This is a genomic window from Mycobacterium sp. SMC-17 (assembly GCF_045310915.1).
Classification (GTDB): Bacteria; Actinomycetota; Actinomycetes; order Mycobacteriales; family Mycobacteriaceae; genus Mycobacterium.
Genome location: NZ_JBJIAK010000018.1, coordinates 1 through 57671 on the forward strand (window position 1 = coordinate 1; position 57671 = coordinate 57671).

Below are 57671 nucleotides of genomic sequence, written 5' to 3' on the forward strand. Positions count from 1 at the left end.
GCCCCCACCACCCTAGAACCCGCCTAAGGACTTGCCACAAGAACCCGTCTGAGAACTTGACTCCGATTAGGAACTCAATCTGCGGCGCCATGATTACTGTTGCCCGATGGACGATTTCGACGCGCTCCGCGCCGACGACGGTGACCTGGCGGAACTGCGCAACGACGTGCGCCGGTTCCTGGCCGAGGACGCGGCGCAGTTCGGCTGGCAGCCCGGTGTCGACTGCTGGCTGTCGAAGTGGGACGCCGACTTCAGCAGGCGGCTGGCGGTGGCCGGCTTCGTCGGGCTGACCATCCCCGTCGAGTACGGCGGCCGCGGGCGCAGCCACATGCACCGGTACGTCGTCACCGAGGAGCTCCTGGCCCACGGCGCCCCAGTGGCCGCGCACTGGATCGCCGACCGACAGGTGGCGCCGGCCCTCCTCAGCTACGGCAGCGAGGAACAACGGCGCCGGCTCCTGCCCCGAATTGCTTCCGGCACTTTGTATTCGGCCATCGGCATGAGTGAGCATGAGGCTGGTTCCGACCTGGCCGCCGTCACCACCAGGGCCACCCGCACCGACGGCGGCTGGCTGCTGAGCGGCAGCAAGGTATGGACCAGCGGTGCGCATCTGGCCCACCAGATCGTGGTGCTCGCCCGCACCAGCCCCCTGGACCCGAAACATCGGCACGCGGGATTCAGTCAGTTCATCGTCCCCACCGACGCTCCGGGCGTCACCATCGAGCCCATCGTCCAGATGAACGGTGAGCACCATTTCAACGAGGTGCTGTTCGACGACGTCGCGCTGACCGACGCCGACCTGCTGGGCACGGTCGGCGCCGGCTGGCATCAGGTGACCTCCGAACTGGGTTTCGAACGCAGCGGGCCGGAGCGCTTCCTGTCCACGGCCACACTGCTTTTCGCCCTCGTCGAGGCACTGCGGGACGAACCCCGCGCCGACGTCGGCGACCTGATGGCACGGATGATTTCGTTGCGCCAACTCTCGATATCGGTCGCCCGGGCCCTGACGGCCGGCCAGGACGCCGCGGTGTCCGCCGCGCTGGTGAAGGACCTCGGCACCCGCTTCGAACAGGATTCCGTCGAGATCGCCGCGGAGCTGCTGGACCGGTACGACGGCCCCGACCGCCGGCGGCTGCAGACGATGCTGGACACCGCCCGCGTGCACGCCCCGCTGTTCACGCTGCGCGGCGGCACGAATGAGGTCCTGCGCGGCATCGTCGCCAAGAACTGGACCAAACAGGCTGCTGCCGAACAGCCTTCGGACGAGTATGCGGAATTGCGCGAACTGGCCGAGCAGATCGGCCAGACGGCCGCGCCCGCGCGGACATTGCCGCTGACGTTCGACGACGCGTTGTGGCGCACCGCCGAGGGTTCAGGGCTGACCCGGCTGAGCAGTGAGCCCGACGCCGGGCCCGCCGCCACGGCCGTCGTGCTGGGCGCTCTGGCCCGCCACGGGGCCGCGGTACCGATCGCCGAAACCGATGTGCTGGCAACATGGTTGGCCGCCGAAGCCGGCCTGCCGATACCGGAATCGGGGCCGCTCACACTCGCGGTGGACGGCGTCGCCACCTGGCCACAATGCGGGCCCATTGTTGTGGCCACTCGAGGTGCCGACGCCCTGTACGTCGCACTGCGCGACGCACCGACACTCGTCGAAGACGGACACAATCTCGCCGGCGAGCCCCGCGCCATCGTCGAATTCGACACCGCGGCAGCCGATGTCGTTCAGCTGCCGCTCGCGGTCGCCGACGAACTGACCATCCGCGGCGCCTGGTGCCGCTGCGTGCAGATTGTCGGCGCCTTCGATGCGGCCGCACAACTGACCGTCGCGCACACCGAGACGCGCATACAGTTCGGCCGCCCGCTCGCGGCGTTCCAGGCCGTGCAACACTCGCTGGCCACGATGCTCGGGGAGATCGAGCGTGCCAGAGCGGCAACCATTCTGGCGATCACCGCCGCCGCTCGGTACGGCTTCGGCGACGACCGCACCGCCTACGCCACCACGGTGGCCAAGGTGGCCGTCGGCCGGGCCGTCGCTCCGGTGACGACCATCGCCCATCAGCTGCACGGCGCCATCGGCACCACGGCGGAACATCCGCTGTGGCGCGCCACCCTGCGCGCACGCAGTTGGGCCGATGAGTTCGGTAGCACCGGCCGGCACGCCCGGCGACTGGCCGACCGCACGGCGACGACGGACGCCTGGGATGTGACGGTGGGCCGCACCGGAAACCCGTTGTGATCTAAGTCAACATCCGCGCGGAAAGTGCGTTCCGTCCGCTTGTGACGGCCACCACTGCGTTACCGGCGGTCTCGGTAAAAACTCGACACATGTCCAAGAAGAGTGGCGCTTTCGCCGCGTTGGCCGTCTGTGCCGCCCTGCCCGCCGCGACCCTCGTCGCGGCGCCCGCCCAGGCCGCGGGCACGGCCCGTCAGACCCTGATGTCGCGGGCCTACACCTGCGATCGGCAGCCGATCAACTACATGAAGTTCCGCTTCCCGGCCGTCCCGACGGCGGAGATCACCTCCGACGGGCGCACCGCCACCGCCCACGTCGAGATGCTCGACGGCGCGCGCAACGCGCAGTACACGGTCCGCGTGATCCCGGCACCGCATGCCACCCTCGGCTGCCTGCCGGGCGACCCGAGCATCGGCACCGCCCCGCTGAGCACCGACGGCTGGGGCAACGGCAGCGCCACCGTCCAGCTGCCCGTCGCCCCCGGCACCACCGGCGTCTGGGTCGCGGTCGATCTGCCCCAGCCGCATTCGCAGAGCCCGGCCGAGTTCTACAGCAGCGACTTCGTCGCCTCGGTCTGACCCCACTGGCCGACGACAGCCGTCTCCCGGTAGAACAAACACATGCGCTACCGGGAGAACATGACGTCGCGGCGACTCATCGGCGGTCAGACCGCCGTGCTGGCAGCCGCTCTGCTGCTGGCCGGATGTTCGGGTGACAAGCAGCCGGCGCAGCCGACCACCTCGGCATCGAGCGCTCCGGCGCAGAGTTCCTCGGCCGCCCCGAGCACGCCCGCGGCGGAAGCGCCGCCGTCACCCACCAGCCGTCAGCTCGACGGCGGGACGTGCCTGCAACTCACCGGCGCGGTGGTGAACCTGATGTCCGGCGCGTCCCCCGAGGACTCGAAGGCAGCCGGGGACACCATCAACGGTTTCCACCCGCCGGCCGATGTGCAGGCCGCCGTGACGCATTTCGTCAAGACCAACGGCCTGCACAGCAGCGATCCCGACCGCAGCCAGTTCAGCCGCACGCTCAACAACTGGGTTGAGCAGCAGTGCCCCGTGCAGCAGCCGGAAAAGAAACCGAGGTAGCAGCATCGGCTGAGCCGATGGTCGGCAGCCTCAGCTACCGGTCCACTGCGGCGCGCGCTTTTCGGCGAAGGCCACCGCGCCCTCGCGCGCATCCTTCGACATGAAGACCGGCCCCAGAATGGCGCCCTGCTTCTCCCACTTCTCGGCGTCGGACCAGTCGGACGACTCGACGATGATGCGCTTGGTCGCGGCGACCGCGAGCGGCCCGTTCGCGGTGATCCGCTCGGCCAGCGCGAGCGCGGCATCGAGTGCGCCACCGGGCTCGGTCAGCTCGTTGACCAGGCCCAGTTCGTGCGCCCGCGTCGCGGTCAGGTTGTCACCGGTGAGGGCGAGTTCCATGGCGATGGCGTACGGGATGCGCTGCGGCAGCCGCAGCAACCCGCCGGCGCCGGCGACCAGGCCGCGCTTGACCTCGGGGATGCCGAAGGCCGCCGCGTTGGACGCGACGATCAGGTCGGCCGACAGCGCCAGCTCGGTGCCACCCGCCAGGGCGTAGCCCTCGACAGCAGCGATCAGCGGCTTGGCCGGCGGACGCTGGGTGAAGCCGAGGCCGCGATCCGAGAGGATGTTCTCGCCTTTGGCGAAGGCCTTCAGATCCATGCCCGCACAGAACGAGCCGCCGGCTCCCGTCAGCACCGCGACGGACAGTCCCGGGTCTTCGTCGAGGCGGTCCGCGGCGGCCGCCAAGCCCTTGCTGACCGCTGAGTTGACAGCGTTCTTGGCCTGGGGCCGATTGATGGTGATGATCAGTATGCGGTCGCGCTGTTCGACGAGGACAGCATCTTCGCTGGTGGCTTCTTCGGTCACGACGGTGATGCTAGCCACAGGGGATTGGCGTCCGGCGGTCAACCAGTGAATAATCGAAAATTAGAACATGTTCTAGTTTTTGCCGCAGTCAGAGGAGAAACCGTGGCCAAGCTGCCCGAAATCACCAAATTCGACCCGGAGCTGACCGAGAAGGTCATGGGGATTCTCCGACCGCTGCTGAAGGTCTATCACCGGTCCGAGGTCCGCGGATTGGAGAACATTCCCCTCGGCGGCGCACTCGTGGTGAGCAACCACTCGGGCGGCATGCTGCCCATGGACGTGCCGATCTTCTCGTCGCACTTCTACGAGAAATACGGCTACGACCGCCCCGTCTACACCCTCAGCCACGCCATGCTGATGGTCGGCCCGACCGCGGACTTCTTCAAGAAGACCGGCTACATCCTGGCGAGCCACGAGAACGCCGACGAGGCACTGCGCTCCGGCGGCCTCGTCGTGGTGTTCCCCGGCGGGGACTACGACGTCTACCGGCCGTCGACCGACGCCAACAAGATCGACTTCGACGGCCGCAAGGGTTACGTGAAGGCCGCGATCAACGCCGGCGTCCCGATCGTGCCGATGGTCGGCATCGGCGGCCAGGAGACCCAGCTGTTCCTGACCCGCGGCGAGAAGATCGCCAAGGCGCTCGGTCCCATCGCCCGCGCCGCGCGCGCCAAGGTGGTGCCGCTGTCCATCGGGCTGCCGTTCGGGCTGTCCGCCGTGCTGCCGCTGAACCTGCCGCTTCCGTCGAAGATCGTCATGCAGGTGCTGCCGCCCGTCGATCCCACGGCGATCGCCTTCGCCTCCGGCGATGAGCCCGACGTCGATGCCGTCGACGCGCACGTCCGCAAGGTCATGCAGGACGCTCTCGACGAACTCGCCGAAGAGCGCCGCTTCCCGGTAATAGGCTGACCGGCCGTGGGAATCACCGACAAGCTGACCGCGACAGCGGGCCTGGTCAACACCATGGTGCGGGCCGGTGTCATCGCCCCGCTCCGCCCGGACAAGTACGTGCGGATCGCCGGTGCCATGGCGCGCGAAAACATGAGCGTCACTTCGGGTTTCGCGAGTTCCGCGCAACGCTGCGGGAACCGCCCCGGCCTCATCGACGAGCTGGGCACGCTGACCTTCAGTGAGCTCGACAAGCGCGGCGACGCCTTCGCCGCCGCCCTGCAGACGCTGCCCTCGGCCAAGGTCGTGGGCATCATGGCACGCAACCACCGCGGCTTCGTCGACTCCCTGATCGCGGCCAACCGCATCGGCGCAGATGTGTTGCTGCTCAACACTTCCTTCGCCGGCCCGGCGATGGCCGAGGTCGTGGCCCGCGAGAACGTCGACGTCATCATCTACGACGAAGAGTTCACGGCGACGGTCGATCGTGCGCTCGAGGGCCGGACCGGCACCACGCGAATCGTGGCGTGGACCGATACCGACGACCACCCGCTGACCGTCGAGTCGCTCATCATCGACCACCTGGGGCTGCAGCCGCGACGCACCGGCGAGAAGAGCCGGGTGATCCTGCTGACCTCCGGAACCACCGGAACTCCCAAGGGCGCCAAGCATTCCGGCGGTGGGCTGGACGCACTGAAGGCCATCCTGGATCGGACGCCGTGGCGCACGGAGGAGACGACCGTCGTCGTCGCACCGATGTTCCACGCCTGGGGCTTCTCGCAACTGGTTTTCGCGGCATCGATGGCCTGCACCGTCGTCACGCGCCGCAAGTTCGACCCACAGGCCACGCTGGCGTTGGTCGACAAGTACCAGGCAACCGGATTGTGCGTCGTCCCAGTGATGTTCGACCGCATCATGGAACTGCCCGACCACATCCGCAACCGCTACAGCGGCCGCTCGCTGCGGTTCGCCGCGGCCTCCGGCTCACGGATGCGCCCCGACGTCGTCACCTCGTTCATGGACCAGTTCGGTGACGTCATCTACAACAACTACAACGCCACCGAGGCCGGCATGATCGCCACCGCGACGCCGGCCGACCTGCGCGCCGCCCCCGACACCGCCGGCCGCCCGGCCGAGGGCACCGAGATCAAGATCCTGGACGCCGACTTCAACGAGTTGCCGACAGGCGAGGTGGGCACCATCTACGTGCGCAACTCGACCCAGTTCGACGGCTATACCTCCGGCGCCACAAAGGATTTCCACCAGGACTACATGTCCTCGGGTGACGTCGGCTATCTCGATGCCGCGGGCCGCCTGTTCGTGGTGGGCCGCGACGACGAGATGATCGTGTCGGGCGGCGAGAACGTCTACCCCATCGAGGTGGAGAAGACGCTGTCCACCCACCCGGACGTCGCCGAGGCCACGGTACTGGGCGTCGACGACGAGCAGTACGGCCAGCGCCTGGCCGCGTTCGTCGTGCTGGCCGACGGGGCAACGGCCACCGAGGACGTCCTCAAGCAGCACGTGCGCGACAACCTCGCCAATTACAAAGTGCCACGGTCGATCACGGTGCTCACGGAGCTGCCGCGCAACAGTACCGGCAAGATCGACCGCCGCGAGCTGAAGGCGCTGGCCGATGGCGCGTAAAACGGTGACCCTGCTACGGGCTGTCCTCGGTCTCGTCAACGCCACCAACGCGGCCAGCCCGCTGGCCCGGTCCGGGAACCCCGGCATCGTCGCGTTCGCGTACGGCTGGCCGTCCAGTGAAGCAGCCGGCTTCGTGCTCAGTTCCTCAATACTGTCCGCGATCCGCCGGGGCCGGCATGGCGCCTTCTCGGGCACCAGCGGCCGAATCGCGTTGGCCATCAACGCGATCACCTGGGCCATCCTGGGTTACATCCTCACCCGCAGCCGGAGCTCGCGGCCCGCGTTCGAGGAGCCGCTGGATGACGTGATCGGTCCGCGCAACCCGGCCGATCCCGGCGTCCCGCGCCTGCCCGGCATCGGGCGCACCATGCTGTCGCGCCGCAAGTACAACAAGGACACCGTCAAGTACGGCCCGCACCGCGCCAACCTGGCCGACATCTGGCGCCGCCCGGACCTGCCGCGTGACGGTAAAGCCCCTGTGCTGCTTCAGGTTCCGGGTGGTGGCTGGATGCTCGGCGATCGCCGGCCGCAGGCGTACCCACTGATGGGCGCCCTGGCCGACCGCGGCTGGATCTGCGTGTCCATCGGCTACCGCGTCAGCCCGAAACATCAGTGGCCGGCGCACATCATCGACGTGAAGCAGGCCCTGGCCTGGGTCAAGGAGCACATCGCCGAGTACGGCGGCGATCCGGATTTCGTCGCGATCAGTGGCGGCTCGGCGGGCGGTCACCTGTCCTCGCTCGCAGCCCTGACTCCCGGAGATCCCCAGTGGCAGCCCGGTTTCGAAGATGCCGACACCTCGGTGGTGGCCGCAGTCCCGGTGTACGGCCGGTACGACTGGTTCGGCTTCGAAGGCCCCGGCCGCGCCGAGATGATGCGTGCCCTCGAGCAGCTGATCATCAAGAAGCGGTACGCCAACGACTCGCAGGTGTTCCTCGACGCTTCGCCCATCAAGCGGATCGGACCCGACGCGCCACCGTTCTTCGTGCTGCACGGCACCAACGACACGTTGATCGACGTCCAGGAGGGACGGGACTTCGTCGCAGCGCTGCGCGAGCAGTCACCGGCGCCGGTGGCGTACGCCGAGATCCCCAACGCGCAGCACGCATTCGACGTCTTCGGCTCGGCGCACGGCCGCTACACCGCCGAGGCGATCACGCGGTTCCTGGAGTGGGTGCGGGCGGAGAAGGCGAAGGTCGCCGACTCCGAGAGTGTCGGCTAGCGGGCGGTCCGGCCGGCCGGCGCGGTACGTGACCGCGCCGCTGTCATGGACATGTCCGATCTGGATCCGTCACCAACGGCTGACATCGTCACCTTGGGTTGACACTGTCAGCCCAAGGTGACGGCTCCCAGCCCGAACACACTTGGAGACGGGTCGCACCGGTCTCGGTCACACGAAACGTGTCGGTCCGTCGGCACATACTTTCCCCAGTGATCGACCCCGGAAGGTACAGCCATGACCTACCCAACCGAGCGGCCCTGGTGGGAACCACAACAACGCCGTCCGACGCGCGAAGAGATCGATGCCGCCGGCGATGCCTTCCGAAAAGCACATGGCCTTGACGTCGATGATGACGACGACGATTGGTCATTTGATGACGAACCCGCAGAACCCGATCCAATAGCCGCGGATGTATTCGGCGGCATCAGCCGACGAGCGCTGGCTCAGGCTCGCGACGACCTCGTCAGCGCCAAAACGCAATACGAGCAGGCCGTCCGCCAGGCCCGCGCCAACGGATGGACCTGGGCCGAGATCGGTCGGATCATGGGCGTGTCACGCCAGGTGCTCCACAAACGATTCCGCAACCGCCCGGCGGACTGACGCACCACCGGGCGCAAATCTACTGCGCCATGGCGGTCTCGACGACCGTCAGCTCCTCGGAAAGCCCTGCGGCCCTGCGGATCTGCTTGAAGTCGGCGACCATGCCGGCCGTCACCTCATGCGGATCGTCGGTGGTGGCACCGTCGGCGAGCACCGAGATGTTGAGCTGGTCGACGTAGCTCCACACCGTGATGTTCAGCCCGCTGCCCGCGGTGAGCGGTCCGACAGAGTAGATCTCGGTGACGGTCGCGCCGCCGACCTTGCCGCGTTCGCGGGGCCCCGGCACGTTGGAGATGTTGAGGTTCAGCACCTTGTTCTGCCCGTCCTTGTTGGACAGGCGGCGGAACATCGATTCCATCGGCGCCGGCGGCATGTAGGCCGCCCACCGGGCGACCAGCTCCGGGCCGACCAGCTGATGACTCTCCTTGGCCAGCAAGGCGGCCTCGCGGGCCTGCTGGACGCGCTGCGCGGCATCGTCGACGTCGACGGGCAACGCGATCAGCACACCACTGAATCGGTTGCCGGAGATACGATCCGGTGAAAAATCGTAGCTCATCGGCACCGACGCCAGCAGCGCGTGGTCGGCCTTGCCGTCGTATTTCAGCAGCAGCTCGCGCAGCGCCCCCGACGACATCGCCAGCACCAGGTCGTTGATGGTGACACCGAGCTTCTTGCTGGTCTCCTTGACGTCCGCGAGCGCCAAAGTCGCTGTGGCGAAACGCCGTTGGGGTGTGATGACGTGGTTCATGAAGCTCGGGGGCGGCGTGAACGGCCGGGTCAGTTCGGGCGACAGCTTGCGGCTGCTCTTGCGTACCCGCGCCATGCCGTCGGCGGTGTACTTCACGACGCCGGGGAACCGCGCGATCTGCCGGAGGTGATCCGCGAACGCGGACCGGACGAGCTGGCCGCGCGACGGTGCCGGATCCGTCACGTACAGATCGTTGTCCCGCTGCGGACCCTCGGTGATGTCCATGCCGAGCGCCAGCAGGTTGGCCGAGGCCACCCCGTCGGCCAATGCGTGATGGATCTTGCCGACCACGGCGACCCGCCCGTTGGCCAGGCCTTCGACGAGGTACATCTCCCACAGCGGACGGCTGCGATCCAGTGGGGTACTGGCGATTTCGCCGATCGCCTCGTCGAGTTCACGGCGGCCACCGGGGGCGGCCACCCGCCACGGCCGGACGTGATACTCGAGGTCGACCTCGGCATGCTCCCGCCACATGGGGTGGTGGAACTTGAACGGGATGTCGACGAGTTGATAGCCGAAAGGCTCCAGCTTGTGCAGGCGTTCGCGGAGCACGCGGCGGAACTCGTCGATGCCGAACGTGCGGTCGCCCAGGCCGGCGAGGTCGATGACGGCAATCTTGAGGGTGTGCATGTGCACGTTGGGCGTTTCCGAATACAGCAGGAACGCGTCCCACCCACTCAGTCGTTTCACTCGACCTCTCCTGCGCTTCGGGTCAGAACCTCGGCCGGTCGATCGGTCTAGACGACCTCTTCGACGCAGTGCTGGTTCTGGTTCCGGCGAACCTCATCGAGGAACAACCCTATGGCAGTGGCCATCGATCCCGTGCGGGCACCGTCCGTCATGTCGAAACCGTGTCCGGCACCGGGCAATTCGATATAGCTGACCGTCGAAGCGGACACCGCGCGCAGCTCGTGTACGAAGTCCCGCGCCTGCGCCACCGGAATGACGCTGTCGCCGCTGCCGTGAATGACCAGGAACGGCGGTGCGTCGCGGTGCACGCGCGCGATCGGCGAAGCCTGCCGGTAGATCTCGGGATGCTTGTCGATGCGGCGCCGGACCACGACGCGCTCCAGGAAGTCGACGAATTCCTCGCGTTCCTTGGTCGACCGGTCCTCCCAGTCGTATCGGCCGTAGATACCGACGACGGCGTCGACCGAGGTGTCGGCGCCCTCGGGCAGCTCGGTCTGCAGTTCGGGGTCGTTGGCGGTCAGGCCGGCCAGCGCGGCGAGGTGCCCACCGGCCGAGCCGCCGGAGATCGCGATGAAATTGCGGTCGCCGCCGAACTTGTCGATGTTGGCCCGGGCCCAGGCGATCGCGGTCTTGACGTCGGTGATGTGTTGCGGCCAACGGTGATTCGGGGCCACGCGGTAGTCGATGGACAGACAGACCCAGCCCTGCTGGGCCAGATGGCTCATCAGGGCGTAGCCCTGCAGCAGCCGGCTGCCGTGCACCCAGGCCCCGCCGGGCAGGTAGATCAGAACCGGGGCCGGCTCGGCGGGCAGGTCGTCGGCGCGCCAGACATCCAGCAGCTGCGACGGGCTGTCGCCGTAGCGCACCGAGGTGCGGTGCACCTGGCGCCGGTGTTCGCGTGCCCGCCAGAACGGCGGCGTGCGCTCCGGCGCCGGCCACTCGATGTCGAGTTCGGCCGGGGGCACGACGCCCGTCAGCGCGGCCCGGACGACCTCGTTGGTGCAGTCCCGCTCGGCGCGGCGGATCTCGGCAACGCTGGGAGTGAACAGAGCCTTCGACGTGGACGCCCAGAAGCTGGGCACGTGCCGCATGCCCCAGAGGGTCATCGCAGTGGCGCCGCCGAGCGGCTCGAGGCTCTTGCCGATCACGGGCAGCGACGCGGCGGCCGTGGCCATCGCCAACAGGTGATCGGAGGGCTTGGCAGCCATGAACCAGCGCAGCCGGGTGGCCAAGGAAGGGCTGTGAACATCATTGTTCGGTCGAGCCGTCATTTCGCGAGCGTACACCGGCCTGACCACGGGGTTTCGGGGCCACAGCACATTCGCGGTCACAGTTCGGCGACTGTTCGTTTGTGAAGTGCATCACAGCTGGTCAGGACCTATTCGAAGCCGTACCGTCGTGCTTACAGTCGAGCCATGGGTGCCTCTGCGCTGGCGATCACCGACGACCACAACGACCTCGCGGACTCGGCGACGGGACTGCTGCGGCGGCTCGGCAGCCGGGCCGCCGCCCGCGCCACGCTCGAGGGCGGACCGTCGCATCCGGCCGGTTTCTGGACAGCCGCCGCCGATCTGGGCTGGCAGGGCCTGGCCATCCCCGAGGAGTTCGGCGGGTCCGGGTTCGGGCTGCCCGAGCTGGCGGTCGTACTCGAGGCGCAAGGCCGCGACCTCTGTCCTGGGCCGTTCCTGCCGACCGTCGCCGCCGCCGTCGTCATCGACCGGTGCGGAACCGACGAACTGCGCGCCGCGCTGCTGCCCGGGATGGCCGATGGCAGCACCGTGGCCGCGCTGGGATTGTCGGGCCACGTTCACAGCACTGCCCACACCGTGTTCGGCGAGAGCCCGACGGTGCTCGGCGCCCCTGATGCCGCGCTGCTGGTCCTGGTCGCCGGTGACGACGTGGTGGTCGTCGACGCGCAGGCCACCGGCGTCACCGTCAGCCCTCTCGACAGCACGGACACCACGCGCAGCATCGGCTCGGTGACGCTGGACCAGGCCGAGGCGATCGCCGTCATCCGCGATGCGGCGACCAAGGCGCACACCGCTTTTCGCATCCTGGCCGCTGCCGAGGCCGTCGGGATCAGTTGGGCGGCACTGGAAATGGCCGTCGAATACGCCAAGGTGCGGGAGCAGTTCGGCCGCACCATCGGCACCTTCCAGGCCGTCAAGCACCACGCCGCCAACATGCTGGTGGCGGCCGAACTCACCACCGCCGCAGCGTGGGATGCGGCCCGCGCCGACGATCTGGACGACGCCTGGTTCGGCGCCGCGGTGGCCGCCACCCAGGCGATCCACAGCCAGGTCTTCAACGCCGAGAACAACATTCAGCTGCACGGCGGCATCGGCTTCACCTGGGAACACGACGCACACCTGTATCTGCGCCGTGCCCTCACGCTGTCCGCGCTGACCGCGGACGGCGCCGACCCGCTGGCCGATGTGGTCGACGGACAACGCACCGGCCGGGCCCACGGCGCGTCGTTCGCCCTCCCCGAGGAAGCGGCCGAATACCGCACCGCCGCCCGCGATGCCGTCGCCACGCTGCGGTCGCTGCCCGAGGACGAGCAGCGGGACTTCCTTGTCGATTCCGGCTATCTGGTGCCGCACTGGCCCAAGCCGTGGGGCCGGGACGCGGGCGTGCTGGAGCAGCTGGCCATCGAGGAGGAGTTCCGCGACGTCGAGCGGCCCGACCTCGGCATCACCGGCTGGGTGACGCTGACCATCGCCCAGGCCGGCACCGACGACCAGCGTGAGCGCTGGGTGTACCCGGTACTGCGCGGCGAGATCATGTGGTGCCAGCTGTTCTCCGAGCCCGAGGCCGGCTCGGACGCGGCCGCCGTGCGCACCAGCGCCAAGAAGGTCGACGGCGGCTGGCTGGTGACCGGCCAGAAGGTATGGACCAGCCTGGCCCAGTACTGCCAGTGGGGTCTGGCCACGGTGCGCACCGATCCCGATGCCCCCAAGCACGCCGGCGTCACGATGATGGCGATCGACATGAAGGCGCCCGGCGTGACCGTCAACCCCCTCAAGGGCCTGACCGGCAACGCCCACTTCAACGAGGTGTTCTTCGACGAGGTGTTCGTCCCGGACGCCGACGTCATCGGTGACGTCAACAAGGGCTGGCTGGTGGCGCGAGCCACGCTGGGGAACGAGCGCCTGTCGATCGGCGGCGGCTCCGGCGCGCAATCCGGCTTCAGTGCGGACGACCTGATCGCCCTGTTGGACGCGGCACCGCCGGAGCAGGCGGCCGGGCTCCGCGACCGCGCCGGCGCGGTGATCGCCGAGGGACACACCCTGCGGCTGCTGAATCTGCGACGGATCAGCCGAGCGATCGCCGGCACCGGTCCGGGACCCGAGGGCAATGTCACCAAACTGGTGGTCGCGGAACAGGGCCAGCGGCAGACGGAGCTGGGCATGAAGCTGGCCGGTCCCGCGGCCGTGACCGGGCAAACTCCCACACTCACCCAGGCCTACCTGGGCTACCGCGCCATGACCATCGCCGGCGGCACCTCGGAGATCACCCGGAACACCATCGCCGAACGCATTCTCGGACTGCCCCGCGACCCTTTGCTCAAGTAGTCCTCCGCCCGTCACGAGACGGTAGAGACTCGGTGGAGATCGATCCGCCAAGCTGCGTAGATCGGCCGAATATGTCACGCTAGGCACCGATGAGTGTGCTATCGGTCAAGTTCTGGGCGCCACGCCGCGCTTTGCTAGCGGCTTTGCTGTGCGCCCAGCTGATCGCCGGCGTGGTCACCGTGGCCGCTGTCGGCCCGTCCGCCGGCGGCGCGACCGAAGCCGACCACACCGACGCCGTCTTCCGCAGCGCGCACGCCGGCAGCTGCCTGACCTGGCAACCGGAGCCGCCACAGCGCCCCGCCTTCGTCCAGTGCAGCAGCCCGCACCTGTTCGAGGTCGTCAACTCGGTCCAGGGCGACGGCGACCAGGAATCCTGCGCCGTGTCGGGCCGCCGGTACCTCGGACCGCGCTACGACCCCAACGGCCGGTTCGCGTACGGCCTGCTGCGCTCGGTGGGTGCCGAGGGTTCCGGATCACACATCTCCTTGTGCGGATTGCAGCTGCCCGGCCCGAATGGCGAGCAGCTGCCGTTCCGCGGGCTGGTCGCCGAGCAGGACCAGTCCCGGGTGTGGCCGCCGGGCACCTGCCTGGGCGCCGACATGAAGGGCGGTCAGACGGGCCTCGTACCCGTGGACTGCGCCGAGCCGCACTCGGTCGAGGTCGTCGGGCCCATCGATCTCGGCGCGCACTTCCACGACGGCCCGCCGCCCTCGGACGCCGACCAGGAGGATGTACTGCGGCCCGCCTGCCTCACGATGGCCGCCGCATATCTGGCACCAAAGACCTTGTCCGCCAGCGCATTGACCGTCAACCACCGGCCCATCGGACCGGCCAGCTGGTCCGCCGGCAGCCACCAGGTGCTCTGCACGCTGGCACCGCGGACACCCGCGCCGATGACCGGCAGCATCAAGGCCCCCGGCGGCGCGACGGCGGTACCGGCTCCGGTGGCCCCGCACCCGGTGGCACAGGCGCCCGTCACCACCGCCACGACCGTCGCCCCGACGAGCAACACCCCGACCACCGCCGCGGCTCCGGCGGTCGCGCCGAGTGCCGAAGCGGTGGCGCCGTCGTCGTCTTCGTCGTCGTCCTCGTCGTCGTCCTCGTCGGCGGTGACCCATACCGCCGAGGCACCGAGTCCGGCGGTCACCGACACGACCGTGCCGCCGGCGCCGCCGGCCTCGCCCGTCGACAACCCGGCGCATCCGCCGCTGGCCCCGGCCGAGCCGGCAGCTCCCGCCGAGCCGGCACCGCCGTCGCACGTGCTCGAGATCCCGGGTCTGGCCCCGATCACCCTGCCCTGGGCGCCGCCGCCGCTGTAAGGCGCGCGCCGAACGTGAACTTGATGGCGAGAAATCCGCGAAAAGTCGCCATCTTCTTCACGTTCGGCGGCTAGCGGACCGCCGCCTCCAGGTCCGTCAGCGAGTCTTCGAGGTGGCCCAGCAGTCGCTGCAGGTGCGGCACGCTGTGCCGGCAGCCGACCAACCCGAAGTCGAGGTTGTCGCCGTTGTTGACCAGCGTGATGTTGAGCGCCTGCCCGTCGAGCGCGATCGACAGCGGATAGTTCCCGTCGAGCCGGGCGCCCTTCCAGTACATCGGCACCCGCGGCCCCGGCACGTTCGAGATGACGATGTTGAACGGCGGCGGGGTGGCGTCGACGAAACCCGGCACGGCGGACAGCGCGATCGGGGACAGCAGCAGCGCCGACAGGGCCATGGACTCCGTCTTCGACAGCCCCGAGAACACCTGCTTGTTGCCGCGCATCGAGTCGGCGATGGTCTGCAGCCGCGTCGCCGGATCCTTGACGTCGGTGGCCAGGTTGCACAGGAGCGCGCCGACCTGGTTGCCGCCGGCATCCGCGTCGGCCTCGGACCGCAGGCTCACGGGGACCATCGCGATCAGCGGCGCGTCGGGCAGGGCGTTCTGCTCGAGCAGGTAGGCCCGCAGCGCACCGGCGCACATGGCCAGTACGACGTCGTTGACGGTGACGCCGCCGGCGGCCTGCTTGACGGCCTTGATCCGGGCGATCGGCCAGGACTGCGCCGCCACCCGCCGGGCGCCACCGATCTTGACGTTGAACATCGTCTTCGGCGCACTGAACGTCCGGGTCAGGTTCTGCTCCAACAACACCGCGCGAGCCACCCGGAACGCCGATGGCGCCAGACCGGCCGCCGCGCCGACGGTGCCCACCGCCGAACCGATCAGGGACGGGCTCTGCTTCGGCGCACGCTTGCGGGACGGTAGGTCCCACGGCACCCGGACCTCCTGCTCGGACGGGTCGTCGGACAGCGTGCGCATCGCCATCCGGAGAGCGGAAACCCCGTCCAGCAGCGCGTGGTGTGCCTTCGAATAGATCGCGAACCGGCCGTCGTCAAGGCCTTCCACGAGGTACGTCTCCCACAGCGGGCGGTGCCGGTCCAGCAGGCTGGTGTGCAGCCGCCCGCACAGGTCGAGCAGCTCACGAATCCGTCCCGGCGTGGGCAGCGCGGAGCGACGCAGGTGGTAGTCGACGTCGATGTCGTCGTCATACGTCCAGCCGAAGCTGGCGATGCCGCCGAGAATCCGCGCCGGGCGCTTGCGGTAGGTGGGGTTGAAGTTGGTGTGCGCCAACATGTCCCGGTGCAGGTCATGGATGAACTCGGGCCCGGCGCCCTCCGGCGGGGTGAACAGCTGCAGTCCGCCGACGTGCATCGGGTGTTCCCGCGACTCGCCGAGCAGGAACATGGCATCGGTCGGCGACATGATCTCCACCAGCCAAGTAAACCCCTAATCGGCCGGCGGTAAACCTCAACGCGTCAAGGTTGACGTTCGCCCGGTGGCGGCGGGTTGGCGACCACCGGGAACTGGCCGGTGAAGCCCTCGCGCTCCTTGGCGATCGCCAGGACCCGGCCGCGCGCCGCGTACCAGCCCAGGATCAGTGCCGGGATGATGAGCACCAGCGTCGCCACCGTCCAGGTGCCGACCGGCTTGTCGAACGCCATCAGCACCAGCACCGCGGCCAGGAACGCCAGCGTGGCGTATCCGGTGTACGGCGCGCCCCACATCCGGAACGCCGGCCTGGCGATCTCACCGCGCTGCGACCAGCGGAACAGTTGCAGCTGACAGATCACGATGGTGGCCCACGACGCGATGATGCCCAGCGCCGCCATGTTCAGCACGATCTCGAAGGCCTGCGCCGGCACGACGCCGTTGAGCACGACACCGAGCAGGCCGATGCTGGCGGTCAGACAGATACCGCCATAGGGCACACCACGTTTCGACATGACGCCGGTGAACTTCGGGGCGCTGCCGTTCATCGCCATGGAGCGCAGGATGCGGCCGGTCGAGTACAGCCCGGCGTTCAGGCTGGAGAACGCGGCCGTGAGCACGACGACGTTCATCAGGGTGCCGGCGCCCTCGAAACCGATCTTCGAGAAGAACGTGACGAACGGGCTCTCCCCCGGCTTGTATGCCGAGTACGGCAGCAGCAGCCCGAGCAGCACCAGCGAGCCGACGTAGAAGAGCGCGATGCGGAAGATCACCGAGTTGATGGCGCGCGGCATGATCTTGTGCGGTTCTGCCGTCTCACCCGCCGCGGTGCCGACGAGTTCGACTGCGGCATAAGCGAAGACGACGCCCGAGGTCACCACCACCAGTGGTAGCAGGCCGGTCGGGAACAGGCCGCCGTGGTCCGCGATGACGCTGAAGCCGGTGGACTGACCGTCGACCTTGAAGCGGCCCGCCAGGAACACCGTGCCGACGACCAGGAAGGTCACCAGCGCCACGACTTTGATCAGGGCCGCCCAGAACTCGAGCTCGCCGAACAGCGTCACCGAGATCAGGTTCATGCTCAGCACGATGGCCAGGGCGATCAGCGCGATCAGCCACTGCGGGATAGCGTCGAACGCCGACCAGTAGTGGAAGTAGGTGGCGATGGCGGTCGAGTCGACGATCGACGTCATGGCCCAGTTCAGGAAGTACATCCAGCCGGCGACATAAGCCGCCTTCTCCCCGAGGAACTCCCGCGCGTACGACACGAACGACCCCGACGACGGCCGGTGCAGCACCAGCTCGCCCAGGGCCCGCAGGATCAGGAAGACGAACCCGCCGCAGATCAGGTAGACGAGGAACAGCCCCGGCCCCGCGTTGTGCAGCCGGCCACCGGCACCCAGGAACAGGCCGGTGCCGATGGCACCGCCGATCGCGATCATCTGCAGCTGACGCGGTTTGAGGGTGTGGTGGTAGCCCGCGTCCTCGGCCGTCAGACCGGGTGGCTCGGCATGCTTGTGCGGCGTGGAAGTCATAGCGTTTCAGTGAACACTGATGCTCAGCTTCGCGCAGGACAACGAGTTTCCTGTGTGTGAACTGCAAGCGTGTCCCGCCCTGACGCGCGCGGATCAGTAATGTCGGTTGAATGCCGGGCCTCTCGCAAACAGTCGACTTCCACCCCGAGCTGGCGCGGGCCGCACGGTTCATGCCGCGCAGCCCCATCACGCCGTGGAACCTCCGCTTCGTCCGCCTGCTGTCCGACCTGCAGGAACGCCGCACTCCCGACAACGTCGAGGTGCTGACGCTGCCGTCGGGCGTCGGGATCCGGCTGCACCGCCCGTCCACCGGCGCGGACCGGGGCGGCGCCCTGCTGTGGATTCACGGCGGCGGCTACGTCATCGGCAGCCCGGCGCAGGACGACGCGCTGTGCCGGCGTTTCGCGGACGCCCTGGGCATCACCGTGGCCGCGGTCAAATACCGGCTGGCGCCCGACAATCCGTATCCGGCCGGGCTAGAGGACTGCTACACGGCGCTGCGCTGGCTGGTCAACCTACCGGCCGTCGACCCGGCACGGGTGGCGGTCGGCGGCGCCAGCGCCGGCGGCGGCATGAGCGCGGCGTTGGCCCAGCTGGCGCATGACCGCGGTGAAATACCCCTGTCAGCACAGCTTTTGGTGTATCCGATGATCGACGACCGGTCGGGCAGCCGGCCCGGGCTGGACCATCCGGGGCACCGGCTGTGGACCCAGAAGTCGAACCGCTTCGGCTGGCGCGCGTATCTCGGCGGCGCCGACCCCGCGGTGGCCGTCCCCGCCCGGCGCGCCGATCTGTCCGGTCTCCCGCCGGCCTGGGTCGGGGTCGGGACCTTCGATGTCTTCCACGACGAGGATGTCGAGTACGCCGAGCGGCTGCGGGCGGCGGGCGTGCCGTGCGAACTGGAAGTGGTGCCGGGCGCTTATCACGGGTTCGACGGCGTCGCCGCCAAGACCCAGGTGGCCCGGGCGTTCTTTGCCAGCCAGGTCGAGTTCCTGCGGCCGCTGCTGAACCCGGCGGTCGTCGGCTAGCCCCGACGGCTAACTCATCGCGCGCCGGCACCGCCGATGCGGCTGCCGCAACCCGCTGCGGCACTGACGATCCCGCCCGCCAGCTGCCGCGCGAACGTGATCTTCGTTACTTAGATTATACTATCTAATTGATGTTTATGCAGGTCATGCGTGGTTTTTAAAATATTAGTCGATCAAATAAACCCTTGCGGGGAAGCATTTCGGGGCGCATGGTTGTTGAACAGACCAACGACCACCTCGGTCGTGATCTTCACCGAGAAGAGGCACGGCAATGACCACCCTGACCCATCAGACGACCGAAAACATCGGCCCCCTGCGGCAGCTGTTCCGGCGTTCCACCGCTGTGGTGGTGCTGACGGCAGCAGGTCTGGGCGTGGCCGGCTACATGGCCCTCGGCATGCTGCAGGACAAGCCGGCCGACCCGGTGCTGCCCGCGTTCTCCGCGGTCCCCGTCCCGTCCGCTCCGGACATGGACAAGCTGCAGAACCTGGGCCAGCTGGCCGCCATCGTGCAGAGCCCGCAGGCGCACCCGGCCCGCTGAGCCCCGCCCGCTGAGTCCGACACCCCGATCTGACCACTGAGCCGCCCTCGAAAACGAGAGCGGCTCAGTGCTTTTCGGCGACTACTGGACGGCGTGTGCCTTGCCGACCGGAGTGCGGTTGACCAGATTCTTGGCGACCTCTTCGCGCCACAGGTCGTTGGCGTGCGTGGTGTCGACCTCCTGCTCGAAGCGGGCGACGATGTCGGGCTTGATGTCGGCGACGTCGACATAGAACTGCTCGTACCAACGGCGGTGCTGGTAGACCGGACCGTCTTCCTCGGTCAGCAGCGGGTTCTCGATGCGCGTCTTGTTCTTCCAGATCTCGACGTCTTCCATGAAGCCGTCGCCGAAACTGCGGCTCAACGACGCCGCCAGCTTCTCGGTCTTGGCCGGCGGCAGCGCCGGATTGTTCTGCACCGCAACCCCCCACTGCAGCACGAACGAGTCGTGCGTCACCGGGTAGTGGCAGTTGATCAGCGCGATCTCGACCGTGAAGTTCGGGGCGAGATCGTTGTGCAGCCAGTTGATCATGTACGCGGGCCCGAAGTACGTGGCCTCCGAACGCAGATACGTGCCGTCCCACAGCTCACGGGTCGCGTAGTCCGGGCGCGGCTTGGACTCCATGAACTGGCTGGCGGTGTGGCCCTCGATGACGTTCTTGAAGTACGTCGGGTAGGCGTGGTGGATGTAGAAGAAGTGCGCCATGTCGACGTTGTTGTCGACGATCTCGCGGCAGTGCGACCCCTCGATCAGCAGCGAGTTCCACTGCCACGGCGACCACTGGCCCTCCTCGTAACCCTCGATGGTCGGCGGGGTCAGCTCCGGCCCGGGCGTCGAACCCTCGGGGTCGTGCCAGAGGAGCAGCTGCCCGTTGACCTCGGTGGTCTGCCAGGCCCGGGTGCGGGCCAGCCGCGGCGTGCGCTTGGCGTACGGCACCAACTGACACTTGCCGTCGCCGCCCCAACGCCAGTCATGGAACGGGCACGCCACCGCGTCGCCTTTCACGGTGCCCTGCGACAGGTCACCACCCATGTGGCGGCAGTACCCGTCGAGCACCTTGATGGCGCCGTTGGAGTCGGCGAACACCACGAGCTTGGTCCCGAACGCCTGCACCGAGTGCGGCTTTCCGTCCCGGAACGACTCGGCCAGCCCGATGCAGTGCCAGCCGCGCGCAAACCGCGTCATCTCGACGCCGGCATCGATATGCCGGACCTCGGCCTCAGTCATCTTGTGCCCCTTTCGAATTCGCCGAGCCCTGGAACCAGGACCCTTACGAAGCCTCTCGTTTGACCATATCGAGCACCGCCAGGTGGGAGAACACCATGCTGGTGCCGATCGGGTTGCCACCGCCCGGGTAGGCGTAGCCGCTCGGCGCGGCCATGGTGTTGCCCGCCGCGTACAGCCCGGGAATCGGGTTGCCGGCGGTGTCGAGCACCTGACCGGTGGTGTCGGTGCGCAGGCCGCCCTTGGTGCCCAGGTCGGAGATGCCGAACTTGGCAGCGTGGAACGGCGCCTTGTCGATCCGGACCATCGGGCAGGCGCCGCCGGAGAAGGCACGGTCGTAGGCCTCGTCGCCGCGGCCGAAGTCGGGGTCGGAGCCCGCGTCGGCGTATTCGTTGAACTGTTTGACGGTCGCGGCGAGCTGCTCGGCCGGGACACCGATCTTGACGGCCAGCTCGTCCAGGGTGTCCGCGGTGTGCCACAGCCCGGCATCGACGTACTTCTCGGTCTCGACCATCGACACGTTGGTCGCCTTGATCGGCGGCACCCCACCATCGCCGTCGTCGTAGATCATCCAGAACGGCAACGTCATCTCGCCCTTGGCCAGCCGGTCCACGACGACGCGGCCGATGCGGTCGTACGCCGCGGATTCGTTGACGAACCGCTTGCCGTCCTGGTCGACGAAAATGCCGCCGGTGAACCACAGCGCGAACGCGCTGCGACCGTCCGGATGGGTCAGGCCGGGCGACCACCAGGCCTGCTCCATCAGGTCGGTGTCCGCGCCGACGGCGATGCCCGCCTCATGCGCCTGACCCAGATTTCCCCAGGGCCCCATGGTGTCTCGCGCTTCGCCGGGCACGCCGTACTTGCGCCGCAGCTCGTCGTTGCCCTCGAAGCCGCCGGCCGCGAGCAACACGCCCTTGCGTGCCCTGATCGCCTTGCGGACCCCGTCGGTCTCGACGACAGCACCGACGACGGCACCGTCCTCGGTGACCAGCTCGACCAGCGCGGTGTTGAGTTGTGTTGTCGCCGAGTGATATTGCTTCAGCGCCACCAGAAAGCGGGCGATCAGCGCCCGGCCGCCGATGAAGTAGTCGTCGGGCTGCGGGACGCCGAGCCGGTCGTTGTCGAGCGGGCCGCGCACCAATTCCTTGAATTCAGGCGCCTTTTCGATCTTCAGCGGACGGGCCGCAACGTGCCGCTGACCGTCCAGCCGGGCCTTGGGCATCTTCCCGAAGTAGTCGGGCCAGGGCAGCATGTCGAACTTGATGTTGGGATCGGCTTCCAGGTACTCCATCAGCGGCGCGCCGCCGCGGACGTAGGTGTCCTGCAGCTCGCGCGGCGTCCGGTAGCCGACGACGGCGTGGTAGTACTCGAGTGCGTCCTCGATGGTGTCGTCGGTGCCGGCCCGCTGCAGCACGGGGTTGCACGGGAACCACACGCCACCGCCCCCGGAGTAGGCAGTGGTGCCGCCGAACTTGTCGGTGGCCTCGACCAGCAGCACCTCGAGCCCCTCACGCGCGGCGGTGTAGGCGCCGGTGACGCCACCGCCACCAGAGCCCGCCACCAGCACGTCAACCGTCGAGTCCCAGTCCGTCATGCCCAAACTCCCTATAGGTATCGCTGCCGTCCGTACTGCGTGAACTCATCGTCCAACGCGCGCTTGGCATCGTCGGACATCAGGCCGTAAACCGGTACGCCCCGACCCACCCAGCGGTACACCAGTTCGTCGGTGTGCCACTTGTCCGCCTGCAGTTCGCGCTTGAGCACCTTGTTGGAGCCGGTGACCGGCAACGAATCCGAAATCCGCAGGAACCGCGGCATGCCCTTCTTGCCGAGGTCGTCCTGGTCGTTCAGGTACTGCACGAACTTGTCGACGTCGAACAGGATGGGGTCGGCGACCTCGATGGCTGCCATCACCTGATCGCCCGAGCGGGGGTCCGGCACCGCGTACACCCCGGCGGCGATCACCTCGGGATGGCGCCGCAGCACACGCTCGATCGACAGGGCCGACGTGTTCTCGCCGTCGACCCGGATCCAGTCGCCGCGCCGGCCGGCGAAGTAGATGAAGCCGTTCTCGTCGAGGTAACCCAGGTCGCCGGTCCAGTACCAGCCGTTTCGGATGCGGTCGGCGTCGGCGGAGTCGTTCTTGTAGTAGCCCTCGAACTTCTTGGTGCCGAGCTTGTCGACGATCTCACCGACAGCTTCGTCCGGATTGAGGATGCGGCCGTGTCGGTCCAAAACCGCTGGGACACACTCGATCATCGTTTCTGGGTTGACGATCGCGACACCCGGATGGGCGGGACGGCCGAGTGCCCCCTCGGGCTGGTTCGGGTCGAGTACGACGGCGCCGCCGCCCTCGCTGGAGCCGTACCCCTCGTACAGCTCCGCGCCGAACCGGCGCTTGAAGTAGGCCTGGTCCTCCGGTGAGGCCTCGGTGCCGAACCCGCGGTTGAGCGGGTTGTCGGCATCGTCGGGCAGTTCCGGGGTGGCCAGCAGATAGCCGAGTGCCTTGCCGACGTAGGTGAAGAACGTCGCGCCGAAATAGCGCACGTCGGGCAGGAAGCCGGACGCCGAGAAGCTCGGGGTCAGGCAGACGGTCGCGCCGACGGCCAGCGCCGGGGCCCACAGCGCCATGATGGCGTTGCCGTGGAACAGCGGCATGCAGCAGTAGTCGACGTCGTCGCGGACGTGGTTGAACTTGTCCACCGCCGAGTAGGCGATCCACGCCAGCCGACCCTGGCTGCACTTGACGGCCTTCGACGCGCCCGTCGTGCCGGAGGTGAACAGCAGCAGCATCAGCGTTTCGGCGCCAACGCCGTCTGCCACAGCGATTTGTGCACGATTTTCCGCGCCGGCCGCGGATTTTCGTGCACAAATCGCTTCTTGGTAGGCGGGGTCGTCGACGACGAGCATGCGGTCGGGCGTCAGCCCGAGGTCGAGGCCCGTAAGCCGTTCCCGCCCAGCCGAATCCGTGACGATCAGCTGACAGTCCGCATGGCGGACCTCGCCGGCCAGTTCCGTGTTGCCGCGCGTCGGGTTGATGCCGACGATCGTCGCCCCGGACAGCGCGGCGCCGCCCAACCAGAAGATGAAGTCGGGCACGTTGTCCAGCAGGACGCCGATGTGAAACGGCCCGTCAGCCCGCAGTTCGGCGGCGTACGCGCCGCGGGCAGCGGACTCGCGGACCACCTCGTCCCAGGTCCAGTCCTGGTCCCGGGTCCGCAGCCCCAGCCGCTCGTCGCCGAGGCGGTCGAGCAGCAGGGCTGCGATGTCCTCGCGGCGCTCAGGCATTGGCGGCGGCGGCCTTCTGGTCGATGTACGCCTGCGGCAGGTCTGCCACACCGAGCTTGGTGACGCTGACCGGGCCGGTCTGATACGCGTCCTCGCCGATGATCAGGCCGTCGGCGTCGATCGGCCAGTTGATCAGCTGACGGAACACCAGCAGGTAGTCGCCGTTCGGGTCGTCGACGTCGACGCCGATGGCCTGCGCGGACGCGCCCGGGTAGATCATCTTCATCCAGCCTTCGGTCATCACCAGATCATCGTCGACGGCGAGGCGATCGACCTCGAAGACGAGATGATTCGCGCCGCTGGCCACGAACGCCTCGTAATAGGCGCGCACGCCTTCGGTGGTCTTCGGGCCCATGTCGGTGTTGGCGTACCAGAAGTGGTAATCCGGGTTCGGGGACAACGTGGCCATCAGACGATCCATGTCCGGCACGGCCTCCGCCTTCATGTGTTCGAGCACGATGCCCAGGACCTGGCGATGGCGCTCGTTCGTCGTGCGCGACAGTCGTTCCTCCACCAGTTCCCAGGTCTTGGTGGGGTCGATGACGGCCATGTGGGTACTCCTCGGGTCTGTGGCTGAGCGTGGACTGTTCACGCTTGTGTGGCCATCATCACGAACCGGGCCGGGCCCGGTCATCCGACGTACGTCGGCTTTTGCGCACAAATTTCCCGACGAACGTCGGATGCAGCTAATCGGTGCCGGCCGTTGCCGAGGGCGATAACATGCGGATCTCCCGCGCGACAGGAGGTGCCCGCCCATGGCGCACGCGTTCCGCGATCCGCTCGAAGCGACCCAAGATCTGCGGCGGTCCCCCGTTCACCGACACCTGCAGCTCAGCGTGGTCTGGCAGGAGCAGGGCGTCGCGATCCTGTCGATGCCGCTCGCGCCGGACCTCGAAGGGATCACGCCCGGCGGCATCCACGGCGGGATGCTGGCGACGCTCGCAGACGCCGCGTCCGGCTTTTGCCTCGAAGGACTCTTCGACCTCGGATCAGAAATCCCCGTCACCACCGACATGCATGTCCGGTACTACCGGCAGCCGCACGGCGGCCCGCTGGTCGCCGAAGCCCAGGTGGTGAATGTCGGACGCCGGCTGCTGAGCTGCGAATGCTCGATTGTCGACGCCGCGGAGCGGGTGTTGGCCCGGTCCACTGCCACGTTCATGATCGTTCCGCTTGCGGGCTGACCGGGCTCAGTCCGTCAGCTCCGCCGACGACAGCGCGATCCGGCGGATCATCAGCACGAGGGTCGCCGAGAACCGGTCCAGCGGATCGTCCATATCCCAGCCCAACTGGGATTCGATGTGCGCGAGCCGCGCGGCCACGGTGCTGTGGTGCACGTGCAGCTCCTCGGCCGTCCGCCGCAGCGAACCGAACACGCAGAACGCCTCGGCCGTCTCGACCTGCAGCCGGCCGGTGGGTGTCGCCGCGATCTCGTTGATGCGGGCCAGCGCGTGACTGCCGCGCGTGGCCTCGGGCGGCAGCTCGGCCAGCAGCTCGAGCGCGCTCAACCGCTCGTAGGCGACGGCACGCCGCCCGAAACCGGTCGACGACGCGAAGCGCAGCGCCCGCAGCGCCTGGGACCACGAGGTCGGCGCCGCGAACACGCCGCCAGCCGCCCCGAGACCGACCCACGGCCCCCGGTCGGCGCCGACCGGTAACGGCGCCGGGAATGCCGTGACGATCGCCTGGTCCAGTTCGTCGGACAGCGCACGCGTGTCGGTCCGGCCCTGGCACACCACCGCCGTCGCGGTGCCCAGGTCCGCGGTCCGCACCGACACCGCGGTCAGGGCCGACGTGATGACTCGCAGGGCTTCCGGCGACGACTGTGCCGACACCGCCAGCACCCTGACCTCGCGGGACTCGTCGAGCCCCAGCAGCCTGATCGCCCGCGCCCGGTCCTCCGGGCGCTCCCGGCTCGACAGCACCACCTCGACCAGCGCCGGGTCACCGAAGCTCGGCGGCACCCGGGCGCCGATGTCACCCAGCGTGTGCCGCACCCGGTCGAGCAGGACGCCGTCCAACGGGTGGGCCGGGGCGTCGCGCTCCAGCCAGACCTCTGGTGCCGAGCCGTCCCACCGCACGTGGACGGGACACCCGGCGACGACCTGCGCCGCCTCCAGCACCCCGTCGACACCCGAGGCATCGAGGTCGTCGAAAAACCGGACCAGCCGCAGCACCGACTCCGGGTCACTGCCCAGATCGGACAACCGCAACGCGCTCACGCCGCCATTCTGACAATGCTCAGAACTGCAGGACGCTGAACCGCCAGTCCAGTACCTGCCGGTCGGGTCCGTCGGCGTCGACCGCGAACACCACGGACCGCAGATCGAGTGTCCCGCCGCGGCCCGGCGTCTCGTGCGCGGCCTCGACGTGCAACTCGCTGTAGAGAGTGTCGCCCTCGTGCACGGGGCCGGTGTGGTCGCAGGACTCCCAGCCCAGGACGGTGACGATGTTCGGCAGGAGCCGGGTGGCCTGGGCAAGCGCCAGGCCGATGGTGTGCCCGCCGTACACCAGGCGCCTCCCGGCCACGCGCGAATCATGATGCGTAGCAGCGACATTGAGCGTTAGCCGGGCCAACTCCGGAGCGCTGCTGACGACGTCGGCCGTGCTGGTGAACACCTGGCCGGCGAGCTCCGGATCGAAATTCTCGCCGGGCACGGCGGAGCGCCACGCATCGGCGCTCCATCCCGCGGCGGGGTCCGGGAGGCCCGGCACGGCAGTGCCGATGGTGCTGATGTCGTCGGCGTGGCCGGTGTCGTCGGCGTCGTCGCGCAGCGGCAGCATGGCGCACCGGTGGAAGTCGAGCACCGTGCGGCCGTCCTGGTCGATGGTGATCATGCGCAGCGCCGCCAGCCCGGTGCGCGGCCGGCCGGGCTTGGCCGAATTCTGTTTGAGTCCAACCACTTCGGTACTGGTGGTGATGGTGTCGCCGATGTGCGGGAAGCGGTGGAACCGCAACCCGCGGTAGAACAGATTCGCCTTGACCCGTCGGGTCACCAAGGTCGACTGACCGATCGCGACGTCACACACGAGCGCCGGATGCACCAACGCCCGCGGCGATCCGGTGACCGCGGCAGCCAGTGCGGCATCGAGCGGCAGCCGCATTCGGTCACCCAGAATGGCCTGGTGTACCGCAGCGGTGCCGTCGGTGAGCGTCATGCCGGGCGCCCAGTCGAAGACCTGACCTATCCTGAGGTCCTCGAAAAACGGTCCGCCAGAGGGCACGTCACACAGAGTACTTGTCGATCAGCGATTGCTTGTACAGCTTGCCCGTGTCGGTCCGTGGCAATTGCTCTTCGAACGAGATTGACCGCGGGCACTTGTAGTGCGTCAGCCGGTCTCGCAGCCAGCTCAGCAGCTCGGTGCCGAACTCCTCGGTACCGTCGGCCGGATCCACCGTCTGCACAACCGCTTTCACACTCTGGCCCATCTCGGCGTCCGGAATACCGAACACTGCGGCATCCATCACCTTGGGATGCGTGACGAGGACGTTCTCCGCTTCCTGGGGGTAGATGTTCACACCGCCGCTGATGATCATGTGATGTCGGCGATCGGTGAGGTAGAGATAGCCGTCCTCGTCGAGGTAGCCGATGTCTCCGACGGTGGCCCAACCGTGCGCATCCCTTGAGGCCGCGGTCTTTTCGGCGTCGTCCAGATACTCGAAGGTGTTGCCGCCCTCGAAGTAGATTTCGCCGGGCACACCCTGCGGCTGCTCGTTGCCCTCCTCGTCGAGGATGTGCAGGACGCCCAGCATCGGCTTGCCGACCGACCCGGGATGGGTCAGCCAATCTTCGGCGGTGATGAGGGTGGAACCGATGGCCTCGGACGACGCGTAGTACTCGTCGACGATCGGACCCCACCAGTCGATCATCTGCTTCTTGATCTCCACCGCACACGGGGCGGCGGCGTGCATGACGCGCTTGAGCGACGACAGATCGTACGAATCCCGCACGGACTGCGGCAGTTTCAGCATGCGGGTGAACATCACCGGCACGAACTGGCCGTGCGTGATGCCGTAACGCGCGATGGCGTCCAGACAGCCCTCGGCGTCGAACTTCTCCATCACGACCGTCGTGATGCCCTCGGCCTGAATCTGCATCGACCACACCGACGGCGCGGTGTGGTACAGCGGCGCCGGGCTCAGGTAGACGGCATCCTTGGGGAGCCAGAAGCTCATCAGCATCTTCATCAGGCCGGGCACCTCGGCCGGCGGCAGATGCGTCAGCTCGCGCTTGATGCCCTTCGGACGCCCCGTCGTGCCCGACGAGTACTGCAGCAGGTCACCTTCGATCTCGTCCTCGATCGGCGTGTCGGGTTGGGCCGCAACGCATTCCGGGTATCGGTCCCAGCCCGGCAACTCACCGTCGGCGATCATGAGCAGCTTGGGCAGCCCGGCAGTGAGGTGCTCGGCCAGGCCGGCGCAGGTCTGGCTCAGGGCCGCAGAGCCGATCACCGCAGACGCTCCGCTGTTCTCGATGATGTAGGCGGCTTCTGCCGGCGTCAGGTGGATGTTGATCGGCACGTAGTACAGGCCGCTGCGCCGCGCGCCCCACATCGCCGCGTGCATGTGCTCGTTGTTCTCCATCAGGATGGCAACGACGTCACCCTCGACCAGGCCATTGGCCCGGAAGTGATGCGCCAGGTGGTTGGCGCGGGCCTCGAGCTCGTCGAAGGTCACCACCGTGCCGGACGGGTGCAAGATCACGGCCGGTTTCCCATTGCCCACGTGCTGGCGAATCTGCATGACGGCACTCTACGACAGGTGACTTGACACCTGTCAAGAAGGCCGTGTCCGAGGCTCCTCGGCGTGCCACAGCCGATGACGACACCCTGCCACCACTGGGCAAGCAGCCAATATTCTGCTTTTCCTGCAATTTTGGCAAACTCTCAGCTAAACGCCAGAGCAGTATCTAATCGACATTTTTTGCATATCTATGTCACTATCTCTCGATGTCGTGTGCTTGCGACTGTAGTTTTTCTAGTTACGCCGACCGGAGGTCGCGATGGCCACATTCGATTACCTCGTGGTGGGCGCCGGGACGGCAGGGTGCGTGCTGGCCAATCGCCTGTCCGCCGATCCCCGCAACCGGGTACTGCTCATCGAGGCCGGCGGTCACGCGCGTAGCCCCTACCTGCGCGTACCCAAGCTCGGCAGTCGCTTGTTCGGCAACCCGCGGTACATCTGGCAGCACCAGACCATTCCGCTGGGCCACGACGGCACCACCGAGTTCTGGCCGCGCGGCAAGGTTCTCGGCGGATCCAGCTCGGTCAACGGCATGGTCTACAACCGCGGCCAGAAAGCCGACTTCGACGAACTCGAACAGCTGGGCAACCGCGGCTGGGGTTGGGACAACATCCTCGCCGCATACCGGAGCTTCGAACACAACACCATCGGCCAGTCGTCGACGCGAGGGTTCGGCGGCGAACTGGCGATCAGCGTCGTTCCCGACCCCGATCCGCTCGCGCTCACCACGATCGCCGCCGGCACCAACCTGGGCATGCGCCCACTCGCCGATCTGAACGAGTCGGACGAGCCCCGCATCGGCCTGTCGCCCGCGACCATCCACAACGGCAGACGCGTCAGCGCCGCCACGGCATTCCTGGACCCGGTGCGCCTCCGCCCCAACCTGCAGGTGCTCACCGGCGCCACGGCAGAGCGGCTGGAATTCACGCGGGGCCGGGCCACGGGCGTGGTCCTCCGAATGGGCAGCCTGTCGATGGTGGTCCGGGCCAAGCGCGAAGTGGTGCTCACGCTGGGCGCACTGGGATCACCAAAACTGTTGCAGCTCTCCGGAATCGGGCCCGGCGACGTACTCGCGGCCGCAGGCGTGCCGCGTTACCTCGAGCGCGCGAACGTCGGGCGGCGCATGCGCGACCACCGGACCCTGGTGAACACCTACCGACTCAATCGGAACATCGGGCACAACCGGCACCTGTCGACCACGTGCGGCAAGGTCCGGTCCACCGTCAGATACGCCGCCACCGGCCGGGGACCACTGGCCGCACCGACCGGCGACGTGCTCGCGTTCTTCAAGACCGCCCCCGACCAGCCCCGCGTCGACGGTCAGATGCTCGTCACCGCGCTGACACTGGCCGGCGTCGGCGGCACCGTCGAGCGTCTGCCGGGCGTGTCCTGTATGGGTGAGATTCTGCGCCCGACGTCGGAGGGCAGCGTCTGGATCAGCTCACCCGACCCCGACCACCCCTTGATGATCGACCCCAACTACCTGGCGACCGCCCACGACCGGACCGCTGCCATCGGCGTCCTACGCACCATGCGCGAGGTGTTCCAGCAGTCGCCCATCGCCGACCTCATCGCCACGGAGCTGACACCCGGCCCCGACGCCCAATCCGACGACGAGCTCCTGCACGCCGCGATGGCGCAGGGGCTGACCGGGTTCCACGCCATCGGAACGTGTGGCATGGGACCCGACGACGACGACATCGTCGACGACCAGTTACGGGTGCGCGGCATCGACGGACTACGGGTCGCCGACCTGTCGATCATGCCGATCATGTTGTCCGGCAACACAAATGCGCCGGCCATGGCGATGGCCGCGCGGGCCGCAGATCTCATCCTGGACACGCCGGTGCGCGCCGGCCGCCACCGCGGTCACCGACCGACGATCGACAGCTCCCGGCCGTCGAACCTGACTCCGTCACCGTCGCGGTCGTCCGCGCGGAACGGCGCCCGCAGCGTCGCGACGATGTGACCGCGGTTGATGATCAAGCCCACCACCGTCAGCGCACCGTAGACGCCGCACAGCACCAGCCGGCCGGTGGTCGAGGTGATCGGGAACTGCACGACGAACAGCGCCAACAGCAGCCACGCCGTCGCCCGGTGGAACCGCAGCGACAGGATCAGCGCCACACCCATCATGGTCTGGGTGGCGGTCAGCAGCACCTCCTCGACCTGCCGGCCGTCGAGAACCAGCGCGGTTCCGCCGCCACCGGCGAGGTAGGCGATGGGCAGCGAGCCCATCAGCAGCGTCCACTGGTTGACCTTGGATGAGATCAGGGTCGCGATCGCCGCGGTGCTCTTGCCCCGCGCGGCGAAAATGGTCGCGATGATGAACTCCGGCGCCTCCGAGGCCAGCGGCGCCAGCCACTGCACCAGCAGGAAGCGGTCGACGCCCAGTTCGGTGCCGGCGTCGATCAGGCTGTTCGCGAACGGCTCCGCACACATCAGGATGACCGCGCCGGACACCAGGAACAGCGTCACGACGGTGATCCGGCGGGCCCGGTCCGGCAGCGCGCCGATGGCCGCGGCGGTACCGACGAGCTCGGGCTCCTCGGGCTCCCCGCGGGTCAGTTTGTACAGGTAGAAGCCGAACCAGGCCAGCATTGCCACGCCGAGCACCAGGTGGATGCGACCCGTCGTCGGGATGACGAACGCAACGAGCCCGGCGATGAGCAGGAATCCCAGCTCGACCCGGTTGCCGGGTTCCAGCGCCAGCATCGGTTTGCTGTTCTCGGCCGACATACGCCGTACGACGTACAGGCCGACGATCACCACGACCGGCCAGCCGATGCCCATGAGCAGCCGGTTGGAGCCGGTCATGTTGGCGGCGGCGTATTGCACGTACTCGGCGTTGTGGCCGGCGACGTAGGCGTAGTAGAGGTCGACGGCGTATTCGGGCAGCACCGCGATCAGGGCCAGAACGGCGATGGCGAGGCCACCGGACACGTCGACCTGCGCTGCTTCGGCCGCCCAGGCCAGCACGAAGCTGGCGGCGACGACAGCCGCGCCGAATGCCAACAGCGAGACGACGGGGTTCGGGTGGACGCCCGCGAGACGCAGCGCGACGGCCGGGAGAACGAACGCAGCGGCCAGCAGCAGGGATCGCGCAAGCGGCCGACGCGTGGTCGGGCCGGCGGATCGGGTGCTGGTCACGCCGCTGACGCTAGCCGCCCAAAACCGTTCCAGCAACTTAGCGTTGCTACGAATTGGTTCGGCTTGTGACGCTGAATTTGCTGGTCAGCGTGCTGGACGTTTTGAGTTCGGTTACCCTAACTCGATTGTGTGGCTAATCAAGATCATTTGTGGCGGGAAGCCGTCGAGTCCTCAACGAGCCATTCACGGCGCCGAACCTGACAGTCATCGACCCAGCCTGGACCCCTGGTTGCCTTCAGGACCGGCGTCAGTGCCGGGTCCCGAGGCAAAGTACGTGGCTTCAATCATGACCGCCATTGCCGGTGTCGATTGAACTAAGGGACCGCTAGCGCCCGGAGAAAGTACTTGGCTTCAATCACCGGCAGTTCTGCAGGCCATGATTGACGCTAGGTACTTCGCTGCTGCGCCCCGGACCGGATTCGACCTCGCGGACGAGCGGGAAAGCCGTCGCGTCGCAGGCAGATATTCGCCTGTTACGCCGCGAGTGTGCACGTAGCGCGTCTCCGCCACCCGATCCGCGATCTGGACGCACATTCGCGGTGGATCGCCCCAAAACCCACGACCCCCGATCTCCTGGGAGACCGGGGGTCGTGTGTTTGTGCGAGGGAGCTCTTAGGCCTCTTCAGCCAAGCGGTGCTTGAGGGCGTCGAACTCGTCCTTGATGCCGGTCGGCAGCTTCTCGCCGACGAACTCGAACCACTCTTCGATCAGCGGCAGCTCGTTCTGCCACTCGTCGACACGCACGGCCAGCGCCTCGTCGACGTCGGCAGCCGACACGTCCAGACCCTCCAGGTCCAGGTCAGCGGCGGTCGGCACGATGCCGATCGGGGTGCTCTTGCCCTCGGCCTGGTGCTCGATGCGCTCGATGGCCCACTTCAGCACGCGGCTGTTCTCACCGAAGCCCGGCCACAGGAAGCGGCCGTCGTCGCCGCGGCGGAACCAGTTGACGAAGAAGATCTTCGGCATCTTGGACTCGTCGGCGTTCTTGCCGATGTTGATCCAGTGCTGGAAGTAGTCACCGACGTGGTAGCCGAGGAACGGCAGCATGGCCATCGGGTCGCGGCGCACGGTGCCGACCTTGCCCTCGGCGGCGGCGGTCTGCTCGGAGCCCAGGGTGGCGCCGATGAAGACGCCGTGCTGCCAGTCGCGGGCCTGCGTGATCAGCGGCACCGTCGTCTTGCGGCGGCCGCCGAACAGGATCGCCGAGATCGGCACACCCTGCGGGTCGTCCCACTCGGGGGCGACCGACGGGCACTGCGAGATCGGGGTGCAGTAGCGCGAGTTCGGGTGCGCCGCCTTGGTCTCCGTTTCCCGCAGGATCCAGTCCTGGCCCTTCCAGTCGATGAGGTGCTCCGGCTCGCCCTCGAGGCCTTCCCACCAGACGTCACCGTCGTCGGTCTTGGCGACGTTGGTGAAGACGGTGTTGCCGGCGGCGATGGTCTTCATGGCGTTCGGGTTCGACGACCAGTTGGTGCCCGGCGCGACGCCGAAGAAGCCGAACTCGGGGTTGACGGCGTACAGCCGGCCGTCCTTGCCGAAACGCATCCAGGCGATGTCGTCGCCGACGGTCTCGGCGCGCCAGCCCGGAATGGTGGGCTGCAACATCGCGAGGTTGGTCTTGCCGCAGGCCGACGGGAACGCCGCGGCAATGTAGTACGCCTTGTTCTCCGGCGAGATGAGCTTGAGGATCAGCATGTGCTCGGCGAGCCAACCCTCGTCGTGCGCCATGGCCGAGGCGATACGCAGCGAGTAGCACTTCTTGCCCAGCAGCGCGTTGCCGCCATAGCCCGAGCCGTAGCTCCAGATCTCGCGGGTCTCGGGGAAGTGGGTGATGTACTTGGTGTCATTGCACGGCCACGGCACGTCCTTCTGGCCGGGCTCCAGCGGTGCACCGAGCGAGTGCAGCGCCTTGACGAAGAAGCCGTCGTCACCGAGCTTGGCCAGCGCCTTGGCACCCATGCGCGTCATGGTGCGCATCGAGACGACGACGTACTCCGAGTCGGTGATCTCGACGCCGAGCTTGGGATCCTCGGCGTCCAGCGGGCCCATGCAGAAGGGCACGACCCACATGGTGCGGCCGCGCATGCAGCCGCGGTAGAGGTCGGTCATGATGCCGCGCATCTCGGCCGGATCCATCCAGTTGTTGGTGGGCCCGGCGTCCTCTTCGCGCTGCGAGCAGATGAAGGTCCGCGACTCGACACGGGCAACGTCAGACGGATCCGACAGTGCGAGATAGGAATTCGGCTGCTTCTCCGGGTTCAGCTTCTGGAAGGTGCCGGCCTCGACGAGCTGAGCGGCGAGGCGGTCATACTCCTCGGCCGAGCCGTCGGCGAACATCACCCGGTCGGGCTGAGTCAGCTCCGCAACTTCACGAACCCAGGCGAGTAGCCCGGCGTGATTGGTCGGTGCGGCGTCGAGACCGGGAATGGTCGCTGAGGTCATCAAATTCTCCTGCTCGCAAATCGCAGCTATACCTCTTTAGAGGTTAACGTGAGTGACATACAAGTGGACAATCGGGCTGCTGTCCGATCTCTCACAAGAACGATTCAGAAAGCCCAATCGCAGCTGCCGAACCCGCAGGTAACGCGTTTGAGGGCGCCAACTGCCGGTTACCCGTCAGTAGCGCGAGCGCTTCGGTGGGCACAATTCGTAAATCGGTCAATTTTTCGTTTTGTGATGTGCGGACGCCATCACCGCCTGCGCCTCCAGTAACCGGTACGCCAGTTCCTCTTCACTCGCCTGCCGTGCCGCCGCGACGGCCGTCCCGACCCACCGGTCCAGCACCGCCCGCCGATGCAGCCGGGCGCGGCCCGCGATGACCGCCGCCGTCAGCGCGAGACCGAGCACCAGCCCCACGCCGCCGCCGATGCCGTCGGGCACGCCGGCCAGCCCAGTCATCACCCTGGCCAGCCCCAATGCCGCGCCCAGGCCGAAACCCGCGCCCAGCACGAGGCCCAACCACACCTCGTCCGGGCGCTGGGCCAGCACCGGCCCCGGGATGCCGGGTGCCGGCCACCGGCCGTCGGCCTTGGGAGCGCCGAGCGCGAACGTGGTCTCGTCGCGAATCCGCGCAGCTTGCTCCACCAGCCGCTCGCGGACGCGGGCTTCGAAATTCCCGGTCGCGAGCCGCCGGGACGGCACCCGAGTGAGCAGTTCGGCGTGCAGGTCGCCGTACTGCCGGCGGGACTCGCGAAGCAGCTCCAGCCGGATGCGCTGAAGTTCCAGTCGAGACGTCACGCGTCGCACTCCCGCACGTGCGAGTAGCCGCAATGACCCGCGCGTGAGGTCCGCGGCGCAGCGTCGGTGCAGGTCGGTGGTGGTGCGACGGCCGTGACGGCGCCAGTGCAGCGCCCGCCGCAGCTGGGCGTCGGGGTCCATGGCGGCCTCGACAACCAGGCCGTCGGCTGTCAGCGCTGCCGTCGCCGCGGCCGTACGCAGGGCCGCCATCGCATCGGAGGCCAACCACCGGTGCACCCGATCGTCATCCAATTCGTTTGCCGTCCAGGCGATTTCACTCAGCACTGCACATATCGACCGGTACCGGCCGGCGGCGTCGTCCGGTTCGGGGCCCGCGACAACATGCGCCAGGCCCGGCACGTCGTTCGTCAACCGCTGCAGCTCCGCGGTGAACCGCTGCCAAAGATCCCCTGACACCACCTACCCCCGGATGCCATCGTCGCACCTCGGCGCGGGTCCGGCCGACGCCGTTTTCCAGGCAACTGTTGGGTATCAATCTGCACCACGATGCGGGCTCTCACAGCCGGATGAGAGACGATGGACGAATGTATGCCCAGCGCGAGGACGACGCTGCCTCGTCGGCCGGCGCCTCGGCGGCCGAAAACGAGCCGGCCACCGAAACCACCGCCGCACCCACCCACCAGCATCGCCGCGTGACCAGCTTCCGGTCCCGCCGGTCGACCCTGTCCACCGGACAGCAGAGCACGTGGGACCGGCGCTGGCCTGAGCTGGGCAAAGTCGCCCGCTCCGAAGATGGCACCGCGGCGGGCCTCATCGACACCGCCGCCTGGTTCGGCCGCACCGCGCCGGTGGTGTTGGAAATCGGCAGCGGCACCGGCATCTCGACCCTGGCCATGGCGCAGGAGGAACCACACCTCGACGTCATCGCGGTCGAGGTCTACCGCAAGGGCCTGGCGCAGCTGCTCGGCGGCGTCGACCGGGCCGGCCTGACGAATGTGAGATTCGTCCGCGGCGACGGCGTCGATGTGCTGGAACACATGATCGCGCCGGGCACCCTGACCGCCGTGCGCGTGTTCTTCCCGGATCCCTGGCCCAAGGCCCGCCACCACAAGCGCCGGCTCCTGCAGGCCGAGACGGTGGCGCTGATCTCCAGCCGCCTCAAGCCCGGCGGCATCCTGCACGCGGCCACCGACCACGCCGACTACGCCGTGCAGATCGCCGAAGTCGGCGACGCCGAGCCGACCCTGAAGCGCACGTCGGCCGATGCCGACCTGCCGATCTCGGTGCGACGCCCCACGACCAAATATGAGGCGCGCGGCATGCGGATGGGCAGCCCCATCACCGAACTCATCTGGGAGAAGCCCGAGTGACGATCACCGAGGCCATTCCACAGGTGAAGCCCTACCCGCCCACCCCGCCGCCGGGACCCCGGCCGCACCGGGTGCTGCTGGTCTGGGACGCACCGAACCTCGACATGGGCCTCGGGTCGATCCTCGGCGGCCGGCCGACGGCCGCCCACCGGCCCCGCTTCGACGCGCTGGGCCGCTGGCTACTGGCCCGCACCAACGAGATCGCGAACGGCCGGCGACCGGACCAGCCGCCGGTGTCCCTGGAGCCCGAGGCGACCGTCTTCACCAACATCGCACCCGGTAGCGCCGACGTCGTGCGCCCCTGGGTGGAGGCCCTGCGGAACGTCGGTTTCGCGGTGTTCGCCAAGCCGAAGACCGACGAGGACAGCGACGTCGACAGCGACATGCTGGCCCACATCGCGCTGCGCCGCAGCGAGGGTCTGGCCGGCATTTATGTGGCCTCGGCCGACGGCCAGGCGTTCCGCCAACCGCTCGAGGACATCGCCCACGACGGCACTCCCGCGACCGTGGTCGGATTTCGCGAACATGCCAGTTGGGCGTTAGCGTCGGATACCTTGGACTTCGTCGACCTGGAAGACATCCCTGGTGTCTTCCGGGAGCCGCTGCCGCGAATCGGCCTGGATTCGCTGCCTGAACAGGGCGCCTGGCTGCAGCCCTTCCGGCCGTTGTCCGCGCTGCTGAGCTCGCGCGTTTAGGAAAAACTACAGATGACGTGTGCGGTGGCTGAAAATGGCAACCTCTTAGAGGGTGCCTTTGAGCTCAAATTTATGCAGATAATCGTGAGGAGCTGACGTGTTCGCCTGGTGGGGTCGAACGGTGTACCGATTCCGATACATAGTGATCGGTGTCATGGTCGCACTGTGCCTTGGTGGCGCCGTGTACGGGTCCAGTCTCGGCGAGCATGTCACGCAGAGTGGCTTCTACAACGAAGGCAGCGAGTCCGTCGCCGCCTCGGTGCTCGGTGACGAGGTCTACGGCCGCGACCGGACCAGCCTCGTGGTGGCCATCCTGACGCCACCCGACGACAAGAAGATCACCGACCCGGCCTGGCAGAAGAAGGTCAGCGGCGAGCTGGACACCTTCGTCAACGACCACAAGGACAAGGTGGTCGCCTGGGTCGGCTGGCTGAAAGCGCCCAGCGACGGGCTGAAGAAGATGACGACGCAGGACCTGCGCCACACCTTCATCACCGTTCCGCTCAAGGGCGACAACGACGACGCGATCCTGAAGAACTACCAGTCCGTCGCCCCTGACCTGTACAAGGTCAACGGCGGCAACATCAAGCTGGCCGGTCTGGAGCCGCTCGCGAGCGAGCTGACCGGCACCATCGGCACCGACCAGAAACGCGCCGAGATCGCGATCGTGCCGCTCGTCGCGGTCGTCCTGTTCTTCGTGTTCGGTGGCGCGGTCGCCGCCGCGCTGCCCGCCATCATCGGTGGCCTGACCATCGGTGGCGCGCTCGGCATCCTGCGGTTCACCGCCGAGTTCGGGCCCGTGCACTTCTTCGCCCAGCCGGTCGTGACCATGATGGGCTTCGGTATCGCGATCGACTACGGCCTGTTCATCGTGAGCCGGTTCCGAGAAGAACTGGCCGAGGGCTACGACGTCGAAGCGGCCGTCCGAAGATCCGTCATGACCTCGGGCCGGACCGTCGCGTTCTCCGCGGTGATCATCGTCGCGTCGTCGCTGCCCCTGCTGCTGATCCCGCTGGGCTTCCTGCGGTCCATCACCTACGCGATCATCGCGTCGGTGCTGCTGGCCGCGTTCCTGTCGAACACCGTGCTGCCCGCAGTGCTGGGCATCCTGGGTTCCAACGTCGACGCGCTCGGTGTGCGCACCCTGTTGAAGGTGCCGTTCCTGGCCAACTGGCCGTTCTCGCGCAAGATCATCGACTGGTTCGCCGAGAAGACGCAGAAGACCAAGACCCGCGAAGAGGTCGAGAAGGGCTTCTGGGGCAAGTTGGTCAACGTCGTGATGAAACGGCCACTGGCATTCGCCGTGCCGATCACCATCGGCATGATCCTGCTGGTCATCCCACTGGGACAGCTGGCCCTCGCCGGTATGAGCGAGAAGTACCTGCCGCCGGACAACTCGGTCCGTACCGCGCAGGAGGAGTTCGACCAGCTCTTCCCCGGCTTCCGCACCAACGCCCTGACCCTCGTCATCAAGAGCGACAACGGCCAGCCCGTCACCGATCAGCAGATCGCCCAGGTGCGGGCCAACGCCGGCACCATCAGCGGCTTCGTGACGCCGGACGGCAACGACAAGTCGAAGATGTGGGCCGAGCGGACGTACCAGGAGGGCGGCAGCAAGGACCCGTCCGTCCGGGTGCTGTCCAACGGCCTCATCAACAGCGGTGACGCCGGCGAGAAGATCAACGAACTGCGCGCCCTGCAGGAACCGCACGGCGTCCAGGTGATGGTCGGCGGCACCCCAGCGCTCGAACAGGACAGCATCAGCACGCTGTTCGAGAAACTGCCGCTGATGGTGGCGATCCTGGTGATCACCACGACCGTCCTGATGTTCCTGGCGTTCGGCTCACTGGTGCTGCCCATCAAGGCCGCCCTGATGAGCGCCCTCACCCTCGGCTCGACCATGGGCATCCTGACCTGGATGTTCGTCGAGAACGGGCACGGCTCCGGGTTGATGAACTACACCGCGCAGCCGCTGATGGCGCCGATGATCGGCCTGATCATCGCGGTCATCTGGGGTCTGTCGACCGACTACGAGGTGTTCCTGGTGTCCCGCATGGTGGAGGCCCGCGAGCGCGGCATGTCCACCGCCGAGGCCATCCGGATCGGTACCGCCACCACGGGCCGCCTGATCACCGGCGCCGCGCTGGTGCTGGCCGTCGTCGTCGGCGCCTTCGCGTTCTCCGACCTGGTGATGATGAAGTACCTGGCATTCGGTCTGCTGATGGCGCTGCTGCTCGACGCCACCGTCATCCGCATGTTCCTGGTGCCGGCCGTCATGAAGCTGCTGGGCGACGACTGCTGGTGGGCGCCGCTGTGGATGAAGCGCGTTCAGCAGAAGCTGGGTCTCGGCGAGACCGAGCTGCCCGACGAGCGCAAGCGTCCCGCGGTCCGCGAACCCGAGGATCCCCGTGCGCTGGTCGGTTCCGGTGCCCCGGTCCGCCCGCCGCACGATCCCACGCATCCGGCCCCCGGCCAGCGCGCCGTCCCGACCCGGATCACCCCGGGGCAGCCGCAGCCGCCGAGCCAGGCACCCACCAACCGGATGCCGAGCGCTCCGCCGCAGCCCCCGGCACCGCAGGCCCCGCCCGCACCCTCGTCTGCTGAACCCGCGACCACGCGGTTCAGCGCCGCCAAGGGCGCCTTCCGCAACGTGGTGTCGAACGTGACCCGCGCCGTCACCCCGCAGAACGGGGACCCGACGCCGCCGACCACCGCGATCGGCGACCCGGCGACCACCGCCTTCGGTCCGGCCTCCGAGCCCGCCACCACGGCGTTCCGCGCGCCGGGAGCGGGCCGTCCCGCCGAGCCGGGCCAGGGTCAGGGCGGTCCGGGCAACCGGGAGATCGAGTCGTGGCTCGGGCAGCTGCGCGGCAACATCAGCGCCTCCGGGCCGCAGATTCAGACGCCGTCAGACGCACCCGGCGACCAGGGCAACGAGCCGACCACGGCGTTCCGCGCCCAGCCGGCCGACACCCCTGACGCCACCGAGAAGATCGATACCGCCGAAACTCAGCGTCGCGGCACCGGCGGCGGGGTCAGCGCTGCGGATCTGCTGCGCCGGGAGGGCCGTCTGTAGCTGGCGGCGTGTCCCCCGGCGACACCGCCGCGGCCGCGACCGAACCGGCCTCGGCGAGTACCTCGGCCTCGGTGGCGCGTGGATTGTCAGCGGTCAGCACCCGGATGGCGCTGTTGAGGAATGCGACGATGGGCACGGCGATCAACGCGCCGATGACGCCTGCGGTGACGCTGCCGCCGGCGATCGCCAGCACGACGGCGAGCGGGTGGACCGACACCGCACGGCCCATGACGATCGGCTGCAGCACGTGCGCCTCCAGCTGCTGCACGGCGATGATCAGGCCGAGCGCGATCAGCGCGTAGATCCAGCCCTTGGCGATCAGTGCCACCACCACGGCCACGAAACCGGTCACGACCGCACCGACCAGCGGGACGAACGCGCCGAGGAACACCAGCGACGCCAGCGGCAGCGCGAGCGGCACCCCCATGATCGCCAAACCGGTGCCGATACCGACGGCGTCGACCATCGCCACCACGAACGTGGCGCGGACGTATCCGATCAGGGAGCCGAATCCGGCCCGGCCGGCCTCGCGCACCCGGTCCCGCACGGACGACGGGATGATCTTGGTGACGAACGCATAGATGTCCCGCCCGCCGTGCAGCAGGAAGATCAGGGTGAAGAGGGTCAGCAGCAGGCCGGTGACGATCTCGGTCAGCGCGCCGGCGGTGGAGAAGACCCCGCTGGTGAGCTTGGACTGGTTGTTCTTGAGGGCATCGATGGCGGTCTGGCCGACGCTGTTGATCTGGTCGGCGCTCAGGTGCAGGATCGGGCCCTCGGTCAGCCACTTGCGGGCGCCGTCGATGCTCTTGGTGACCTGCTCCACCAAAGCCGGTGCGCCGTCGATGAATTGGAAGACGACGAACGTCAGGATGCCGCCCATCACCACGATGGAACTCAGCAGCATCACCGCGACGGCCGCGCCGCGCGGCAGACCGCGCCGGGTCAGCAGGTCCACGGCCGGCAGCAGGAAGGCCGTGGCCAACATGGCCAGCAGCACGGGCACCACGATGACCTCGAGCTTGATGACGATCCACAGCACGGCGAGCACCGCGCCGAAGATCGCCAAGAACCGCCACGACCAGGCTGCGGCCTTGCGTACCACCGGATCTACCGCTTCGTCGGCTTGTGACATGGGCGCCAGCGTAGCGCCGCCCGATGACACCGCGGGGTCGTTGCGCCATGCGGGCCGCGTACGGCGAGCCGCCCGCGACACGCCGGATACGCTGTAGCGGTGTCACACGAGGCTGCCCCCGGGTCTTTGACGGCCCGCCGTCGCGGCCTCTGGGCGGCGTGCCGGCGCGCCGATGCCCGTTCGGCACCGGCCCGGCCCCGCGGCAAGTACTGGTGGTTGCGCTGGGTTCTGATCGGTATCGCCGTCGTCGTGCTGACCGTCGAGGTCGTGATGGTCTGGGAGCAGCTCGCCAAGGCGTGGCGCAGCCTGTTGTCGGCGACGTGGTGGTGGGTCGCCGCCGCGGCCGTCGCGGCCCTGGCCTCGATGCACAGCTTCGCGCAGATTCAGCGCACCCTGCTCCGGTCCGCCGGTGTCCAGGTCAAGCAGTGGCGGTCCGAGGCCGCGTTCTACGCGGGCAACGCGCTGTCCACCACCCTGCCGGGCGGCCCAGTGCTCTCGGCCACCTTCGTCTACCGCCAGCAGCGGCTGTGGGGCGCCTCGCCATTGGTGGCCTCGTGGCAGCTGGTGATGTCCGGGGCCCTGCAGGTGGTCGGGTTGGCCCTGCTGGGCCTGGGCGGCGCGTTCCTGCTCGGCGCGAGCAAGAACCCGCTGTCGCTGATCTTCACGATCGGCGGTTTCGTGGCGCTGCTGCTACTGGCCCAGACCGTCGCCGCCAATCCGCAGCAGATCGACGGCATCGGCGTGCGGCTGCTGTCGTGGTTCAACTCGCTGCGCGGTAAGCCCGCCGACACCGGGCTGGAAGGCTGGCGCCGCACCCTGAACCAGCTGGAGTCGGTGAGCCTGAGCCGCCGGACCCTGACCGTCGCATTCAGCTGGTCGCTGTTCAACTGGATCGCCGACGTCGCGTGCCTGGCCTGCGCGGCGTACGCCACCGGCGGGCATCCGTCGCTGGCCGGCCTGACTGTCGCGTATGCCGCGGCCCGCGCCGTCGGCGCGATTCCCCTGATGCCCGGCGGGCTGCTCGTGGTCGAGGCGGTGCTGGTGCCCGGCCTGGTGTCCAGCGGCATGACGCTCGCGGCGGCCATCTCGACGATGCTGATCTATCGACTGGTCAGCTGGATCTTCATCTCGGCCATCGGCTGGGTGGTGTTCTTCTTCCTGTTCCGCACGGAGAAGGACTTCGACCCGGATGCGCCCGAAACCCCTTCCCCCGCACCGGGTGTGCCGCCCGCCGACCCCGAGACCTCGCATGATCCCGGGTAGCCGGCCGGCGGCGGCGCTGCTGCTCGCCGCCGCGCTGACGTCCTGCACGACGGCACCGCAATCGGTCGAGTCTTCGACTCCCGCAACGACTTCCGTGGGCGCCGAGCCGATCGTCACGCCCGTCCTCGTCGACGTCGTGGCCGAGCCCGTGCCCGTTCCGGCGACCGACGGGAAGGTGCATCTCGCATACGAGCTGCTGCTCACCAACACCTCCCCCGAACCCGTGACCGTGGATTCGATCGCCGTCCTGGGACCCGCCGGGCCACTGCTGCAGCTGTCCGGCGCCGGCCTCGCCTACTGGACGCGGACCATGGGCGCCCGGGTCAGCAGCAACGATCTCGGCCCCGGACAGCGGTCGATCGTCTGGCTGGACGTCAAACTGGACGCGGGCGGCGCTGCGCCCCAGCAACTTTCACACCGGGTGGTGGTCAAGGTACCCAAACCGATGCCCCCACTCGTGCCCCCGGTGGTGACCGAGAACGTCGCACCCGTGACGGTGTCCGACCACAAGCCCGTCGTACTCGACCCGCCGCTGCGCGGCTCCGGCTGGCTCGACGCCAACGGCTGCTGCGACATGACGCCGCACCGCATGGCCCTCAACCCGATCGATGGAAAGCTCTGGGCCGCAGAGCGATTCGCCATCGACTACGAGCAGCTACGGGCCGACGGGCAGCTGTTCAGCGGGGACCGTGCGAAGACGGACAGCTACCTCTACTTCGGCTCCGACGTGCACGCGGTCGCCGACGGCCCGGTGGTGGCGGTTCTCGACGGCCTGCCCGAGCAGGTGCCCGGTGTCGACCCGACCGGCCTCACGCTGGCGCAGTACGGCGGCAATCACGTCGTCCAGGACATCGGGAACGGAAACTTCGCCTTCTACGCGCATCTGAAGACCGGCAGCGTCAAGGTCAAGCCAGGCGACCGGCTGACCACCGGGCAGGTGCTGGGCAACGTCGGCAACACCGGCAATTCCAGTGCGCCGCACCTGCATTTCCACGTGATGAGCGCACCCGATCCACTGCGCGCGGACGGCCTGCCGTTCGTGTTCCGCTCGTTCCGGCTCACCGACCGACTGGTCAACATGGCAGCCGTCGACGCGCTGGAGGCCGGCGGTCCCGCGCGTCCGGAACCCGGCTTCACCGCCCGCGCCGAAAACAATGTCAGCCCACTGAATCTGGACGTGATGACCTATGACAACTGAGCCGACCACCGGAAATCGCAGTGCCGCACTGGCTTTCCTCGCCGACGTGGTGTTGGTGGTGATCTTCTGCGCGATCGGCCGGCGCAGCCACGCCGAGGGCATCACGCTGGCCGGTGTGGCGCACACCAGCTGGCCGTTCCTGACCGGAACCGTGGCGGGCTGGGCGCTGTCGCGGGGCTGGCGCCGCCCGGCGGCGCTGAACCCGACCGGGTTGGTGGTCTGGGTCAGCACCATCGTGATCGGCATGCTGCTGCGCAAGGCCTCGGCTCAGGGCGTCGCGGTGAGTTTCGTGATCGTCGCCTCGACCGTCACCGCCGTCTTCCTGCTCGGCTGGCGCGGCCTGGCTCGCCTCCGCAAGTGATTTGTGCACGAAAATCCGCGCCTACCGCGGATTTTCGTGCACAAATCCCGGGTTAGCGGGCGGCGGGGCCGGGGATGCCGCAGCGGTCGCGGATGTCCTTGAGCGGCTGCCGGATGCCCTGCAGCTCCGCCTTGGTCTGCGGGTTGGCGGCCAGGTACTGCTTGACCTTGGCGTGCGCCTGGTCCTTCGACAGGCCCCGGAGGCTGGTGAAGAAGTCGTTCACGTCGGGGTGGGTGAACAGGTAGGCGGAGGTCGAGGCCTCGACGCCCGACTTGACGCCGGCGATGTCCGCAGAGGTGCAGTTGGGCGGCAGGTCGTCGGCGAGGGCCGACGGCACGGCACCGAACAACATGCTGCCGGCGACCGCGCCGGCACCGATGAAACCGGCAACAACGCGTCGCTTGGCCAGAGCGGAAAGCATCATGTGGTCAAACCCCTTCGTCGAGAGCTCCGATGTCGGCGACCAGTACCGATGCCGACACTGGAAGCTAATCAGAAAGTGCGACGACTTTCGCGGGGTGCCAGATAAGGAGCTCCGGGCGCGGCCGGAACTACCGCGCGGCGGGTGCCGACACGGCCTGAGCCGCAGGCACAGACCCCGTCGCCGTCGTCACGCCGGGCAGGGTGGGCGTGAACGGCACGGCGCCGGGCACGCTCGGCATCGCGGGCAGCGTGGCGGGCAGTCCGCCGCCCTGCTGCGCCGACTGCATCAGGCCCATCAGCTGCGGCAGCGTCAGCGGCAGCTTGCACTGCGACGACAACGTCACCAGCGGCGCCTGCAAGTTCTGCAGCGCGGCGCCCTCCTGCGGGTTGGCATCGAAGTAGGTCTTCAGCGCTGCCAACGACTGCGGGCCGGGCTGCTGCTGCGAGATGTTGGTCAGCGTCTGGTTCGCGGTGGGGTGCGCATCCAGGTAGGTGCCCGTCGAGGTGGCCACCATGCCGATGGTCTTGGCGACCTGGCTGGCCGCGCACGGATCCTGGCCCGCACCGGCCGACGGAGCCCCGAACGACGTCACCATCACACCGCCGACTGCAGTTACAGCGAACGCCCCGGCAAGTCCGCGGCGAACCGCCACACTGGTCGTCTTCATGGCAAATCTCCTCACCGGTTTACGGACCAGAGACGGCCATGTAAACACTCGGCAAACACTGTTTTCCCGGGGTGGCGTCAATGGCAGCGCCGGCCTCATCCGGGATTCGGCTCCCGCCATCTTGCCATCGCGGCGCGGCCGGTGACCAATCCACACAGCAAACATCCAGGTCACTGCGGTGTTCAAACCTGGCGCCGGAGCCCGCCATCGGCCTCCGACAACGTTGCCGGCGGGGACGCCAGGGGCCCGGTTGCAGTTGGATCAAGGTTCCCGTCAGGCGCCTCATCGCCGCTCGCGAGCCGGTCACCCTACCCCATACTGGGGTAGGGTCGGCGGCACGAAACGCCGATCAAAACACTCCGGTGGCAACCGGGACGACCGCAGGAAGAGGGTTCGCCATCCAGCAGTTGATGATGCGGCTGAGCGGTCTGCTGCGGCGCTGGCGCTGGGTGGTCTTCGCCACCTGGCTGTTGCTCATGGTGCCGTCCCTGTATCTCGCGGCGACCCAGTCCAGCAACCTCAGCGGCGGCGGCTTCGAGGTCGCCGGCTCCCAATCGCTGCACGTCCAGCGCGAACTCGAGGACCATTTCCCCGACGAGGGCGCCTCGCCGCTGGCCCTGGTCGCGGCCCCCAACGCCAACGCCACGCAGGAAGACATGACGGCCGCCGTCGACGAGCTCAAACGCATCGCGGCCGGCGTCTCCAGCGTCAAGGTCGTCCCCGACCCCACGCAGGCCGAGCCGCAGGCCGGCAAACCCTACGTCGTGACGTTGCGCCTCGACTTCAACAACAGCGGCGCCGTCGACATCGCCAAGAAGCTCCGCACCGCGATCGGCATCAAGGACGGCAAGCCCGGCCAGACCGCCGACGGCAAGGTCCGGCTGTACGTCATCGGGCAGGGCGCACTCGGCGCGGCTGCCAGTGAGACCACCAAGCACGACGTCGCCGAGGCCGAGAAGTGGAACCTGCCGATCGTGCTGATCGTGCTGCTGGCGGTGTTCGGCTCCCTGGCCGCCGCGGCCATGCCGATGCTGCTCGGCGCCTGCACGGTGATCGTGACGATGGGAGTGGTCTACCTCCTGTCCATCTGGGTCACCATGAGCGTCTTCGCGACGACGACGCTGTCGATGTTCGGTATCGCGCTCGCCGTCGACTATTCGTTGTTCATCCTCATGCGTTTCCGGGAGGAACTGCGGGCCGGACGCGATCCGGAACAGGCCGTCGACGCGTCGATGGCGACGTCGGGCCTGGCGGTCGTGCTGTCCGGGCTCACCGTGATCGCCTCGATCACCGGCATCTATCTCATCGGCACACCGGTGCTGTCGTCGATGGCCACCGGCGCCATCCTCGCCGTCGCCATCGCGGTGCTGACGTCGACCACCCTGATCCCGGCGGTGCTGGCCACGTTCGGCAAGCGGGTCGCCAAGCGCTCGTCGTGGCTGCACGTCTCGCGCCGCTCCGACGCCGCGCAGTCGCCGTTCTGGACCCAGTGGACCGAACGCACCATGCGCTGTCCGTGGCTGTCGGCGCTGCTGGCCACCGTCTTCCTGGTCCTGCTCGCGGCACCGTCGTTCGGCATGCAACTGGGCAACAGCATGCTGCGCCAGTTCTCCCCGACGCACGAGATCCGCAGCGGCGTGGCCGCCGCGGCGGAAGCGCTGGGCCCGGGTGCCCTCGGCCCCCTCCGGGTGCTGGCGACGTTCCCCGACGCGACGGCCTCCGACGCGCAGAACACCGCGACGCTCGACGCGCTGCACCAGACCATGACGCAGGCGCCGGACGTGGCCCAGGTGGCGCCGCCGGTCTTCAGTAACGACAACCGCAGCGCCCTGTTCACGGTCGTGCTGTCGGTCGACCCCGAAGACCTCGTCGCGCGGGACTCGATCACGTGGCTGCGACAACATCTGCCGGGGGTCGCGGGCCCGAACGTCGCCATCGCGGTGGGCGGGCCGACGGCGCTGATCATGGACTTCGACCATCGCGTCGCGAACACCGAGGTGCTGGTGTTCGTCTTCGTGTCGCTCATCGCGTTCGTGATGCTGCTGATCTCGATCCGCTCGGTGGTGCTGGCGCTCAAGGGCGTCCTGATGACGGTGCTGTCGGTGGCCGCGGCCTACGGCAGCCTGGTGATCGTCTTCGAATGGGGCTGGTTCAAGGCGCTCGGCTTCAAGCCCCTGGAGTCGCTCGACACCACCATTCCGCCGCTGGTCCTGGCAATGACGTTCGGCCTGTCCATGGACTACGAGATCTTCCTGCTGACGCGTATCCGGGAACGCTTCCTGCAGACCGGCAACACCCGCGACGCCGTCGCGTACGGCGTCAGCACCAGCGCCCGCACCATCACGAGCGCCGCGCTGATCATGATCGCCGTGTTCATCGGGTTCGCGTTCGCCGGGATGCCGCTGGTGGCCCAGATGGGTGTGGCCTGCGCCGTGGCCATCGCGGTCGACGCCACGGTGGTGCGGCTGGTCCTCGTGCCGGCGCTGATGGCGATGTTCGACCAGTGGAACTGGTGGCTGCCCAAGTGGCTGGACCGCCTGCTGCCGTCAGTGGACTTCGAGAAGCCGTTGCCCGCCACCGATACCGGCAGCCTCGTCATCATCCCCGACGACATCTCCGCACTGGGCCCGTCCGGCGCCGAACTGCGCAGCGTCGTCAAGTCCGCGGCCAAGCTGAAAAACCTTGCCGCACAGACCGTCACCGTCGCCGACCCGCTGGCGTTCAGCGGCTGCGAGCCCGGCGAGCAGCAGTACGTACCACGCGCCGTGCCCCGCCGGATCGCGGCGGCGCCCCCGCGCACGGACCGCTCGCGCACCGGGCTGGCGCTGCTGCGGCGGCGCGCGCACGGGCAGTCCCGGTCCGCGTCGGACAACCCCGACGTGCACCCCGTCACCATGTGGGGCGGCCGGCTGTCGGTCGCGCTCGACGCCCTGTCGCTCGACGAGACCGACGGCCCCGCCATCGAGCGCCGCAGCCCCGTGGAGACGACGACGGTGCTGTTGCCCACCGGCGACCGGCTCGAGATCCCGACGGGCGCCGAGACGCTGCGACTCAAGGGCTACCTGATCATGTCGCGCAACAGCGTCCAGGACTACACCGACTTCGTCGATTTGGTCTCCTGCATGGATATCCGGACCGCAGCCGCGGTTCTGGCCGGAATTGACGGGTATTACTGTGGAGAACGGTCGAAGAACCAGTGGGTGGCCACCCAGTTGGTCCGTAGGTTGGCCGACCCGCACCCGTTCGACGACCACGAATCGGCAGATTGGCCCGACGTCAAACAGCGTTGTCTGGCGGTGGCGGTGGCCATGTTGGAGGAGGCGAGGTGACGTTGACATCCGAAGTGAGGGACACCCCTTCTGGTGCCGACGGTCCCGGTAAGTCCACCGCCGCCGGCACCAACGGGGCGCCCACCGTCGCGTTCCCGGCACAGGCCCCCGGCGAGAAGCCCGTCGAGTTCTGGTCGACGTCCGCCATCCGCGCCGCGCTGGAGAACGACGACCTCGCGGTGTGGCAGCGCATCGTCGTCGCCATCAAGCGCGACCCCTTCGGCCGCACCGCCCGTCAGGTCGAAGAGATTCTGGCCACGAGCAACCCGTACGGCATCTCCAAGGCGTTGGCCGAGGTGCTGGCCCGCGCCCGCACGCAGCTCGAAGCCAACGAATGCGCCGAGGTGGCCCGCCAGATCCGGCTGCTGATGGAGCGTTCCGGTCTCAGCGAGACCGAGTTCGCGTCCCGCATCGGTGTTGGCGCGCAAGAACTTTCGGCCTACACCGCCGGCACCACCAGCCCGTCGGCCGCGCTGCTGGTGCGCATGCGCCGGCTCTCGGACCGGTTCGCCCGGATGCGTTCCGCCCGCTCGTAGCCACCCGCCGAGAAGGACCAAATGGTCGCTTCTCGCGCGCCGAGACGACCATTTGGTCCCTCTCGAGCGGCTACCACCCCTACCGCGACGCGATCGGGGTCACGTCCATGACCAGCCAGCGTCCGTCCTGCTTCGTCAGCGTGACCCGCAGACCCAACACCGTCGCCTGTGCGGGTTTGTTGGGGGTGTTCTGCGTGGCCCGCATGACCACGGCGACACTGGCGAAATTGGGGCCGATGGTCTCGATACCGGCCGAGATGGTGCTCGCCTGCCCGGCCACCCCACGGCTGGTCAGATCCTTGGCGACCGCGTTGAACTCGTTGCGGTAGGCCTCCGCGCGCTGCGGCGCCATCAACGCCGTGGCGCGGTCGATCGACACGTTCGGCGCACCGGGCGTGAAGGTCGCCGACGCCTCCGCGACACTGCTGGCGATGCCGACCACCATGGACATGTCGGCGCTCGTGGTGCGATCCGGCACCGTCCACTTGGTGTAGCCGACGATGGCGGCCGCGACCACCGCGACGGCCGTCAGCCCCACGACGGCGAGCCGCAACCTGGGCGCGTCGTCATCGGTGCCCATGGTGACGCCGTCACGGCGGAACAGCACGAAGTTGACGATCGAAGCCTGCAGCACCAGCAGCCCGACGATGGTGCCCACCACGACCCACCACAGCGGCCGGTCCAGCGCCAGCCCGATGTAGACGAGGCTCGCCAGCACCGCGAGCGGCGCCAGGATGTCGAAGACCAGTACCCGCCACGCGTTCCTCATCGCAGCGTCTCCAATCGCGAGATCAGCAACTTGCCGCCGATGTCGGACACCCCGAGGCGCAACCGCCAGCGCACGGTCTGCGGCTTGGCGCCGGCGTTCTGGCTCACGGACGTGGCGATCACGAGCACCGTCGTCGTATCCGAGGAGATGGCCGCCAGCTCGGGCTGGACGGCCGGTTTGCCCTGCTCCCCCGGCGGTGCGTGGTGCAGCGTCTCCAACGCGACGGACTCGATCTGCCCGGTGGTCTGGCTCTGCAGCTTCTGCACCAGCTGGGTGAACGGCGCGACGGTGGCATCGAAATCGGCGTTGAGCTGGCCGACGGTGCCCTCGTGCAGCTTCGGCACGTTGACGGCGACGTTGTCCTTGGTCATATTGATCAGCAGGCCGGCCCACTCGGCGGCGGCCTTCATGGCCTGCGCCTCGTGCACGCGGTCCTTGTCGTCGGCCCGGTGCCCCAGGTAGACCCATGTCGCGACGACGACGGCGACGGCCGCGACGACACCCAGCACCGCGGAGACGATGCCGTAGCGGCTGAAGATTCCCTCAGCCTGATCGCTCGGCGCGGCAGCCTTGGCGGCGGTGGCCGCTCCGGCTGATCCGGTGTCTTTCGCTGTGTCTTTCGCAGCGTCTTTTTCGGCGGAGTCTTCGCTGCGCTCGTCGGGCATGGGCGTGAGGCTACCCGCAGCGCCCACCGGCACTGCAGCGGCGATGGCAGGATGGCGAGGTGACTCTCGAAGCTACCTCGCCCCGATCCGGTATCGACCTGAGCTACCTCGACCCCGACGCCCGCCCGCAGGACGACCTGTTCGGTCACGTCAACGGCCGCTGGCTCACCGACTACGACATCCCGGCCGACCGCGCCACCGACGGCGCCTTCCGCCTGCTGGCCGACCGCGCCGAGGAGCAGGTGCGCGATCTCATCACCAACGCAGCCGGCGCCCCAAACACCGATGCACAGCGCATCGGCGACCTCTACGCGAGCTTCATGGACACCGAGCAGGTGGCCGCCGTGGGCCTGGCGCCGCTGCGGGCCGAGCTGGCTCTCATCGCCGACGCTGCTACCCCTGAAGCGCTGGCCGCCGTGCTAGGCGGGCTGCAGCGCACCGGCGTCGGCGGGGGCGCCGGCGCGTACGTCGACACCGACTCCAAGGATTCGACGCGGTACCTGCTGCATTTCACGCAGTCCGGGCTCGGCCTGCCCGACGAGTCCTACTACCGCGAGCCGGCACACGCGGCGGTGCTGGCGGCCTACCCGCAGCACATCGCCCGCATGCTGAGCCTGGTCTACGGCGGCGACCAGACCGAGACCGCCGCCCGCATCGTCGCGCTGGAGACCAAGCTGGCCGCGGCGCACTGGGATGTGGTCAAGCGCCGCGACGCGGACCTGAGCTACAACCTGCGGCGGTTCGCCGATCTGGCCGACGAGGCGCCCGGTTTCGACTGGGACGGCTGGCTGGCGGCCGTCGGCGCGTCGGCCGATGTGGTCACCGAAGTCGTGGTGCGGCAACCCGATTTCCTCGTCGCCTTCGCGGCGCTGTGGGCGTCCGAGCCGCTCGAGGACTGGAAGGCGTGGCTGAGCTGGCGCGTGATCAGCGGCCGTGCCCCGATCCTGACCGACGACCTGGTCGCGGAGAACTTCGACTTCTACGGCCGCACCCTGTCCGGCACCGAGGCGATCCGGGACCGCTGGAAGCGCGGCGTCGGCCTGGTCGAGAGCCTGATGGGTGACGCCGTCGGCAAGCTCTACGTGGACCGGCACTTCCCGCCGTCCCACAAGGCGCGCATGGATGAGCTGGTGGCCAATCTGCGCGAGGCCTACCGCGTCAGCATCACCAACCTGGAGTGGATGACGCCCGAGACCCGGCAGCGCGCGCTGGCCAAGCTGGACAAGTTCACCCCGAAGATCGGCTACCCGGCACGCTGGCGGGACTACTCGAATCTGGTGATCGACGCCGGCGACCTGTATGGCAACTACCTGCGGGGCCAGGCCGTCGAGCACGATCGCGAGCTGGCCAAGCTGGGTAGCGAAGTGGACCGCGACGAGTGGTTCATGACGCCGCAGACGGTGAACGCCTACTACAACCCGGGCATGAACGAGATCGTCTTCCCCGCGGCCATTCTGCAGCCGCCGTTCTTCGACGCCGAGGCCGACGACGCCGCCAACTACGGCGGCATCGGTGCGGTGATCGGGCATGAGATCGGGCACGGTTTCGACGACCAGGGCGCCAAGTACGACGGCGACGGCAACCTCGTCGACTGGTGGACCGATGCCGACCGTGCCGAATTCGGTTTGCGGACAAAGGCTCTCATCGAGCAGTACGAGGCCTTCACGCCGCGGGCGCTGGACGCGGGCCATCACTTGAACGGTGCGTTCACCGTCGGCGAGAACATCGGCGATCTGGGTGGGCTGTCCATCGCGCTGCTGGCCTACGAGCTGTCACTGGGCGGCAAGGAGGCGCCCGTCATCGACGGGCTGACCGGCGTCCAGCGCGTCTACTTCGGCTGGGCGCAGGTGTGGCGTACCAAATCCCGTGACGCCGAAGCCATTCGGCGCCTGGCCGTCGACCCGCATTCGCCGCCGGAGTTCCGGTGCAACGGCGTGATCCGGAACATCGACTCGTTCTACGAGGCGTTCGACGTCACCACGACCGACGAGCTGTACCTGGACCCCGCCGAGCGCGTGCGCATCTGGAATTAGCCATACCACGCGAAAACCCCCTATTTCGTTGGAAATAGGGGGTTTTCGTGTTGTTCGACGGATCAGCGCGTGCCGGCGCCCGAACCCGAACCCGAGCCGCTGCCCGTGGTCGGCGTCGCGGCCGGGGTCTGCATGCCCCACTGCCAGTCGCCCGCGCCGTCGGAGTAGTTGTAGAGACCGACCGAGTTCTTCACGACGATCGGGTCACCGCTGCCGAACTGGTCGTAGAACCACTTGGCGTTGTCGGGCGCCAGGTTGATGCAGCCGTGGCTGACGTTGCGCTTGCCCTGGTCGGACACCGACCACGGGGCGCTGTGCACGAACGCGCCGCTGTTGTCGATGCGGACGGCCCACTGCACCTTCAGCTTGTAGCCCTCGGGGGAGTTGACGGGGACGCCGTAGGTCGACGAGTCCATCACGATGTCCGGGAACTTCTCCAGCACGTAGTAGGTGCCGTTCTTGGTCTCGTCGCCGGTCTTGCCCATGGACATCGGGAACGTCTTCTCGACCTTGCCGTTACGGCTGATGGTCATCTGGTGCGTCGCGTTGTCGGCGGTGGCGACCAGCGCGTCACCGGTGCGGAAGCTGGACTTGGTGCCCGCGGCGTCGATGTTGACGACGGTGTTGGCCGGCCAGAAGGCGATGGGCCGCCAGCGCAGCTGGGTGTCGGTCACCCAATAGAACATGCCGGGCACCGGCGGGTTCGACGAGATGTGCACGGCGTCCTGCGCCATCTGCTTGTTGGCGATGGGCCGCGGGAAGTTGATGTAGATCGGCTTGGCCACACCCACCATGGACCCATTCACCGGGTTGAAGGTCGGCGGGTTGAACGGCGGCTGACCGACGAACGGGGTCGGGTTCTGGCCTGCCGGAGTACCTGGCGGGATCGGCTGGGGTTCGCCGGGGATCGGGGCGCCCGGGATGACGGGCGCAGGCGCCGGCACCGGTTCAGCAGCCGGCGGGATCGGCGGTGGCAAGGGTGCCTCAGTGGGAAGACCCGGATCGATGGGCGCCGCCGCCACATCGGGGTCCGGCGCATCCGGGTCGGCCAGTGCCGACGGGGTTGCGACGGTCATTCCGGCGACCAGTCCGGCCGCCACGACCGCGGTCAGAAGCTTGCTCTTGTTCCACTGCGGCATCCGCCACCTCCAGTTCACAACGTCCCCAGTCTCTCATAGCGCGCTGACCGGCCCCTGCCGCGAAAGCCCGTCGTACCGCGATTTCGGCCCCGTCGAAGGCGGCTGAACTGCACAGTTGATCGCCTCAGATATGTCGAGCGTTACTCTCACCGGTCACACGCGACACCCGGGAAACACGGCGGACGGCTGTCGAAGCCGCGGAATCCGCGCACAATCGACCATGTGATTGTTGCCTTCAGCGTCAGCCCGATGGGTGGTGACGAGTCCGGCGGCGTCGCCGCGGCCGTCGCCGCAGCCGTGCGGGTGGTGCGCGAGTCCGGCCTGCCCAACGAGACCAACGCGATGTTCACGAACATCGAAGGTGAGTGGGACGAGGTGATGGCCGTCGTCAAACGGGCCGTGGACGCCGTGGCTGCGGTGTCCCCGCGGGTCAGCCTGGTCCTCAAGGCCGACATCCGGCCCGGCTACACCGGCCAGCTGACCGCGAAGGTCCAGCGCATCGAGGACGAACTCGGCACGTAGCCGCAACGCGGCCGTCGACCCCTAACACGATCGACACACGCCCGTACTGCCGGCGCCATCATGCTGCCGACAATGGTCAGGCATGGGTTCTGATGTGCACGGGTTCGCCGCTGGTCCGACCATCGGCCCGTCGGTGGCCGAAATCCTCGATTCGCACGCCGCCGGCACCGGCTCTCCGGTCAAGACCGCGGCCCGCGTGGCCGACGCCATCGCCGCCCGCGGGGACGACGGCACCTGGCTGTCCGTCGTGCCGCGCGAGGAGCTGTTGGCGGCCGCGGCGGAGATCGAGAACCGGCCCGGCGCCCGCACACTGCCGCTGTACGGCGTGCCGTTCGGTGTGAAGGACAGCATCGACGTCGCCGGCGTGCCCACGACCCTGTCCTGCCCCGACTACGCGTACGTCGCCGAGCGAACCGCACCGGCCGTGCAACGCCTGCTCGACGCGGGCGCGCTCTATGTCGGCAAGACCAACCTCGACCAGTTCGCGACGGGTCTCAACGGCACCCGGACGCCCTATACGGTGCCGCGCAGCGTCTACGGCGGTGGTCTCATCTCGGGCGGGTCCAGCTCGGGCTCCGCGCTGGCGGTCGCGCTGGGCCAGGTGCCGTTCGCGGTGGCCACCGACACCGCCGGGTCCGGCCGGGTCCCCGCCGCCCTCAACGGCGTGGTCGGTTTCAAACCGTCCCGGGGACTGATCAGCACCGTCGGACTGGTACCGGCGTGCAAGTCGCTGGACTGCCTCAGCGTGATGGCGGGCTGCATCGACGACGTGGACCGGGTGTTCGACGTGATGGCCGGCCGCGACGACGCCGACGCGTGGTCGCGCGACCGGGGACCGCGCCACGGCGGCGGGCCGATCCGGGTCGGACTGCCGCCGATCGCCGAGCTGGAGTTCTTCGGCGACGATGCCATGCGCGCAGCGCATCTGAGTTTCCGCGAACACCTCGAGCGCCTGGCCGTCATCGTCGAGGTGTCACTGGCGCCGTTCCTCGCCGCGGGAGCCCTGCTCTATCAGGGCCCGTGGGTGGCCGAGCGGCTCGTCGAGTTCGGTGATTTCCTTGCCCGACAACCTGATTCGATCCACCCCGTGGTGCGCGACATCTTCCGCAGCGGCCTGAACTACACCGCGGTGGACGCGTTCGCCGCCCTGCAGAAGCTGCAGGAGCTCAAGGCCGAGGTGGGCCGACTCTGGCAGACCATGGACGTCCTCGTGGTGCCGACCATCGGGACCACCTTCACCGTCGAGCAGGTGCAGGCCAACCCGATCGAGTGCAACACGATGCTGGGCCACTACACGCACTTCGGCAATCTGCTCGATCTCCTGGGCGTCGCGGTCCCGCTCGGCGTGACCGGTGACGGCCGTCCGTACAGCGCGATGCTGCTGGGCAACGCCCTGTCGGACGACACCGCGCTGACGCTGGCCGCGCGCATCCTCGACGAACCCCGCACGACAACCGAGGTCGCCGCGGCGCCCGTCGAGGAGCTCGCATGACGTCCGTCGAGGTCCCGGCCGAACCGACCCCGTTCACCCTCACCGCCGGGCGGACCGCGCTGATCGTCATCGACATGCAACGCGATTTCCTGCTGCCCGGCGGCTTCGGCGAGAGCCTCGGCAACGACGTCGACCAGCTGCTCAAGGTGGTGCCACCGCTGGCGGCGTTGCTCGCCGCGGCCCGTGCCGCCGGGGTCATGGTCGTCCACACCCGCGAGGGCCACGAACCAGACCTGTCGGACTGCCCGCCCGCCAAGCTCAATCGCGGTGCGCCGTCGAAACGGATCGGGGATCCCGGCAAGTACGGCCGCATCCTGATCCGCGGTGAGTACGGCCACGACATCGTCGACGAGCTGGCCCCGATCGACGGGGAGCTGGTGATCGACAAGCCGGGCAAGGGCGCGTTCTACGCCACCGGGCTGCAGGACGCGCTGACCGCTGCGGGCATCACGCAGCTGCTCGTCACCGGCGTCACCACCGAGGTGTGCGTGCACACCACCACCCGCGAAGCCAATGACCGTGGCTACGAGTGCCTGGTCGTATCCGATTGCGTCGGTTCATATTTCCCGGAGTTCCAGCAGGTGGGCCTGGAGATGATCGCAGCGCAGGGCGGCATTTTCGGCTGGGTTGCGGACACCGCGGCGGTCATTCCCGCGCTGCAACAACTCGGCGCCCCGTCACCTTCTGCGGTCTAGAGAGGACCTGCCCATGTCCACCGACGTCTCCGATCCCCCGGCCGCCGGCACCCCCAAACCGGCCCTGTCCCTACCGTGGTGGACGCGCGGCGACACCAACGCGTTCTTCGGGCTGGGGTTCAACATCCTGGTCAACGTCCTGACGCTGACGGGTCTCATGATCGGCGTCGTCAAGGTCCCCGCCGGTGACGTACTCGGCACCATCCTGCCCGCGCTCGGGGTGGCGCTGATCCTCGGCAACCTCTACTACACATTCCTGGCCCGCCGCCTCGCGCGGCGCGAAAACCGCACGGACGTCACGGCTTTGCCGTACGGCCCGAGCGTGCCGCACATGTTCATCGTGGTGTTCGTGGTGATGCTGCCGGTCTACCTGCACACCAAGGATGCGATGCAGGCCTGGCAGGCGGGGCTGGCGTGGGCCTTCATGATCGGCATCATCGTGATGATCGGCGCGTTCGTCGGCCCCTACATCCGCGAACTGACACCGCGGGCGGCCATGCTCGGGACGCTGGCCGGCATCTCCATCACCTTCATCTCGATGCGGCCGGCGGCCCAGATGTGGGAGGCGGCCTGGATCGGGCTGCCGGTGCTGGCGATCATCCTGATCGGGTTCTTCACCGACGTGAAGCTGCCGTTCGGCATCCCGACCGGACTGGCCGCACTGCTCGTCGGTACCGCCATCGGCTGGATCGGCGGGTTCATGTCCGCACCCGATGTCGCCAAGGCGGTGTCCGACATCGCGATCGGACTCCCCGATCTGCGGATCGGCATGCTGCTCTCGGGCCTGTCGCATCTGGCCCCGCTGCTGGGGACCGCCATACCGCTCGGCGTCTACAACTTCACCGAGGCGATGAGCAACGTGGAGAGCGCGGCCGCCGCCGGCGACAACTACAACCTGCGCAGCGTGCTGCTGGCCGACGGCGCGGGCGCGGTGATCGGCTCGGCCTTCGGCTCTCCGTTCCCGCCTGCCGTCTACATCGGCCACCCCGGCTGGAAGGACGCCGGCGGCCGCGCCGGGTATTCGCTGGCCAGTGGCGTGCTGATCGGGGCCTTCTGCTTCCTGGGCCTGTTCGGCGTGCTCGACGCGCTGTTGCCGGTGCCCGCGATCGTGCCGATCCTGCTCTACATCGGTCTGCTGATCGGCGCGCAGGCCTTCCAGGCCGTGCCGCGCCTGCATGCCGTCGCTGTCGTCGCGGCGCTGCTGCCCAACCTCGCGCAATGGGCCGGCGGCCTCGTCGACAACGCGCTCAACGCCGCCGGCACGTCGGCCGCGGCGGTGGGTCTGGACAAACTCAACGGCGCGGGCGTGGTCTACCAGGGGCTCCAGACGCTCGGCGAGGGCGCGGTG

Annotated in this window: 46 protein-coding genes and 2 pseudogenes (1 of these 48 running past the window's edge); 27 read left to right on the forward strand and 21 right to left on the reverse strand. The window is 68.3% G+C overall.

The window, feature by feature from the left end:
- Nucleotides 1-106 precede the first annotated feature (106 nt).
- From ACJH7A_RS13680 to ACJH7A_RS13695, 4 genes and pseudogenes are all read left to right on the forward strand, one after another.
- Nucleotides 107-1225, forward strand: a pseudogene (locus tag ACJH7A_RS13680) (acyl-CoA dehydrogenase family protein); the annotation flags it as partial.
- A 552-nt stretch (nucleotides 1226-1777) separates the two neighbouring features.
- Nucleotides 1778-2239: pseudogene (locus ACJH7A_RS13685) on the forward strand (acyl-CoA dehydrogenase family protein); the annotation flags it as partial.
- Between the two features lie 89 nt (nucleotides 2240-2328).
- Entirely contained in the window at nucleotides 2329-2814 is a 486-nt protein-coding gene (locus ACJH7A_RS13690) for a hypothetical protein (RefSeq protein ID WP_212807961.1), read from the forward strand.
- A 42-nt stretch (nucleotides 2815-2856) separates the two neighbouring features.
- Nucleotides 2857-3324 carry a hypothetical protein gene (locus ACJH7A_RS13695; protein ID WP_212807960.1) on the forward strand — a complete coding sequence of 156 codons (468 nt, stop codon included), beginning with the start codon at nucleotides 2857-2859 and terminating at the stop codon, nucleotides 3322-3324.
- A gap of 30 nt (nucleotides 3325-3354) precedes the next feature.
- Here the strand turns inward: ACJH7A_RS13695 and ACJH7A_RS13700 are convergent, their stop codons facing one another.
- A complete protein-coding gene (locus ACJH7A_RS13700; RefSeq protein WP_212814458.1) occupies nucleotides 3355-4140 on the reverse strand; it encodes a crotonase/enoyl-CoA hydratase family protein in 786 nt (261 codons plus the stop codon).
- A gap of 147 nt (nucleotides 4141-4287) precedes the next feature.
- On the opposite strand from ACJH7A_RS13700, the gene ACJH7A_RS13705 reads away from it, so the two are divergent.
- From ACJH7A_RS13705 to ACJH7A_RS13720, 4 genes are all read left to right on the forward strand, one after another.
- The gene (locus tag ACJH7A_RS13705; RefSeq protein WP_244872892.1) at nucleotides 4288-5040 is read left to right on the forward strand and encodes a lysophospholipid acyltransferase family protein; all 753 of its coding nucleotides are present in this window, start codon (nucleotides 4288-4290) and stop codon (nucleotides 5038-5040) included.
- A gap of 54 nt (nucleotides 5041-5094) precedes the next feature.
- Nucleotides 5095-6666 (forward strand): acyl-CoA ligase FadD12, encoded by a 1572-nt coding sequence (gene fadD12, locus ACJH7A_RS13710; RefSeq protein ID WP_244872893.1) that lies wholly within the window; start codon nucleotides 5095-5097, stop codon nucleotides 6664-6666.
- A complete protein-coding gene (locus ACJH7A_RS13715; protein WP_212807957.1) occupies nucleotides 6656-7888 on the forward strand; it encodes an alpha/beta hydrolase in 1233 nt (410 codons plus the stop codon). Before fadD12 ends, ACJH7A_RS13715 begins: the two co-directional genes overlap by 11 nt.
- A 234-nt stretch (nucleotides 7889-8122) precedes the next feature.
- Nucleotides 8123-8488, forward strand: a complete 366-nt coding sequence (locus ACJH7A_RS13720; protein WP_212807956.1) for a hypothetical protein — start codon at nucleotides 8123-8125, stop codon at nucleotides 8486-8488.
- A 19-nt stretch (nucleotides 8489-8507) separates the two neighbouring features.
- On the opposite strand, the gene ACJH7A_RS13725 is transcribed toward ACJH7A_RS13720, so the two are convergent.
- Nucleotides 8508-9926, reverse strand: a complete 1419-nt coding sequence (locus ACJH7A_RS13725; protein WP_212807955.1) for a wax ester/triacylglycerol synthase family O-acyltransferase — start codon at nucleotides 9924-9926, stop codon at nucleotides 8508-8510.
- 47 nt (nucleotides 9927-9973) lie between these two features.
- Nucleotides 9974-11197, reverse strand: coding sequence for an alpha/beta hydrolase (locus tag ACJH7A_RS13730; RefSeq protein WP_212807954.1), 1224 nt, complete (start codon nucleotides 11195-11197; stop codon nucleotides 9974-9976).
- Nucleotides 11198-11341: 144 nt separating this feature from the next.
- On the opposite strand from ACJH7A_RS13730, the gene ACJH7A_RS13735 reads away from it, so the two are divergent.
- A complete protein-coding gene (locus tag ACJH7A_RS13735; protein ID WP_212807953.1) occupies nucleotides 11342-13501 on the forward strand; it encodes an acyl-CoA dehydrogenase in 2160 nt (719 codons plus the stop codon).
- 89 nt (nucleotides 13502-13590) lie between these two features.
- Nucleotides 13591-14820 (forward strand): septum formation family protein, encoded by a 1230-nt coding sequence (locus ACJH7A_RS13740; RefSeq protein WP_406802141.1) that lies wholly within the window; start codon nucleotides 13591-13593, stop codon nucleotides 14818-14820.
- Between the two features lie 70 nt (nucleotides 14821-14890).
- On the opposite strand, the gene ACJH7A_RS13745 is transcribed toward ACJH7A_RS13740, so the two are convergent.
- Entirely contained in the window at nucleotides 14891-16249 is a 1359-nt protein-coding gene (locus tag ACJH7A_RS13745) for a WS/DGAT/MGAT family O-acyltransferase (RefSeq protein WP_406783902.1), read from the reverse strand.
- Between the two features lie 44 nt (nucleotides 16250-16293).
- On the reverse strand, nucleotides 16294-17781 hold the full coding sequence (locus tag ACJH7A_RS13750; RefSeq protein ID WP_212807951.1) for an amino acid permease: 1488 nt from the start codon (nucleotides 17779-17781) through the stop codon (nucleotides 16294-16296).
- Between the two features lie 110 nt (nucleotides 17782-17891).
- On the opposite strand from ACJH7A_RS13750, the gene ACJH7A_RS13755 reads away from it, so the two are divergent.
- Both ACJH7A_RS13755 and ACJH7A_RS13760 read left to right on the forward strand, forming a co-directional pair.
- The gene (locus ACJH7A_RS13755; RefSeq protein WP_212807950.1) at nucleotides 17892-18809 is read left to right on the forward strand and encodes an alpha/beta hydrolase; all 918 of its coding nucleotides are present in this window, start codon (nucleotides 17892-17894) and stop codon (nucleotides 18807-18809) included.
- A 271-nt stretch (nucleotides 18810-19080) separates the two neighbouring features.
- Nucleotides 19081-19350 carry a hypothetical protein gene (locus ACJH7A_RS13760; RefSeq protein WP_020103427.1) on the forward strand — a complete coding sequence of 90 codons (270 nt, stop codon included), beginning with the start codon at nucleotides 19081-19083 and terminating at the stop codon, nucleotides 19348-19350.
- 81 nt (nucleotides 19351-19431) lie between these two features.
- On the opposite strand, the gene ACJH7A_RS13765 is transcribed toward ACJH7A_RS13760, so the two are convergent.
- Genes ACJH7A_RS13765 through ACJH7A_RS13780 form a run of 4 tightly spaced genes read right to left on the reverse strand, consistent with a single transcriptional unit; the run spans nucleotide 19432 to nucleotide 24415 of the window.
- The gene (locus tag ACJH7A_RS13765; protein WP_406802142.1) at nucleotides 19432-20577 is read right to left on the reverse strand and encodes a Rieske 2Fe-2S domain-containing protein; all 1146 of its coding nucleotides are present in this window, start codon (nucleotides 20575-20577) and stop codon (nucleotides 19432-19434) included.
- 43 nt (nucleotides 20578-20620) lie between these two features.
- The gene (locus ACJH7A_RS13770) at nucleotides 20621-22171 is read right to left on the reverse strand and encodes an FAD-binding protein (RefSeq protein ID WP_406802143.1); all 1551 of its coding nucleotides are present in this window, start codon (nucleotides 22169-22171) and stop codon (nucleotides 20621-20623) included.
- Between the two features lie 11 nt (nucleotides 22172-22182).
- On the reverse strand, nucleotides 22183-23865 hold the full coding sequence (locus ACJH7A_RS13775; protein ID WP_212807947.1) for an AMP-binding protein: 1683 nt from the start codon (nucleotides 23863-23865) through the stop codon (nucleotides 22183-22185).
- Nucleotides 23858-24415, reverse strand: a complete 558-nt coding sequence (locus ACJH7A_RS13780; protein ID WP_212807946.1) for a nuclear transport factor 2 family protein — start codon at nucleotides 24413-24415, stop codon at nucleotides 23858-23860. The genes ACJH7A_RS13775 and ACJH7A_RS13780 overlap by 8 nt, the downstream gene beginning before the upstream one ends.
- Nucleotides 24416-24620: 205 nt before the next feature.
- On the opposite strand from ACJH7A_RS13780, the gene ACJH7A_RS13785 reads away from it, so the two are divergent.
- On the forward strand, nucleotides 24621-25049 hold the full coding sequence (locus ACJH7A_RS13785; RefSeq protein WP_212807945.1) for a PaaI family thioesterase: 429 nt from the start codon (nucleotides 24621-24623) through the stop codon (nucleotides 25047-25049).
- Nucleotides 25050-25055: 6 nt separating this feature from the next.
- Here the strand turns inward: ACJH7A_RS13785 and ACJH7A_RS13790 are convergent, their stop codons facing one another.
- From ACJH7A_RS13790 to fadD4, 3 genes are read right to left on the reverse strand one after another with little or no spacing between them, the layout of a single operon-like run.
- The gene (locus ACJH7A_RS13790; protein ID WP_212807944.1) at nucleotides 25056-26087 is read right to left on the reverse strand and encodes a CdaR family transcriptional regulator; all 1032 of its coding nucleotides are present in this window, start codon (nucleotides 26085-26087) and stop codon (nucleotides 25056-25058) included.
- Between the two features lie 19 nt (nucleotides 26088-26106).
- A complete protein-coding gene (locus tag ACJH7A_RS13795) occupies nucleotides 26107-27090 on the reverse strand; it encodes a MaoC family dehydratase (protein ID WP_406802144.1) in 984 nt (327 codons plus the stop codon).
- Nucleotide 27091: 1 nt separating this feature from the next.
- Nucleotides 27092-28609, reverse strand: a complete 1518-nt coding sequence (gene fadD4 / locus ACJH7A_RS13800; protein WP_133425805.1) for a fatty-acid--CoA ligase FadD4 — start codon at nucleotides 28607-28609, stop codon at nucleotides 27092-27094.
- Between the two features lie 259 nt (nucleotides 28610-28868).
- Between fadD4 and ACJH7A_RS13805 the strand changes: the two genes are divergently transcribed.
- Nucleotides 28869-30578, forward strand: a complete 1710-nt coding sequence (locus ACJH7A_RS13805; protein ID WP_061003501.1) for a GMC family oxidoreductase — start codon at nucleotides 28869-28871, stop codon at nucleotides 30576-30578.
- On the opposite strand, the gene ACJH7A_RS13810 is transcribed toward ACJH7A_RS13805, so the two are convergent.
- The 3 genes from ACJH7A_RS13810 to ACJH7A_RS13820 all read right to left on the reverse strand — a co-directional run bounded on the left by ACJH7A_RS13810 (nucleotide 30479) and on the right by ACJH7A_RS13820 (nucleotide 35413).
- The gene (locus ACJH7A_RS13810) at nucleotides 30479-31759 is read right to left on the reverse strand and encodes a sodium:proton exchanger (protein ID WP_406802145.1); all 1281 of its coding nucleotides are present in this window, start codon (nucleotides 31757-31759) and stop codon (nucleotides 30479-30481) included. The genes ACJH7A_RS13805 and ACJH7A_RS13810 overlap by 100 nt on opposite strands.
- A gap of 612 nt (nucleotides 31760-32371) precedes the next feature.
- Nucleotides 32372-34201 carry a phosphoenolpyruvate carboxykinase (GTP) gene (locus ACJH7A_RS13815; protein ID WP_212807940.1) on the reverse strand — a complete coding sequence of 610 codons (1830 nt, stop codon included), beginning with the start codon at nucleotides 34199-34201 and terminating at the stop codon, nucleotides 32372-32374.
- A gap of 216 nt (nucleotides 34202-34417) precedes the next feature.
- Nucleotides 34418-35413: a hypothetical protein gene (locus ACJH7A_RS13820; protein ID WP_212807939.1), complete on the reverse strand. Its 996-nt coding sequence runs from the start codon at nucleotides 35411-35413 to the stop codon at nucleotides 34418-34420.
- A 110-nt stretch (nucleotides 35414-35523) separates the two neighbouring features.
- Between ACJH7A_RS13820 and trmB the strand changes: the two genes are divergently transcribed.
- The 3 genes from trmB (at nucleotide 35524) to ACJH7A_RS13835 (ending at nucleotide 40098) form a co-directional block, all read left to right on the forward strand.
- Nucleotides 35524-36327, forward strand: a complete 804-nt coding sequence (trmB, locus tag ACJH7A_RS13825) for a tRNA (guanosine(46)-N7)-methyltransferase TrmB (RefSeq protein WP_371824503.1) — start codon at nucleotides 35524-35526, stop codon at nucleotides 36325-36327.
- Between the two features lie 14 nt (nucleotides 36328-36341).
- Entirely contained in the window at nucleotides 36342-37022 is a 681-nt protein-coding gene (locus ACJH7A_RS13830; protein ID WP_244872895.1) for an NYN domain-containing protein, read from the forward strand.
- 97 nt (nucleotides 37023-37119) lie between these two features.
- The gene (locus ACJH7A_RS13835) at nucleotides 37120-40098 is read left to right on the forward strand and encodes an MMPL family transporter (RefSeq protein ID WP_212807936.1); all 2979 of its coding nucleotides are present in this window, start codon (nucleotides 37120-37122) and stop codon (nucleotides 40096-40098) included.
- Here ACJH7A_RS13835 and ACJH7A_RS13840 read toward each other — a convergent pair.
- A complete protein-coding gene (locus tag ACJH7A_RS13840) occupies nucleotides 40058-41230 on the reverse strand; it encodes an AI-2E family transporter (protein ID WP_212807935.1) in 1173 nt (390 codons plus the stop codon). The genes ACJH7A_RS13835 and ACJH7A_RS13840 overlap by 41 nt on opposite strands.
- Nucleotides 41231-41329: 99 nt before the next feature.
- On the opposite strand from ACJH7A_RS13840, the gene ACJH7A_RS13845 reads away from it, so the two are divergent.
- The 3 genes from ACJH7A_RS13845 to ACJH7A_RS13855 are packed head-to-tail and all read left to right on the forward strand — an operon-like array spanning nucleotide 41330 to nucleotide 44052.
- Complete coding sequence (locus ACJH7A_RS13845; RefSeq protein ID WP_244872709.1) at nucleotides 41330-42493, forward strand: YbhN family protein; 1164 nt, start codon at nucleotides 41330-41332, stop codon at nucleotides 42491-42493.
- Complete coding sequence (locus ACJH7A_RS13850; RefSeq protein ID WP_406802146.1) at nucleotides 42480-43691, forward strand: M23 family metallopeptidase; 1212 nt, start codon at nucleotides 42480-42482, stop codon at nucleotides 43689-43691. Before ACJH7A_RS13845 ends, ACJH7A_RS13850 begins: the two co-directional genes overlap by 14 nt.
- Nucleotides 43681-44052 carry a DUF3054 domain-containing protein gene (locus ACJH7A_RS13855; RefSeq protein ID WP_406802147.1) on the forward strand — a complete coding sequence of 124 codons (372 nt, stop codon included), beginning with the start codon at nucleotides 43681-43683 and terminating at the stop codon, nucleotides 44050-44052. Before ACJH7A_RS13850 ends, ACJH7A_RS13855 begins: the two co-directional genes overlap by 11 nt.
- 52 nt (nucleotides 44053-44104) lie before the next feature.
- Here the strand turns inward: ACJH7A_RS13855 and ACJH7A_RS13860 are convergent, their stop codons facing one another.
- Together ACJH7A_RS13860 and ACJH7A_RS13865 are read right to left on the reverse strand one after the other, a co-directional pair.
- Entirely contained in the window at nucleotides 44105-44476 is a 372-nt protein-coding gene (locus ACJH7A_RS13860; RefSeq protein WP_212807932.1) for a heme-binding protein, read from the reverse strand.
- Nucleotides 44477-44603: 127 nt separating this feature from the next.
- Nucleotides 44604-45143, reverse strand: a complete 540-nt coding sequence (locus ACJH7A_RS13865; RefSeq protein WP_212807931.1) for a hemophore — start codon at nucleotides 45141-45143, stop codon at nucleotides 44604-44606.
- 410 nt (nucleotides 45144-45553) lie between these two features.
- Between ACJH7A_RS13865 and ACJH7A_RS13870 the strand changes: the two genes are divergently transcribed.
- Both ACJH7A_RS13870 and ACJH7A_RS13875 read left to right on the forward strand, forming a co-directional pair.
- Nucleotides 45554-48472 (forward strand): MMPL family transporter, encoded by a 2919-nt coding sequence (locus ACJH7A_RS13870; RefSeq protein ID WP_135357940.1) that lies wholly within the window; start codon nucleotides 45554-45556, stop codon nucleotides 48470-48472.
- Entirely contained in the window at nucleotides 48469-49008 is a 540-nt protein-coding gene (locus ACJH7A_RS13875) for a helix-turn-helix transcriptional regulator (RefSeq protein ID WP_135357928.1), read from the forward strand. Before ACJH7A_RS13870 ends, ACJH7A_RS13875 begins: the two co-directional genes overlap by 4 nt.
- Before the next feature lie 79 nt (nucleotides 49009-49087).
- Here the strand turns inward: ACJH7A_RS13875 and ACJH7A_RS13880 are convergent, their stop codons facing one another.
- Together ACJH7A_RS13880 and ACJH7A_RS13885 are read right to left on the reverse strand one after the other, a co-directional pair.
- Entirely contained in the window at nucleotides 49088-49777 is a 690-nt protein-coding gene (locus ACJH7A_RS13880; protein WP_406802148.1) for a hypothetical protein, read from the reverse strand.
- A complete protein-coding gene (locus ACJH7A_RS13885) occupies nucleotides 49774-50442 on the reverse strand; it encodes a hypothetical protein (RefSeq protein WP_406802149.1) in 669 nt (222 codons plus the stop codon). The genes ACJH7A_RS13880 and ACJH7A_RS13885 overlap by 4 nt, the downstream gene beginning before the upstream one ends.
- A 59-nt stretch (nucleotides 50443-50501) precedes the next feature.
- On the opposite strand from ACJH7A_RS13885, the gene ACJH7A_RS13890 reads away from it, so the two are divergent.
- A complete protein-coding gene (locus ACJH7A_RS13890) occupies nucleotides 50502-52475 on the forward strand; it encodes a M13 family metallopeptidase (RefSeq protein WP_406802150.1) in 1974 nt (657 codons plus the stop codon).
- Between the two features lie 62 nt (nucleotides 52476-52537).
- Here the strand turns inward: ACJH7A_RS13890 and ACJH7A_RS13895 are convergent, their stop codons facing one another.
- On the reverse strand, nucleotides 52538-53614 hold the full coding sequence (locus ACJH7A_RS13895; RefSeq protein ID WP_244872710.1) for a L,D-transpeptidase family protein: 1077 nt from the start codon (nucleotides 53612-53614) through the stop codon (nucleotides 52538-52540).
- A 222-nt stretch (nucleotides 53615-53836) separates the two neighbouring features.
- Here ACJH7A_RS13895 and ACJH7A_RS13900 point away from each other — a divergent pair, with 222 nt between their 5' ends.
- The 4 genes from ACJH7A_RS13900 to ACJH7A_RS13915 form a co-directional block, all read left to right on the forward strand.
- Nucleotides 53837-54136: a thiamine-binding protein gene (locus ACJH7A_RS13900; RefSeq protein WP_064978907.1), complete on the forward strand. Its 300-nt coding sequence runs from the start codon at nucleotides 53837-53839 to the stop codon at nucleotides 54134-54136.
- Nucleotides 54137-54218: 82 nt separating this feature from the next.
- Complete coding sequence (locus tag ACJH7A_RS13905) at nucleotides 54219-55628, forward strand: allophanate hydrolase (RefSeq protein WP_406774767.1); 1410 nt, start codon at nucleotides 54219-54221, stop codon at nucleotides 55626-55628.
- A complete protein-coding gene (locus ACJH7A_RS13910) occupies nucleotides 55625-56323 on the forward strand; it encodes a cysteine hydrolase (protein WP_318984818.1) in 699 nt (232 codons plus the stop codon). Before ACJH7A_RS13905 ends, ACJH7A_RS13910 begins: the two co-directional genes overlap by 4 nt.
- Before the next feature lie 13 nt (nucleotides 56324-56336).
- A protein-coding gene (locus tag ACJH7A_RS13915) for a regulator (RefSeq protein WP_318984819.1) crosses the window boundary here: on the forward strand, nucleotides 56337-57671 show its 5' portion. 258 nt of this gene lie beyond the right edge of the window; only the first 1335 of its 1593 coding nucleotides appear in the window; the start codon lies at nucleotides 56337-56339; its stop codon lies off the right edge, out of view.

Bases quoted from the DNA above. Each gene is read 5' to 3' on its own strand.
- ACJH7A_RS13690 (WP_212807961.1), top strand. From the start codon at position 2,329: ATGTCCAAGAAGAGTGGCGCTTTCGCCGCGTTGGCCGTCTGTGCCGCC.
- ACJH7A_RS13695 (WP_212807960.1), top strand. From the start codon at position 2,857: ATGCGCTACCGGGAGAACATGACGTCGCGGCGACTCATCGGCGGTCAG.
- ACJH7A_RS13705 (WP_244872892.1), top strand. From the start codon at position 4,288: ATGGGGATTCTCCGACCGCTGCTGAAGGTCTATCACCGGTCCGAGGTC.
- fadD12 (WP_244872893.1), top strand. From the start codon at position 5,095: ATGGTGCGGGCCGGTGTCATCGCCCCGCTCCGCCCGGACAAGTACGTG.
- ACJH7A_RS13715 (WP_212807957.1), top strand. From the start codon at position 6,656: ATGGCGCGTAAAACGGTGACCCTGCTACGGGCTGTCCTCGGTCTCGTC.
- ACJH7A_RS13720 (WP_212807956.1), top strand. From the start codon at position 8,123: ATGACCTACCCAACCGAGCGGCCCTGGTGGGAACCACAACAACGCCGT.
- ACJH7A_RS13730 (WP_212807954.1), bottom strand. From the start codon at position 11,197: ATGACGGCTCGACCGAACAATGATGTTCACAGCCCTTCCTTGGCCACC.
- ACJH7A_RS13735 (WP_212807953.1), top strand. From the start codon at position 11,342: ATGGGTGCCTCTGCGCTGGCGATCACCGACGACCACAACGACCTCGCG.
- ACJH7A_RS13740 (WP_406802141.1), top strand. From the start codon at position 13,591: ATGAGTGTGCTATCGGTCAAGTTCTGGGCGCCACGCCGCGCTTTGCTA.
- ACJH7A_RS13750 (WP_212807951.1), bottom strand. From the start codon at position 17,781: ATGACTTCCACGCCGCACAAGCATGCCGAGCCACCCGGTCTGACGGCC.
- ACJH7A_RS13755 (WP_212807950.1), top strand. From the start codon at position 17,892: ATGCCGGGCCTCTCGCAAACAGTCGACTTCCACCCCGAGCTGGCGCGG.
- ACJH7A_RS13760 (WP_020103427.1), top strand. From the start codon at position 19,081: ATGACCACCCTGACCCATCAGACGACCGAAAACATCGGCCCCCTGCGG.
- ACJH7A_RS13765 (WP_406802142.1), bottom strand. From the start codon at position 20,577: ATGACTGAGGCCGAGGTCCGGCATATCGATGCCGGCGTCGAGATGACG.
- ACJH7A_RS13770 (WP_406802143.1), bottom strand. From the start codon at position 22,171: ATGACGGACTGGGACTCGACGGTTGACGTGCTGGTGGCGGGCTCTGGT.
- ACJH7A_RS13775 (WP_212807947.1), bottom strand. From the start codon at position 23,865: ATGCCTGAGCGCCGCGAGGACATCGCAGCCCTGCTGCTCGACCGCCTC.
- ACJH7A_RS13780 (WP_212807946.1), bottom strand. From the start codon at position 24,415: ATGGCCGTCATCGACCCCACCAAGACCTGGGAACTGGTGGAGGAACGA.
- ACJH7A_RS13785 (WP_212807945.1), top strand. From the start codon at position 24,621: ATGGCGCACGCGTTCCGCGATCCGCTCGAAGCGACCCAAGATCTGCGG.
- fadD4 (WP_133425805.1), bottom strand. From the start codon at position 28,609: ATGCAGATTCGCCAGCACGTGGGCAATGGGAAACCGGCCGTGATCTTG.
- ACJH7A_RS13805 (WP_061003501.1), top strand. From the start codon at position 28,869: ATGGCCACATTCGATTACCTCGTGGTGGGCGCCGGGACGGCAGGGTGC.
- ACJH7A_RS13815 (WP_212807940.1), bottom strand. From the start codon at position 34,201: ATGACCTCAGCGACCATTCCCGGTCTCGACGCCGCACCGACCAATCAC.
- trmB (WP_371824503.1), top strand. From the start codon at position 35,524: ATGAGAGACGATGGACGAATGTATGCCCAGCGCGAGGACGACGCTGCC.
- ACJH7A_RS13840 (WP_212807935.1), bottom strand. From the start codon at position 41,230: ATGTCACAAGCCGACGAAGCGGTAGATCCGGTGGTACGCAAGGCCGCA.
- ACJH7A_RS13850 (WP_406802146.1), top strand. From the start codon at position 42,480: ATGATCCCGGGTAGCCGGCCGGCGGCGGCGCTGCTGCTCGCCGCCGCG.
- ACJH7A_RS13855 (WP_406802147.1), top strand. From the start codon at position 43,681: ATGACAACTGAGCCGACCACCGGAAATCGCAGTGCCGCACTGGCTTTC.
- ACJH7A_RS13860 (WP_212807932.1), bottom strand. From the start codon at position 44,476: ATGATGCTTTCCGCTCTGGCCAAGCGACGCGTTGTTGCCGGTTTCATC.
- ACJH7A_RS13865 (WP_212807931.1), bottom strand. From the start codon at position 45,143: ATGAAGACGACCAGTGTGGCGGTTCGCCGCGGACTTGCCGGGGCGTTC.
- ACJH7A_RS13870 (WP_135357940.1), top strand. From the start codon at position 45,554: ATGATGCGGCTGAGCGGTCTGCTGCGGCGCTGGCGCTGGGTGGTCTTC.
- ACJH7A_RS13880 (WP_406802148.1), bottom strand. From the start codon at position 49,777: ATGAGGAACGCGTGGCGGGTACTGGTCTTCGACATCCTGGCGCCGCTC.
- ACJH7A_RS13885 (WP_406802149.1), bottom strand. From the start codon at position 50,442: ATGCCCGACGAGCGCAGCGAAGACTCCGCCGAAAAAGACGCTGCGAAA.
- ACJH7A_RS13895 (WP_244872710.1), bottom strand. From the start codon at position 53,614: ATGCCGCAGTGGAACAAGAGCAAGCTTCTGACCGCGGTCGTGGCGGCC.
- ACJH7A_RS13905 (WP_406774767.1), top strand. From the start codon at position 54,219: ATGGGTTCTGATGTGCACGGGTTCGCCGCTGGTCCGACCATCGGCCCG.
- ACJH7A_RS13910 (WP_318984818.1), top strand. From the start codon at position 55,625: ATGACGTCCGTCGAGGTCCCGGCCGAACCGACCCCGTTCACCCTCACC.